Raw genomic sequence first — 57,671 nt, forward strand, 5'->3', positions numbered from 1 at the left:
CAGAGAAGTTAAGCCTCGTCACGCCGATGGTACTGCGTAACAGTGGGAGAGTAGGTAGCCGCCGTTTTTAAGAAGCCCCTTGATTCAACGAAAGAATCAAGGGGCTTTCTGTTTTTATACATCTCATGGTTCTCGATAAACAAGCAGTGTAAGCAGACCTGCATAAATTATCATGGAAAGATATTATTACCGAAGATGATGCTAGTTTGTGGATTTCAGCATTTTTGTTTCTTGAATAAGTGCAATAATTGTATCCCTATCCCCATTGTGAGCATACGTTCTTTTTTATTTGCCAATAAGTTTTGGGTCCAGTTAAGTAATCCTCCATCACCTATTTCATGTTCTACCCCATTAATAATAATCTTAGCTTTAATTCTAATGCCGTAGTAATAATTATTATGTGAATCTGATTTGGCAATACGAATGTCCAAACCCCTATTTTTAGTATAAAATAAGGTATCTGATACCAATTGGCTTTTTTCGTTATATCCTTTGCAGGGTATAATTTCAAAGAATATATTTTCAAACCCAAAGACTTCTTTGCAGACCTTCTGTGTTATGGCTAAATGTTTATGTAATTCAGTTCTTTCAAATTCAAAACTACCCGTATCCATACCGCACGAGATTAGGCACAAAAGAGGAAAATGAGGTGTAAAATTTGGGTTTGAGAAAACCTGAGTTCTTATAACTCTTGATACATTACCAAAATTATATGTTTTCTCAGACAGTTCATTACTTTTCTTTAATGAAGCATAATGCAAAGCTATTGCATTTGTCGGGTCGGACTGAACTTCCGTGTTTCTTAGTGCCGTAAGAACTTTTTTTTGATTTACTGTTGCCATTACACTACTTGTACCTAGTTGGGCAACAGGAGATAACTCAATTAATTCATAGTTGTTATTTGCAATTATTTTACAGCATTCCAATTCTTCCTCTTTAAATTCCAGAAAATCTAATTGTGCAGGTTTAGCCAATTTGTTTTTACTGTATTTGCTCAATAAGGAAGATGGTGTTTCTTTTGTGGTACGCCTGTCAAACACCTCTAATAGCAAAGAGTTTAACTCTGAACCACTCAATTTGTCGGACAGTATATCAACTATTTCATTTAGATTACACCTGCTGATTATATGTTTTATTGCTTCATCTTTCATATATTCATAAATTTTCTCACAAAGATATGCCTATTTATGAGATAATTAAGTGTAAAAGTGAATCAAAATTCATCGAATTGCATTTCATAGTTCATTCTATATACTTCGTATTTTACTTCATCTTTGAGTATTAAATCTTTTTTAAGACATAAAATTACTTTCTTAAAGAACAAAACCCTCTCAGGCTTGTTCTAATAATAGAGTTAAACTTAATAGCTTAAATGATGTGAACAACGGCAAACCTGTGCATTTAATTGCTACATTTGTCGTCGAATGTCAAAAGGACAATAATAAACAACTGAAATACAATGAAAGCTTCCCCGAAATTCATATTAGCTTTTCTTCTGCTGATGCTATCCTTTAGCATAAGTGGAAATGCCGGGAATCCATCTTCCTGTATTTCAGAATGTGCTTCTTCTTGTCAAATCTCCGAATCATCTTCCGGTACCAATCAACGCTCTTCTGTCAATAGTCATTCTGTGGGTTATGATAACTCTCAGGCTTTGTCTATTTCGGACGTAGAATTGGGCTTTAAGCCGGTAACTGAATCAAATGCCAATAACTACCGTCTACGCAGGATCATCGAAATAAATGATTCTTTAAAAGACACTATACATAAGTTCTTCTTGTTAAGAGAAAACTCACTTGTATTAGATCAAAGTAAATCTTATTACTCGGATAAGGATCCACATTACTCCATTATCTGTAGCGATTACTATGTATTCGCTCTAAGACGTATCCTTATTTAAAATTCCAATCTTTTTTCCCGTATTAATTACTTTTTATACTCTGTATGAACTGTGCGCCTTTTTTATGCTTAAAAAGTCGCGGGGTCTGTAGCGCAGTGTATTATCTAATCATTTGAAATTTTCTAAATAACTAAAATTAATATCTTAACAAAAAACTTATTATGGAAACTACTAAAAAAACTCAAGTTGTAGGTATAAAGAATGCCGGTATCGTGATTATCTGCTGTTTTATTCTGGCAGTGTGTATTTACCATTTCCTGTTGGGAAATCCGTCCAACTTTATGAACAATGATCCTAACAACCATCCGTTGCCCGGCAACTTTTTGGGTACTATTTACAAAGGTGGTATTATTGTGCCTGTCATTCAGACACTGTTGTTAACCGTACTCGCATTGAGTATCGAACGCTATTTTGCTCTCCGATCTGCTTTCGGAAAAGGTTCTTTAGCTAAATTCGTTGCTAATATCAAAGCTGCCCTGGCTGCCGGCGATATTAAGAAAGCACAGGAAATCTGTGACAAGCAACAAGGTTCTGTGGCTAATGTTGTTACTTCTACTCTTCGCAAATACGACGAGATGGAAAAGAACACTGCTTTGTCCAAGGAGCAGAAACTGCTGGCCATCCAAAAAGAACTGGAAGAAGCTACCGCACTGGAAATGCCGATGATGCAACAGAATCTTCCGATTATCGCCACCATCACCACATTGGGTACATTGATGGGATTGCTCGGTACTGTAATCGGTATGATCCGTTCGTTTGCCGCTCTGTCTGCCGGTGGTGGTGCTGACTCCATGGCCTTGTCGCAAGGTATTTCCGAGGCTTTGATTAACACTGCTTTCGGTATCTTGACGGGTGCATTGGCTGTTATCTCTTACAACTACTACACTAACAAAATTGATAAACTGACTTATGGACTCGACGAAGTCGGATTCTCTATCGTGCAAACTTTTGCTGCTACTCATTAATTCTGCGAACCCTTTAAAATCTATTAATCATGGGTAGAGCGCAAATTAAAAAGAAAAGTACGTTCATAGATATGACTGCTATGAGTGACGTTACTGTGTTGCTTCTGACCTTCTTTATGTTGACTTCAACATTTGTGAAGAAAGAACCGGTGCAGGTGAACACTCCGGCTTCCGTATCGGAAATCAAAATCCCGGAGACAAACGTGCTCCAGATTCTGGTAGACCCGAACGGGAAGATATTTATGAGCCTCGACAAGCAGCAGGATATGCAGGCTGTTTTGGAGAGCATGGGAGAAGAGTATGGCGTCAAGTTTACTCCCGAACAGGAGAAGCGGTTTACATTGGCTTCTACTTTCGGAGTGCCTATCAGAAGTATGCAGAAATTCCTGGATCTTCCTGAAGAACAGCGGGACAAGATTCTCAAAAACGAAGGGATTCCTTGCGATAGTACCGACAATCAGTTCAAGTCATGGGTGCGCAACGCACGTATCGCCAATGCTGACTTGCGTATCGCTATCAAGGCAGATGCTTCAACTCCATACTCAGTGATAAAGAACGTTATGAACTCACTTCAGGATTTGCGGGAGAATCGGTATAATCTGATTACTTCTCTCAAAGCGACATCTGAAGAATAAAAAGGAGGAAACAGAATGAGTGCTGAAGTACAAGAGAGCGGCGGAAAAAATGGAAAGGGCAAACAGAAGAAATTTGCCGTAAGGGTGGACTTCACCCCGATGGTGGATATGAATATGTTGCTGATTACTTTCTTCATGCTTTGTACCACCCTGAGCAAACCTCAGACGATGGAGATAAGCATGCCGAGCAACGACAAGAATATTACTGAACAACAGAAGAGTATGGTGAAGGCTTCGCAGGCAATTACATTGCTGCTGGGAGCGGATAACAAGCTCTATTATTACGAAGGGGAACCGAACTATAAGGATTACACTTCGTTGAAAGAGACGAGTTACACCCCGGACGGAATACGTTCCATACTTCTTCAGAAGAACGCGGCTGCCGTGAACAAAGTGAGAGCTTTGAAGCAGCAGAAGCTTGACCTCAAGATATCAGAGGAGGAATACCGGAAACAGGTTTCCGAAATTAAGAGCGGAAAAGATACGCCGACCGTGATTATCAAGGCGACGGACGATGCTTCTTATATGAATCTGATTGACGCGCTGGACGAAATGCAGATATGCAATATAGGTAAGTATGTGATTACGGACATTGCCGAAGCGGACGAATTCTTGATTAAGAATTTTGATGCGAAGGGAGCGTTGTCGCAGAATTTGGCCGATAAATGATGTAACACCTAAAAAAGAAAAGTAAAATGGCAAAAATAGATTTGACTTCTTCGGAATGGTGTCAACTGATTTTTGAAGGCAAGAATCAGGCGTATGGCGCTTATAAGATGCGCGCCGATTCAACGAAACGGCACAATTGGGCTATGTTGGCCGTATTGGTCATCGCATTGATAGGTTTTACAATTCCTACGTTGGTGAAGTTGGCAACCCCGAAACAGAAGGAAGTAATGACGGAGGTCACGACCCTGTCGAAACTGGCAGAACCGGAAATCAAGCAGGAAGAGATGAAACGGGTGGAACCTGTTGCGCCTCCCCCGCCTGCATTGAAGAGTTCTATCAAGTTTACGGCTCCTGTCATCAAGAAGGATGAGGAGGTGCACGAGGATAATGAGATCAAGAGTCAGGAAGAACTGACTTCTACGAAGGTGGCTATCTCCATTGCCGACGTGAAAGGGAATGACGAAGCCAACGGTAAGGATATCGCGGACTTGAAGCAAGTGGTGACTCAGGCTGCGCCGGAGCCGGAAAAGGTGTTCGACATGGTAGAGCAGATGCCTGCTTTCCCGGGTGGACAACAGGAATTGATGTCTTATCTGGGTAAGAATATCAAATATCCGACTATCGCTCAGGAGAATGGAACGCAAGGGCGTGTCATTATTCAGTTTGTGGTAGAGCGCGACGGTTCTATTTCGGATGTACACGTCGCCCGTGGCGTAGACCCTTATCTGGATAAGGAAGCGGTACGCGTGGTAAAGAGTATGCCGAAGTGGATTCCGGGTAAGCAGAATGGTAAAGCGGTGCGTGTGAAGTTCACCGTCCCGGTAATGTTCAGATTACAATAAAAGATGATGAAAAGACAATTTTGGCTGATAGGAATCGTTTTGCTGCTGGCATTAAGTGCTTGCCGCTCTAAATCGAAAGAGGGACAGACGGATACGTATTCGTCCGGCGTGATAGCTATTGCGGCGGATGCGAGTTTCGAGCCTATCATACAGGAAGAGATTGATGTATTCGAGAGCCTGTATCCTCTGGCCGGGATTGTCCCTCGCTACACGACGGAAGTGGAAGCGATTAATTTACTTCTGAAAGACAGTGTCCGGTTGGCTGTCGCTACCCGGACGCTGACTGAAGAAGAGATGAATTCGTTTCACAGCCGTAAGTTCTATCCTCGTGAGATTAAGTTGGCGACCGATGCCCTGGCATTGATTGTGAACCGTGCGAATCCGGATTCTTTGTTGAGTGTACGCGATTTCCGCCGTATCCTGACGGGAGAAGCGAAGACTTGGAAACAGGTGAACTCCAACTCCGGGCTGAAGGATATTCAGGTGGTATTCGACAATAAGAATTCGAGCACCGTACGCTTTGCAATGGATTCTGTATGTGGCGGGAAACCGCTGGCTACGGAGAATGTGAGTGCCTTGAAGACCAATCAGCAGGTGATAGATTTTGTAGCGAAGAATCCCGCGGCGATAGGGGTGATCGGGGTGAACTGGCTGGGCAACCGCAGTGATACCACGAACCTTTCTTTCAAGGAAGAAATCAGAGTGATGGCGGTGAGTGCCGGAGATGTGGCGACTCCCGAAAATAGTTATAAACCTTATCAGGCTTATCTGTACTACGGCAACTATCCGTTGGCACGTCCGATTTATGCAATTCTGAATGATCCCCGCAACGGGCTGCCCTGGGGATTCACTTCTTTTATGACATCCGACAAGGGGCAGCGGATCATATTAAAATCCGGACTTGTTCCGGCTACACAGCCGGTGCGTATTGTCCATGTGAAAGACGAATAATAACTAAAATTAGAGACTATCATGAAACGAGTACAAATGTTTTTAGCTGGAGCGTTTATAGCAGTTGGGTCGCTCTGCGCACAATCATCTGATGCCGAATGGCAGGCAGGTGTCGCGAAATTGAAGGAAACTATTCAGACGAATCCGGCACAGGCTGCCGAAGAAGCTGAACATCTGATAAAAGGAAAGAATAAGAAGAATGTGGAACTTCTGGTGGCTGTCGGAGAAGCCTATCTGGATGCCGGCAAACTCACCGAAGCGCAGGAGTATGCTGCCCTTGCGCGAAAAGCGGACGGTAAATCGCCTATGGCTTCTGTACTGGAGGGTGACATTGCCGTGAAACAGAAAAATGCGGGACTTGCTTCTCAAAAGTATGAGGAAGCGATTTATTTTGATCCGAAATGTGCGGATGCTTATCTGAAGTATGCGGATATTTATAAGTCGGCAAGCGCGAGTCTTGCCATTGAAAAACTGGAACAATTGAAAGCCCTGGAACCGTCCAACACAGCCGTAGACAAAAAACTTGCCGAGATTTATTATTTAAAGAATGATTTTAGTAAAGCGGCGGATGCTTATTCGCGCTTTGCAATGGGCCCGACGGCCACTGAAGAAGATTTAGTGAAGTATGCGTTTGCCTTGTTCCTGAATCATGACTTTGCCAAATCGCTCGAAGTGGCTAACATGGGTTTGCGGAAGAATCCCCGTCACGCTGCGTTCAACCGGTTGGCGATGTATAATTATACGGATCTGAAGCGTTTTGACGAAGCGATAAAGGCTGCGGATATTTTCTTTAATGAATGTGACAAAGCCGATTATTCGTATTTGGACTATATGTATTACGGGCATCTGCTGGAAGACTTGAAGAAGTATGACGATGCAGTAGTGCAGTATGAAAAGGCGGTTGAAATGGAACCGACGAAGACGGAGCTTTACAAGAACATCTCTGCTGCTTACGAGCAGAAGAATGATTATAAGAAAGCGATCGGTGCTTACCATAAATATTATTCCTCTCTTGATAAAGAAAAACAGACTCCGGATTTACAATTCCAGTTTGGCAGACTTTATTATGGAGCGGGTACGCAACCTGATTCGTTAACAATCACTGTCGATGAGCGCAAACAGGCTCTGGCATCTGCCGATTCTGTTTTCCAGGCCATCGCAGTAGCGGCACCGGACAGCTATCTGGGTAATTTCTGGCGGGCACGTGCCAATTCGGCACTCGACCCCGAAACAACCCTGGGACTGGCGAAACCTTTCTATGAGGAAGTGGCTACTTTATTGGAAAGTAAAAACGACCCTCATTACAATGCTGCTTTGATTGAATGTTACAGTTATCTTGGATACTATTATTTGCTAGCCATCGAAAACCCGGCACTGAAAGCCGAAGCGAAGGCGAACAAAGATACATCCAGGGATTACTGGAGCAAAATTCTGGCTATAGACCCCACTAATGCTACTGCTAAAAGGGCATTGGATGGCATCAAATAGTGAATAATTTTAGTTGTTTGTCGTGACAGGAGAAGTGGAGAGTGATCTTAGCTTCTCCTTTTTTTGCATTTTTTTCTGCTTTTCTATTGCTTTATTCAAAAGATTACCTACTTTTGCAGTGTACTATTATACTAATACACTAGAATTGACTAATTCATTAAACAAAAGTACTATGATTGCAGTAGAAAATCTTTCATTTACTTATCGTAAATCGAATCGGGCGGTGCTCCGCGACTTTTCTCTTTCATTCGAATCGGGCAGGGTATATGGACTGCTGGGAAAGAATGGAGCCGGAAAGTCTACTCTTCTTTATCTGATGTCCGGGCTGTTGATGCCTAAAAGTGGCAGGGTGATGTTCCACGATACGGATGTGCGTCGCCGGTTGCCGGTCACTTTGCAGGATATGTTTCTGGTTCCGGAGGAATTTGAATTGCCTTCGGTATCCTTGGTCAGCTATGTGGAGCTGAACAGTCCCTTCTATCCCCGTTTTAGTAAGGAGGATATGATTAAGTACCTTCATTGTTTCGAGATGGATATTGATATTGATCTCGGGGCGTTGTCTATGGGACAGAAGAAGAAGGTGTTCATGAGTTTCGCGCTTGCGACGAATACTTCGCTGCTCTTGATGGACGAGCCGACCAATGGGTTGGATATTCCCGGAAAGAGCCAGTTCCGCAAGTTTATCGCGTCGGGCATGTCGGATGGAAAGACGATTGTGATTTCTACGCATCAGGTTCGTGATATAGATAAGGTGCTCGATCATGTGTTGATTATGGATGAGAGTCGTGTGTTGCTCGATGAATCGACAAGTGAAATCTGTGAGAAACTTTACTTTGTGGAGAGTGACGACCGCGAGTTGGCAAAGACTGCTCTTTTTGCTATTCCTACGATTCAAGGTAACCATCTGATACTTCCCAATGTGGAAAAGGAAGAGTCGGAGATTAACCTGGAACTTCTGTTTAATGCTACGTTGGCCGCTCCCGAAGAGATAGCCCGATTGTTTCACGCTCAAAAATAAAAGACGATGATAAAAGATACTTTTTTCAGTTTGCCCCGTTTTATGAATCTCTGCCGCAAAGAGATGGTGGAGAGTTGGAGATCGAATGTGCTTCGTATCGTGTTGCTTTACGGAGTGATGACGGTGGCGATGGTTTGGAACGGATATTTTGAATACAGGCATGGATATAAAAGTACGGAAGACCCGACGTGGTCATTTCTTCTGGTTGCTTTTATATGGGGCTTGTGGATCTTCGGCTGTCTAAGCGCTTCGTTTACTATGGAGAAGATGAAAACAAAAACCAATCGTATTTCTACGTTAATGACCCCGGCAACTCCTTTCGAGAAATTTTTCTCACGTTGGTTTGTATTTACGGTGGTATTTCTGGTGGTTTTTCTGATTACTTATAAGTTGGCGGATTATACGCGGGTGATGGTTTACTCGTTGGCCTATCCTGAAAAGTGGTTTATTTCTCCTGTTGATTTATCTCATTTGGTCGGCAAAAAAAGCTATTATGCATTGTGTAGAACCGGATGGGAATTTGGGGCGTTGATGGCAGGATATTTCTTCGTTCAATCTTTATTTATTCTGGGTAGTACTATATGGTCTAAAAACTCATTTCTGAAAACATTTGCATCGGTAACGGTTATTGTACTGGGATATTTTGGAGTCGGTGCTTTTATGGGTAAGATGTTGTTGAAGAGTGGTGTGTATTATTCTTTTTGGGATGATATTGCGATGTCCGATGAAGCTATGTGGGGATTATTAATCGCTGTCAGCATATTCTTTACCTTGTTTAACTGGATCCTTGCCTACTTCCGTTTTAAGGAATCAGAAATTATTAACCGAATGTAATCCTTAGCTTATGAATTTTAAAGAAAGTAAAGCCATTTATTTACAAATTGCAGATAGAATCTGTGATGAGATATTGCTGGGGCAGTATCCGGAAGAAGAACGTGTACCTTCGGTCAGAGAATATGCTGCTATTGTAGAGGTGAATGCCAATACGGTGATGCGTTCTTTTGATTATCTCCAGGTACAGAATATTATTTATAATAAACGTGGTATAGGGTATTTTGTAGCTTCGGGAGCAAAGGAGTTGATTCATTCTCTTCGCAAAGAAACTTTTTTGAAAGAAGAGTTGGAGTACTTTTTTCGTCAGCTTTATACGCTTGATATTCCGATGAAAGAGATAGAACCAATGTATCGTGAGTTTATAAAAAAGCAGAAATAAAAACGAAATATTATGAAACGTACTACTTATATATTAATAGGGCTTATTGTCTCCGGATTGATTGTCATTATTGCATCTATTATTTTCATTTCTACATCCGAAAAACCATATCCTGAGAATGGTCTTTTCGTAGGAGGAGAGCTGGTTGAAATGAATATGGATGGTATACATGTGGTGAAGATGTTTGTCAGCCAGTCCGAAGATAGTAAAGAAAGGAGGATTTACATGAATGGAGATGTGAAGATGTCAAGTCCTTCTGCGGCAGGGGAAAGAAAGATTGTCTATCCGAAGAATGAATATCTGAAAGTTAACCGGATGAATGACACGTTATTGATGGAATTTGATTTTAATAACCGTAATATTCCGAAGAAATTCCGTAATAAGGATTATATGTATGCGACCGGAATAGATGTCCAAATGTCTGTAGATTCGTTAAATAGCCTTTTTATCAATACGCAAGGTTTAAGGCTGAATTTGAAGGAGGTGAAAATGGATTCTTTGTTTGTGCATGCCATTTATCAGAAAGTATTGCTTGATTCTTGCCAATTCCGTTCTTTTAGTATAGATGGAGAAGAATTGAGGTTTACGGCAAAGGATAGTAAAATGGAAAATTTCTATCTGAACTTGAATAGTGCATGGGACTGGGGAATTGAAAACTGTGACATAGATACGGAGTATCTTAGAGGTAGCGGAACACATCGTAACGCTTTACAGGTAGGAGAATGCAAGCGTGTTATGTGGACTCCGACGGGGAAAGATGCCCAGTTGCAGTTGTACCTTCAGGAGAAAGCGGAAATTATAGTGAATCCGTAATAGAAACTAGACATAGCTAAAACAGAAAAGGAGCAATTATGAATTTATTTCATTTTGCTCCTTTTTATATGGTAGTTATTATTTTACAGTGCTTTAGTCAGTGTAAAGCAGTCAATATCAGGTGCCCAGTTATAGCTGTTACCCATACGAATGGTATTATATCCGGCTTTCAGTTCAACAGGGATGGAGATTTGATTGTGTTTATTATCCTCTCCCAATGAATCAATTTTGGTAATAATGCCATTGACATCTATTTCCAACTGACGTCCTTTACCGAATGAATAGTAAACAGTCATGTTGTAGCGTCCGCCGTCTCCACTGTACACTTCGCTCCATTCAGCATAGTTTTCCGGTTGTCCGCCGAGAAATCCCACTTTCATTTTGCCGGATGCTTCCTTGTCGTTAGCATAAATAATACCTTTAGGATTCTTACCTAAGTCGTTGAAGAGAGGTAAGTATGCCCATTCTGCTTCATATAGAGTCGGTTCCAGGCGTGTTTCGCCTTCCATGCGGAGGAACATGGCGCTGCGGGCAGGCAGAGTTTGTTCAAAGTTGCCGGAGAAGCTACCGAGATCATCATGCTTTACCAAGTCACGTACTTTCACATTTCCGTCAAATTCCAAAGAAGAGAATGGAACGGAAAAAGTGCATACCGTATCAGAAGGATTGTATAATGCCACTGCACGTACATTGCCACGTTTCTGTTCGATATCTTTCACCAATACATACCCATCGTTTTCATGCTGCGCTACATAAGCCTGCAATCCTAGTGGATCCTGATTGAGTGCGATTAACTCTTTGTTTGTCAGCAATTCGAGAGAAGATTCCGGCAGGCTCTCCAGATTGCAACCGATAAGCAAAGGGGAGCTCATGATACACCACAAACCGAAATGGGCTTCTTCCTCAGTCGGGGTAAGTCCTTTTCCGCCTACTTTGCTGTCATCACGGAATCCGATTACCATCATATCCATATCATTGTAATGTCCGTTGCCGGCATAGGCGGATAGGTAGAGATTTTTTCCGACAACATATTTCAAGGAACCCCAATGTGCATTGATATCTCCGCTGATACGCCAGGAAGTGGCTACGTCTTTCGCCCAGGTACCGGGAAAAGCCCATCGGCAGATATTCACGGAAACATCTTTGTTCACTTTGTCTATGCTGTTGCGGATAGAAGTGTAGCGTTCTTTTTCATTCAGTCCCAGCACGTCTCCGCCGCAATAATCTATTTTGATAAAGTCGAATCCCCAGTCGCCAAAGTATAACTGGGCATCCTGCGGTTCGTGACCATAGATGCCTGCGCCTACTCCTGCCGCGTCATTATCCCAAATGGAACCGCAGGTGTTGTTACCTGCATCCGTATAGATACCGGCTTTCATGCCCAGGCCGTGGATGTGGTCTGCCACCGGTTTCATACCATTCGGAAAACGTGTCTTATGTGTGTGCATGACACCGTTATCATCTCTTTTCCCAAAGAAGCCGTCATCTACATTAATATACTGATACCCTGCATCTTTCAGACCTTTCTTCACCATAAGGTCGGCTTGATGTTTAATAATATCTTCGCTGATGTCAACCCGGAATACATTCCATGAACTCCATCCCATGATGGGGGGATTGAACGTTTGCTCCTTGTCCGAAAGGGTAGTTTGAGTCTTTGTGCAACTGGCGCACAACAGGGTAGCGGCTGCTACTGAGAGAAGGTAGAATTTGTTCTTCATGATATAATAGGTTAGTGTTCTCTTGTATTGTCGTCCCGATTTCGTCCTAACTATTCTGTTAAATCAAGATATTCGGATGCATCTAATATTTTTTCAGAGTTGAGGATATATCTATCAAAACGTATATCATATCCTATATTGTCATTGTTGATTAGTTTAGCAAAACAATCAACAGGTGATAAATTCTCGAAGCCTTTATTGGTTCTTAACTCATCTAAATCGATAAAATATGTTTCGCCTTCTTCAAAAGAATAATCATCCTGATTAAACTCATAATTGGGATATTCATCATCTAGAGAGACTAGTACATTTTGAATTCCTCCATAATTTCCTGTAGCTATTGATACGACTTTTCCATGGAAAGTAATATCATTAATTATAGTTGTAACATACATTACACATAAAACTTTTTTATAGATGAAACTATGAATTACTCCTTTTACAATTCTTTCTTCTCCTTGATTTTTTAGCATCCATAAATTTGTGGGATGATAACATGCTTCAATGTTAAAAGTGAAGTAGTCAGCTTTTTTAAAGCCAATTTGCCTGTTCGTGATTTCTACAAATAATTTCATAGCGTTAATATTTAGTGATTATATATCTAATTTTTCCAAATCTGAGCCATATGTAAAACAACACCGCTAAGTTAATAAAACATCTTACATTAGTATTAGTATAAATTATTTTTTACCAATCTTTAGGGAATACCTGCAAAGTTTCCTTAATTAACAAGAGGTAATAAAGAAGCTTGTAGAGTTGATGTTTTTCAAACGTTATATTTCTGTATCATTAGTTGTTTGGAAAGTCAGGCCTTTTGTTAAGGAACTAAATCGATAACAAAAATATTATCAACTCTTTTGACGTTGATAATATTTTTGTTATCTTTGTATTGTCATTAAGACAAGAGCTCTTATGAATAATGACAATGAGTTAAAGGCTCGGATAGAAGAATTAGAGCAAGACCTCATCTTCTATCTCCGCAAGTATCATGAACTTGCTCCTCGAAGTAAAAACATGAAAGCGGTATTGGATAAGGAAATTAAGTGGCATGAAGAGGAAATCAAGCGACTTAGTAAATTACTCCAGTAGAAAGGAATCCGTTCCCAAAGGCCAAGGGAACGGACTTCCTTTTTGATTGTTTAATTTTAAAGATGGATAATATGGATAAGGTTAAACGTTTTTTTGAGTTGAAAGAGCAATGGAAGAAGGCTTCTGATGTGGAACGTAACGATATTGATCGTGAACTTTCTGAGTTGATGGATTCTATGAATGAGATTGAACAGGAAAATCTGATTGCAGGCGTTAGTGATGATTTTAAACGTATGCGTCAGGAAGTTGCAGATATACGAAGAACTCTTTCTATTCGCCAACAAATGGAGCCTATTTTGCCATATATTTCTGTATCTTCTTTGGCTAAAGATTATTTTGGGAAAAGTGCTTCTTGGTTTTATCAGAGGCTAAATGGAAATATAGTTCATGGCAAGGCTGCTGCTTTTACAGATAGGGAATTGAGCGTCTTGGTGGATGCATTGAAGGATGTAGCATCTAAGTTGGATAAAGTTACCGTTGCATTTTCTTAAAAAATGAATCTAATTTCTAGTGCCCTCTAATTTAGATTTTCCGCAGACTTACAGAGGTTTGCAGAGATGAAAAAAGAAAAAGCGACAAACAATTTTCATTACTTGTCGCTTTGGTCGGAATGAGGCGACTCGAACGCCCGACCCCTACGTCCCGAACGTAGTGCGCTACCAACTGCGCTACATTCCGATTGCTTGAAGAAGTGGTGCCACCAGGAATCGAACATTTAAAGTTCTTTGTTTTTAAAGTCCTGATAGACAGCACTAAATCTTATATCGTTAAAATCAAAACCATTGAATTAGCCATATTTCTAATTTCAACTATTTCAATCTTTATCGCTGTCATTTTTTTGACGGTGCAAAGATATGGAAAAGGTTCGATTCCTCCAAATAGTATTGGCATAAAATTACAGAAAACTTTATAATGTATTCATTTATGCTGGAATGAATGGCATATATATGAAGAGAACGTCTTTAGGAAAATTTCCGAAGACGTTCTCTTCTATACTGCCGGCTTTTAAAAAGCTTCCAGCCTGTTTTCATCCAGCAGTTTTATAATATCCTTCTCTTTATAAAGTATCCTGCCTCCCAGCCGGTAATAGGGGATAAGCCCGGTTGTCCTGTGTTCAACCAGTGTCCGGCGTGTTATCTTCAGTGATTCGGACAGTTCAGCTTCGGTGATGTACCTGTCACCGTTCAGGATAGGTCTGTATCTGTCCGGTTCGCTTCTTAAGAGTTCAGTGATGTGTCCAATGTCCTGAAAGAACCGGATAATTTCCGGACTTTCCCTTGTCAGTAAGTCATGTGCCATATTTCTTTGTTTAATTGTTTCCTTTTTGTAACACTCCTTCCATGTATGTGACGATGTCTTTTTTCCGGTAATAGATTTTCCTGTCTATCCTGCTGTACGGGATTTTTCCCGTGCTGCGCAAAGTAAGCAACTTCCTTGGAGAGATATCCATCATAATGCATGCTTCCTGATTATCCATCCATTCCGTCAGTCTTTCCTCCTGCCGTATTCCTCTTCCTGTCCGGATATCCCGGATGATTGAGCTTAACGCCTGCTTCATTTCTTCAAATGTTGCGGCTTCGATACTGATCACTTCCATAAGCTTTTGATTTTTTGTCCGATGTAAAGGTATACTGCCGGCATGTTTGTCTCCAAGTCTCTGACTACAGGTGTCAGCAGATGTCGTCAGATTTCACGGATAGCTGGTCGAGTTGTAAGTCGTATTTACAAATTGTACCCGGACTTTACAACATCCGGGATTACATTTTACAGTGCTTTTTGTAATTTTTTATTTTATATTTCTTTGTGAATTAGAATGTTATGTAAAAAGATGGATTCGTTTTTTTGAATCCGGCATGTAATTTTCATTATAGTGTAATATACTCTTGTAGTGCGCACAGGAAGAGTATTCAGGTAATCACTTTTTAAAACAATGGAGGATATGCCATGATGTATATAGATAATGAGGTACTTGAGAAAATGATCATGACTATGGTGGAAGGTTTTAATCGCCTTGAAAAGAAACTTGACCGTATGAACCGCCTGAAAGACTGCCTGGACGGCGACACCTTGCTGGATAACTGTGACCTTGCGCAACTTCTGGGCGTGACGCAACGGACCATTGCCCGTTACCGTGAAAAGGGGCTTATCCGCTACTACCAGACGGACGAGAACGGGAAGAATTTTTATCGTAGTTCGGAAATACAGGATTTTTTGCGGCATAGGGGAAAGAAAAAATAGGTTCAATTATTTATATTTGCGGGAACCTGTTATATTTTTGCAGCTTAAGGATTCGGTATGAAAAAAGAAAAAGATTTGTCTGTCGCGGTTTTGATTGACGGCGATAATGCTTCTTCCGAGAAGATGGAAGATGTGATGCGGTTCGTATCCCGCTATGGTGCTGCCGTTGTGAGACGTATATATGGTGACTGGACTAAAAAATCCCTTTCCGGTTGGAAGGATGCGGCAAGGGATTATTCGTTCAGGATGGTGCAGGCTTCCTCTTTTGTGCCGGGAAAGAATACGACGGATATCGCGTTGGTTATGGATGCGATGGACATCCTTCATGAGGGGCGGGTCGGTTGTTTTTGTCTGGTCGCCAGTGACGGGGATTATACCCTGCTGGCACAACGTATCAGGGAGAGTGGTCTGACGGTCCTCGGTTACGGGGAGGGAAAGACTCCGGCGGCACTGGTACGTTCCTGTACTGAGTTTCTATTGGCTGACCGGAAGGAGGAGAAGCCTTTTCAGGAAAATACACCTGAATTTTTTATTCAAAGAGATATGGAATACTTTGACAAGGCTTTTGAACAGGCTGCTGACGGTAAGGCGGAGGTCAGCTTGTCTTTGATTGGAGGGGTGCTGAAGAAGCTGATGCCCAAATTCAAAGTGAAAAGGTATGGCTGCAGGACGCTCGGCAAATTGTATGAAAGGCTTGAGAAATACGAACTGGTTAAAACGGGGAAGGGTGTTGCCGGATTAGTGCGGATTAAATCCTGAATCCGGTTCCGGTTTTATACGGATTGAAAAAAAATACCGATGCTTCCCTTGCCGCAGCAACTGTTGGCGGCAAGGGCGGCTGTCTGTTTCACATGGCTTATACCGGTATCGGATTAACCCGGAGTGTGTCCAGATTGATATATGCTCCCCGGTACAGGGTTCTTCCTTCCTTGAACATCCTCCATAGGATGTCACAGCCGACTTGTGCCAGTATGGAGTTGATGTACAGGTCCTGTCTTTCCAGTGCTTCCGCCAGTGAGCAGCTCGGTTCGGAGTCCTTCTCTTCTATTGTGGAATAGTTCACCTCCTCGGTGATGACGTTCATTCCGGGTACCGGCATGAATTCTTTTGATGCCGGCTGCCGTATCTTGTTGCGGACAGTACCTATGAAGACTTGCCCGGTGGTTTGCGCATTCCCGAAATCCATCCAGTAATAAACCGCCCTTTCATTGTTTACGGAGGTCTCCCTGTATTTTTTCAGGAATCTCCACAGTTCCAGTCGTGAGCGGGTATTGTCGGTGCAGGTGATGATGATATTTGCCGGCTTTGTCCTGTCATCTCCGTTTTCCTGTGTTTTCCGTACGGGATAGCGGCAGTTTTCCGCCGTCCATGTTGTTCCGAAAAAACGGTTGACGCGTGTGACGGCCGCCGTCGCCTTGCCTTGCCCTAGTTCCATCTCACTGAAGAGCTGGCGTCCTATGTTGGCTTCCGTAATAATGTCGGGATCGAATACGGTGACATGTAGGCCCGGGTGTCCCAGTGCCTGCAACGCGACGTTCATGCGTGCCAAATTGGTTATGACCTGTGATCCCGTGCCCCCTGCACCCGCAACATGGATGGTGACGGGATGGTAGGGTTTCAGCAGGTAGTTGTCCGTGTAATGAATCTTTTTCATGCCAGTATGTCTTTAAGTTTCTTCCCGGATTGTTGTAACTCGCTGTAATCAAACGGATTGTTCCGTGCATGTTCCGTTACGGAAACCAGGTTGCTGCGGGTCGGGTTCCTGTTACCTCCCAAATGTGAGAACTCGCTCATCCAGAAACGCTTTTCCCAGTATTCCTGAAATTCCAGAAAATCCATGTCCTGCGGTTTCTTTGGCGATGAGCTGCCCAGGCAGACGTTCGCCCCGGCTACATTGAAGAACGGCGCCAGATACAGTTCTGTCCGCTCTTCGGGGATTGCTCCCTTGAAGGCGTGTATGTCCATGCATTCCCTTTCCACCACGTAGATGACGCCCGGTACGTTGAATGTCCCGTCTGTAATGTGCAGCCCGTCCTGAAAGTACATTTTTCTCTTCTGTGGCGGATTGTACCATATGTACCTTTCGCGCCCTTTTCTAGAGTCGCACAGGAGCATGTTCCCGGGGATGCGTCCGTGCGGGATTCCGCTCATGCTTTCCGTGTGTGATTCCACCAGTGAGTTCATGAACTCATAGGTTACCGGAATGCCGGCCCCCATCCGTCCTTTCTCATTGACGGGCCTGAGTTCGAGATAACTTCGCGGGGTTGAGTAACCTGTCGTTTCGCATTCATAGGCGACAAGTACCGCTCTGGGATGCATGATTTGCTGCATCTGTTTTGTCAGTTCATTCATTTTCCTGTTTTATTAGAAGTTGTTTGTAATGAGTTTTGTGAAGCGTTCGAGCCAATGGGAGAACCGCTCCGGAAAGTCATCCATGGAGAAAGGCTTTTCCGTGTCCGGTGTCAGGTGGAATGTCGTGACGGGTGTGATCACATATGATTCCTGATAGTCCGAGTTGAAATAGCTTTCCATTTCGTCGTTCATGGCGTCCTTTACCGACCAGGTGACCATTATCTGCGTATCCAGTCCCACCGGCCTGAAATCTGCTGCCTTCTCGTATGCCCAGTCGTAGGAGTATTGCATGATGCTCGGGCTGCCGTATGAAATGTATGCCGTACCTTCCGTGAGCAGTTCCAGCAATGCCCGCTCATTGTTCTTCTTCGTATGGTATTTCCGTATTTCCCCCTCCAGATCCGCAAGAAATCCCTTTGGATTGTCCATTCTCTTCAGTATACGGTGCGCCTTCCCTTTTTCATACAGTCTGGCAAGTGCGGCCTTGCGTCTGATCTCTCCTGCCGTCGCCTCTTCGTCGTAGAGCCTGTAGTCTTCCAGGTAATCGTGTGCCATTTCGTGGTAGCTGGTATCCGTGCTTTTGGGTATGCCATGGTGCCGGGCGAGCTGCCGGATAAATTCCAGTGCTATCTTTCCGAGTTTCTCCGGCAGTCTCTCCGTGAATTCCAGCGGTATCCAGAACAGTTTATATTCCGGCCACTCATGGAACCGGTAGAGGCAGAAGTACAGCCTTCCGTTCTCCTCTTCCAGGTTGACATGCTCCGGGAGTATGGTGTCCATTGCCCGGTACAGTTTGACGATGTTCATCCTCGGTGATTTCCCGGTCGGACGGAAAGGAAGCCTGAGGCCGACAAGTGCGCTGTATCTGAGTGCCGATCGGTACAGGAAATCAAAATTCTCCCTTGTCGTAAGATTGATTTTCTCTCCCGCGCGGATCTCCATACAGTAATCGGGGGTAACGGGGAGAATTCTCCCCGTTAGAAAATCATTACGGTTCCTGCCGGCGGCAGCCTTCTTTTCTTTCTGCTGCCGGTTCCCCGGCTGATGTCTGTGCATCCGGCCTCGCTGATAATAAGTCGTGCCAGGTCTTCCGTTTGTAGTTCCGATAACTGTCTGCATGTTGTCTCCTCCTTTTTCTTAGGGTTTGTTTTCTTTGCCATGGCTTATCCTTTCGTTCCTATGGTGGTTTTGAACCGGTATATCGCGCGGTCCTCTTCGAGTTCCGGCCCGTGCAGGGTTGCCGTGGTCAGTTCCGGATAGTTCATGGAATAGAAGTCCGTCACTTCGGAAAGGGACATTCTGCTGTCCGGATCTTCCAGTGTCAGGGTGTCATTTCCTTTTTTCAGGATGAATACTCTTTTGAGTCCTTTGATATCAAGTGTCATATTATTTAAAGTTTTAATGGTTTAACAACATATAAGCTCCGCCTGTGTCTCGTCCTTCATGCGGCATTCCTGCGGGAAGTCTATGTATTCCGCATACGGGTCTTCACGCAACAGTTCCCTGTCACTTTCATCGTCCTTGTCAAAAGTGAGCGCTTCTGCGGCCGGTTGTGGCGGTGACTGGTATTCCCTGCCCGTATTTTCCCGGGTTGTCTGTATGACGGTTGCCTGCGGCTGCAGGGGGACGGGTTGCGGCTGTTGCCATGGTTGTGTCTGTGGGTACTGTCCGCCGGGCTGGAGGAAGTATGTTTGGGGCTGTTCCGCTGTTTGTTGCGGACTGCCGTTTGCGGGATTCCGGCAGTATCCTTCGTACATTGGCTGTGGTTGCGGTGTTCCCGGATAATATTGTGGTACGGGCTGCGGTTGTACTATCTGCGGCCGGGGCACCGGTTGTTGTACCGGTTGCGGGATTGCCTGCTGTACAGGCTGTTGTGGCGGTTGTGACGTGAACATCCGCATTTGTCCGTCAGGTCGGTTACCGTTCGCCGTACCGTTTGCGGGCGGCTGTTGTGGAAGCGGCTGTGTGTCCGTTTCAGGAAACAGGCAGCCCTGTGACGACTCCTTCTGCACTTCCTGTATCCTTGCCTCTATCTGTTTCTGCCTGTCCGTATCTGCGAGTACCTTGGCCTGCCTGAAGCAGGTTGTCGCTTCCGAGTATCTTCCTGCCGTGAACGCCTCCTCCGCACGTTTGAGGAGTTTTTCCATCTTTTCCTGTTTTTCACGTGCCTCTTTTGTCTTCTTGTCGTTGGCGGTTCCGGCCGCCTTGCCTTGTGTTGCGGCGAGCCGTGCCTGTTGCTCGAAGGTTTCAAGGTTGGTGAGGATTCCCTGCGCTTTCTGCAGCGGTGTGGTGATGATCTGCAGGAATTGTCCGTCCAGTTCCATGGGGGTGCCGTTGAGTATGAGCGGCACGATGGCCTGTCCGGCTTCATCCTTGAGTGTTGTACGTTTGGGTATTACCGCTACGGACAGTTTTCCGTCCGTTCTCCTGATGTTGATGTTCAGGTCTGTGCCTGCCGACATCATCTGATAAATTGATTGGAAAAACATAATGGTTGTTTTTTATTGTTATACATAGGTTTCCTTGAGATATGTCTTCAGAATTTCGTCTCTGTCCGGTCGCTTCGTGATGTCAAGCAGTGGCTTGAGATAATACCCGATATTTCTGGGCTCATCAATCGTATTGGGAAATCTTCTCTTTGCAGGCCTGATGCTTCGCGTTGTCGGCCACAGTGCGGGTGCGACCGGAGCTGACGGGGTGAATTTTCTTGTTTCCATTTCATTTGTAGTTTAAGGGTTTATAATAACATTCCGATAAGGATCAGAATGGTGAGAATTGTCGCCAGGAACGGGAGGAGTTTTAGCAAAATACGGATTATGCTTTCCGCTATTGTCAGTAACAGGATGGTATGTACCGGAATTATGCCTTTGCGGCATAGCAGGATTATTACTGCGGCTGCCAGCAGTGTGACCGCCGGCTTGCAGATGCTTGCGATGGATTTCTGTTTCATGTCCTTGTTGTTTTTATGAGTGTATGATTATCTCTTCGGGATCTGTTTTCCCGATTTTACAGGCCTCCTTCCCCCGGATTGCCCTTTTGTGTCAAGGCTTGGCGAAAGAAAATACCGGAGCACAGCGAGGATGATTTTCTTTCAGCCGACCGGCCCGCAGGGCTGCCTTGACACGAATACGGGGTAATCCGGTACCTTTGCCGCCTAAAAGCGGCATAACAGATGTCTGATAAATAAAAAATGCAGACTTTTCAGCCTGCATTTCCCGTTCCTATATATAGCTTCTATCTTTCACATTTCCGGAAGATATCTTCCGTTACCTCTCTCGAGAGTTTGAGTACCCCTTTCATGAATTCTTCCTGTGTAAGCTTTCCCCTTTCCATTCGTGCCAGTTGCGCCTCCCAGCCCGAAGTCAGTGCGGTTTCCGCTATTTTCATGTTCCGTACCGTCTCATATATGTAAAGCCCCTTTCGTGTGGGGATGATGTATTTGCCTGAATAACGTACATATTTGCGGTCAATCAGGGTCTGCAGGATTCCTGTACGCGTGGCCGCCGTTCCCAGTCCGGCAGTGTCCATGTAGGTGATCAGTTCCGCGTCGGTATATGCGGATACGGTCAGGTCCTTCCTGTGTATCAGGCTGCATCCGGTAACAGCGGCCGTCTCCCCGTTTTCCAGTTGCGGGATGGGGGAGAAGCCGTATTCCCTTCCTGCAATGACGCTTTCTCTTTCGAATATGCCGAACCATCCCTTTTCAATGATGCGGCAGGCATGACACCGGAAATTTCGTGCGGCACATACGGCATCCACAGTGGTGTATTCCGCCCTGCATACGGGCATGAAGGCTTCCAGCATCCGTCCGATAATCATCATGTACAGCTGCATCTCTTCCCGGTTTAATCCTTCCGGATATGTATCGGTAATGATGATGGCGTGGTGTTCCGCCGCTTGTCCTTCGTCGACTACCTTGTCCGGCAGGTCGAATATGTTGATCCCCATGCTTCTGACATACGGTCGGAATTCCTTCCTGTTCAGGATTTTCTCCATGATACGGGGCAGTTTGTCGTAAACGTCCCGTGGAAGGAAACGTCCGGCAGTTCGCGGATAGGAAATCAGTTTCTTCTCATAAAGTTTCTGTGCGATTTCAAGCGATTTTCCGGCAGTCATTCCGTAATAGTTGTTGGCGTCTTTCTGGAGTTCGGTCAGGTTGTAGAGGGCTGGAGGCTCTATCTCCCTGACCTGTCTGCTGACAGCGGTGACGCGTGCATGTCCGGCCAGTTTGCAGTCACTGTAAAGCCGTGCAGCCGCCTCCCGGTCTGTGAATTCTTCCGTACAGCGCATTTTGAGCAGGGTGTTATTTTTGCACAGGCTGATAAAAACCGGAAAGGTGTCCGTGGCAATGTGGTTCTCACGTTCACGGTAACGGCTGCTTATGGCTGCCAGTATGGGTGTCTGCACCCGTCCCAGTGAGTTGTTTCCCGTTCCGGTCGCCTGGCAGAGGGCATAGCTGGCGTTGAGTCCCAGTACCCAGTCCGCTTTGTTGCGGCTGTCCGCTGCCAGAAACATGTGGTCATACAGGCTGCCGGGCCTGAGGTTGTCCATTCCTTCCAGCACGGCTTCGTCCGTAAGTGACGAGATCCATAGACGGCGGTAGGATTTCCTGCATTCCAGATACCGGTAAAGGTACCTGAACACCATTTCCCCCTCCCGGGAGGCGTCGGTGGCCGCAATGATACTTTCGCAGGCGTCGAATACTTTTTCGATCACTTTCAGCTGGAGGACCGCGTTGATGTCCGGTATCCATCCCGTATCGGTCTTGATGTGTTTTACCATCAGTCTGAAGGGGGCGGGATTTATCGGGAAGTCCCCGCGTTCCGGGCGGTCCATCCCGTAATCCTTCGGCATGGCCAGTGAAAGCATGTTGCCGAAGGTCCATGTCACCATGTACCCGTTCCCGCTCATGTATCCGTCCTCTCTGGTATGTGCTCCCAGAATTCTTGCTATCTCTTTTCCCACATTGGGCTTGTCTGTCAATATCGCAATCATGATCTTTTTCCATTTGATGTTCCCCGTACCTTCGCAATAAAACCGGTACGGGGAAATTGTGTATACTTTTGATTCTGTCTGTATGGGGCAGGGATTATCCGCCGGCTTCGCTTTCCGCTTCGGGACTGATCCCGTTGATTTCCATTACCGGCTTTCCGTCCGTCCCCACCGTGATCCTGAGGGTGGCGTCCATTGTTAAGCGGAGTGCGGAAGTGCGGATTTTCAATGGGACGGTTTCCGTTTCCTCCCCTTGCAGGAGCAGTTCCATGTCCCCGCTTTTTTCCAGTTCTTCTTTGTGGATACCGATGGTCTCCAGTTCTTTCCAGTCAAGGTCTTCCTTTCTGAATATCCGGTTGTCATTCTGATTCATGCCTTTTTTTCTGATGAATGGTTAATGATTCTTTTTTGTATTCTTTTTATACGGCCTGTCTGCTTCCTTTCTTCTGTTCCTGCTGCCGGTTTTGCGTGTCGTCCGCCTGTGCGGCACGCCGGGCTGTATTGCGGCGTATGTCCGGGTTTTCCTGGAAGTATTGCAGCTGTCCGGAATTTGCGTTCACTTTCAGGTAGGAACTGAATGTCTTGTTGTTGGCGCTTTTCAGGTCCGATACGAGTATGGCTTTTCCGTCCTGCAGGTTGGCCCGTTCCTGTGCCGTGAATACATGCCCGTATACTTCCGCCGGAACGACCGGCACCTGGCGCTCGCTGAAACCGTCCGGTGTACGCGAGTATTGCGGCCTGCCCGTATTCATGTCCAGTTTGACGAAGGAGGAGAACTCTTCCCCTTTGCGGTTGATCATGTTTTCAAGGAAGACGGGTTGTCCCTTGCGCAGCGCCTCCTTGTCCTCGGGAGTCAGTAGCACGTTGCAGATTTCCTTCGGGATGTATATTTCCCCGTTCTCCGGATTATGTCGTGTATATTGCGGTCGGCCGGTCACCTTGTCCAGCGTGACGAAAGAGGAGAACAGCGCTCCGTCGGTGCGTTTCATATCCTCTACAAGGATGGTATGTCCTTCGCTGAGCATTTTGATCTGGTTGGGTGAAAGTTGTACGCCTCCCAGGCTCTGCTGGTTGAACCCCTTGCTTTCCGGATAGATGAATTCCAGCCCCCTGCGTTCCGCGCTGTATTGGAGTGTGGCGTCGAACGGCTTTCCGTTTTTTGAGATCATTCCGTCCACATATACCGGTTGTCCTTCCTTCAGCGCGTTTATTTCATCCGCTGTCAGCCTGATGCCTTTCACTTCACTTGGTATGTATACGTTTTCTTGCCGTACGGCAACCAGCTCGTTGGTATTCTTGTCAATGGAGATGAGACAGGGTGTATAGGAACCCCCGTTCAGGTTCAGTTCCGCCACGCGTCCCATGTTTCCTGTCTCACGGAGGTTCTTCTTGTCCTCTTCCGTGAAGATGTGCCCGAAATAGGGCCTTTCCAGTTCCGGTTCCTTGCGGATACCGTGGATACCCAGACCGATCTGCCCGTCCGGCATGGTGATGAATGAGAGGCGTGCGTCCAGTTTGACCCTGGCACCTGTCAGCGTCAGTGTCAGGGGAACCAGTTTGTTGGTTTTGTATCCTTTCAGCATGGAATCCAGCAGTCCCTGCTGTTCGAGGGAAGTTTTGGAGACTCCCATCTTTTCCAGTGCGTCCCAGTTTACCATGTTCTCGTCATAACGGTAGCGTGGTGCCTGCTGTTCCTGCGGCTGTTCTGTTGAAACTGTCGGTTGTGGTGCCTGTTCCTGTGGGTTTGTTTTTTGTTTCTTTGCCATTGTTTCTGTTTCTTTTTCGTTCTTACTCTGTTCCTTGTTTTCTCTTGGTCGGATTTCGTAGCGTTTGAGGAACTCTTTTACTGCGTCCGTTTCCTTGCCTTGTGACAAATCCCTGATTGCCTGCTTGTTCTGCTTGTAATCATGGACGGTCATTCGTATGAGCCGGAAATGTGTAGGTTCCTTGAACTGGCTCCAGAAGTTCTTGATGAAGTTTTCGAGGATACTGGAGTTTTTCTCGAATTTCAGAAAGGAGTTTTCGTTCTTTTCTTCTGCAGGAACCGTCCTGACCTTTCCTTCCCCGTCAATTTCGCTGACGGCTTGCACACCGGCTTTGGGGTCCTCCTTGTTGTGGACAAACAGTAGTTCGTTGATTTGTTCCACATAGGGCTTTTCTTTGGCGGATTTCTGCGTTTTGCGCGTCCGCTTCGGTTTTTCTTTCACTTCTTTTTCTTGTGCCATGATCCATCATTTTGAGATTAATGTTTTCGTTTGACAGCTCAAAAATAGTGGCTGAAATTGAATAAAATGCTGATTCTCAAAATGGTGACATCACGTGTCGTTAGATGTCAGCAGATGTCAGTCAAAGGGGAAAGATGATGGTAAGCGTCTCTGCGATAGCATATAGCGCATCTCAAAAACGACTTTTACATAGATCAGTAAAAAACGAATTATGATAATAGAAAATTCTGATCCGGTTCCCTTAAAATATCTTACGTTATTGGAAGTTCCTAAAAAGAGCTGACGCAGAATCCTAAAAAGTCTTTGGTATCATTCTGTGAAAAACATTCAATAAATGATCATTTCAACAGATGGTTTTGCCCCCTCAGAATAGACTATGTAATGAAGTATGCCTGGAGGCTGGCCAGTCTCCAAATTCAAATGAATTGTACTTAAACAGCTCCGAATTATTGAAGACTGAACTGAATAATGATATTAATCTATGTCTCGTTGATTTTTGTGAAAGGCACAATATCGATTATAGGGGAATGGTGAATAGGCTAGTAACTAACAATATGTATTTTTTCTATATATGGGGCAAATATGCGCTGTCAAAGGCATAGAGATTCCCAAGGGCAACAGCTAACCTTATATTCCTCCTCCTTTCAACGGGGACAAGGCACAAGCAAGACTCGGGAAGACACTGGATAAATACCGAAAATAACTGGATTCCAATCCATGTTATTCGCTGAAAGTTCATTGCACCAGAATGGGAATAAATTATTGTGATATGTTACGCTGGATGAGATTAATGAAGGTTATTGTCAGACAATTGTAAAAGGCGTAAGATTCAATACGAAAATTCCCCGATAATCTTCCATGTTCATGGTTCAGTTTTGGTTCAATGGAGGCCCCCGCTCAGATATGTTTAGAGGTGTGACTATCAGCTGTCCTGATGGGAAGAGCATTCATGTGGAGGAATGTTCCGTTATTGAATTGTGTACTTCTATACACTTATGATAAAGACCAAAGACGAAAATATATACTCCCAATTATATTTGAACTATCAGAAAACAACCAGTACTTTTTCTTTCCAGAACCTGTCCGCATGAGTTGTGGTATTGATGGTTTTTCCAAATCGGTTTATATCCATCCTATACTTTCATTGGTTTCAGGGGATATATTCATTTTTTATGTTGACAACAAAATTATGTTGGTATTGACCTATAATATCTTTAAATAGAAATACTAAAGTTTTTTTATCACAACATAATAATCTTGCATGTTTCATATCTTTATGTCAAGGAACTGCCACTAGCGGCAGCATCAATCACATGTACGAAAGACTTTATGTTACAGAATCCAAGTTGCGGGTGCATCTTGATTCTCCATTGCTAAAAGAACGCAGAGTATTTTTAGAAGAAAATGCGAACATGGGTAAATCTAAAGACCGGTTACGGATATTAGCGTCCTATATTTTTACGCTACGCATGCTTTGCATTTACACGACGGGGAAAATGATATAGTTCCTATTGAGAATATCACCAAAGTATGCCATGATTATCGGATGCATTATTCAGATCATTTCCATAAAGTCTGCATAGCGAGTGAATTAAATGAATTTACAGATGCTTTTCGCATTATTTATTCATGGCTTTTCTCTTTAAAACTTTTAGAGCCTAAGTTCATGGATAAGGATTCTATCTTTTGTAGGTTATTTACAAGCATCCACTTTAGGCTAAAATATATTGCAGCTCCACATTATGAAGAAAGGAAAAGGCATCTGGAGACTTTGGAAAAGGATGGAGTACCGAAGGCTTACATTAGAGAATATGCAGAGCAACAGCTTAATGTCATCAAGCAGTTTAAACTTGAACAAAAGCCTATAGGACATAGCTTCTCCACTGATGAAATCATTGATGCGGCCCGTTGTTTTGGAGAGTTATCAAATGGGATATCTGTTCGCAGTAGATATCAGCGTTTCAGAGCTGTCTGTATGAGTTGGTTCTCATTCATGGAAGTTATCACAGGAAAAGATAAGAGTTATCCCGGCTCTAACTATGTGGACATGTTCTGTGAATGGCATCTCACCTCCAAAGGAAGCTCTGTCGGCGCTACGGTACATATATGTCAGGAATTAGATAGATTCTTTGCTTATATCAACTCAAAAAGCGTAACGATCAACTTATTGACCGCGGCTTGTATCGACGGATATATTGAAACTTATCAATCCGCATGTTTCGCACGTAAGACTGTGGCCAGTAAGGTGTCAATTTTGAGGACTTTTCTCAGATATCTATATAACAGAAGTATCATTAAAACAGACATGTCATCATACCTCATAAGCCCCCGAATTTATACATGTGAGATTCTATCTGTTTCTCCAAACGAGAATGACCTTAATCGAATCTCTCATTTTTATGATGGTAACACTCCCTCTGCCATTAGAAATAAAGCTATACTTCTTTTACTTATAGAATACGGAATGAGAAGTGGGGGAAGTTACCGGTTTAAAACTTAGCGATATAGACTGGGAACGCGATGTTCTGTATCTTCACAGAGAAAAGGGACGCCGAAACAGCAGGTGCTGACGTTGAAAGCTAATGTTGGAAACGCCATCCTCAGATATATCAAAGAGGTAAGATGTAATGAACGTGGTTATAGGGAAGTTTTTCTTAAGTTGAACAATTCCGTGAGACCAATGCCCCCCAAAGGCATATATCATGTGGTTTCCAATGCCATTAAGGGATTGTGTATACATGTAGAGCATGTAGGTCCTCATTCTCTTAGAAGAGCATTTGCTACGATACGTATCAATAAAGGACATACGTTTAAAGATATTGCTGACATACTCGGACACAGATAACTTGACACGACCAGAATCTACGCAAAGGTGGACCTTAAAAGCCTGCGCCAAGTATCTGACATAAATTGGGAGGGTATATTATGACAGTAACCGAAGCAATATCAAAGTACATCACTTTCCGTAGAAGTGTCGGTGAGAAGTTTGATACAGAGCCTAGAATAATGAATCTGTTCTCAAAAGCTGTTGGCGAAGACAGGGAAATGTCGGACATTAACAGGCAACAGTGCGTGTCTTTTCTATATAGCAGACCTTCATTCAAGAATGGTTTGACCGCCTATTAGTTCAACATATATGGGATGTTGGATGGTTTATTCAACTGGGCTATAGCAAGAAACATCATGAATTACAATCCTCTTCCCACAGATAAGCCCAATCGTCCGCAGGGCTTTATCCCATATATATACAAAAGGGAAGAGTTGAAAAAAATAATTGATAAATCCATGACTTACAGATCCTTTTATACAACCTTTTACCCTGAAACTATCAGAGGAATAATAATGCTGACCTATCTTTGGGGGCTTAGACCGAGTGAAACTCTTGGCATAGAGATGGCGGATGTACATCTTGGTACTGATAACTATATAGTGATTAAACAAATGAAGTTCTATAATACCAGGATAGTAACATTCAATGATAGGTCGCTTCTTTTATAGAAGACTTCCTGTTTTGGCGTAAACATACAGGATTACCATCCGAGGAGTGACTCACCTCTGTTTTTGAAAAGAACATTTGCCGCATACTCAACACATGCTCTACAAATGGCCTTTGCCATGATACGTGAGGATGCAAATGTTCGTAGATATGATGGCGCAAGATACCAGCCAAGACTGCACACCGCGCACCACACATTTGCTACAGAGAGAATTGTGTCATGGTATAGGGAAGGACGAAACGTGCAGGATATGCTTCCTGTCCTATCCACCTACCTTGGTCATACGAGCATAAATACGGCTGTCTATGTGTCTATGACCAATGAATTATTGAAGGAAGCAGGTCGCAAGTTTGAATCATGTGTATTGAAATTATGAACAAGCAAGAAAAATACTCATTTGTAGGTTACTGGTTCATGAGATATCTATCTGAATATATACCGGTAATAAAGAATCAATCTCATAATACGCTCACCAGTTATCGTGACTACTATATGCAGTATCTACCTTTTGTAGCCAAGAGAACCGGCAAACATGCCGATAAACTTTTGATTACGGATCTCACTGTCGAGAGGACCAATGCTTTTTTGAATCATATAGAGACAGACAAGGGCTGTACTATTCAAACCCGTAACCAAAGGCTTACCGCAATCAAGTCTTTCGTCCATTATGTGTACAATAATGCACCTGAATATATGGAATGGAGCCGATTGATGAGCACTATACCGATGAAGAAAGTGAAGGTAAAAGTCATTGAAGGGAGCGTATTGCCAGCCGTGTCTTATCTTGACAAGAGAGAGATGGATGCGTTGCTTAATACTCCTGACCGACAAACAGTACAAGGCAGGAAAGATTATGCAATGTTACTTTTCTTGTATAACACTGGAGTTCGAGCCTCTGAGGCGGCTTCGCTAACAATAGGTAGCATTATTTATGATGATGCTTCGTGTCCGTTGGTAAGAATTTATGGTAAGGGGAATAAAAGCCGCACATGCCCCTTATGGAATAGAACATTAAACGCTATAAAACCATTTATGGCCGGCAGACGTGAAACAGAAAGAGTCTTCTTGAACAGATACGGAAATCCCATGACCAGATTCGGTATTTACGAATTACTGGAAAGGAATGTCATAAAGGCTACGGCCACTGCACCAACTCTTGCAAAGAAAAGAGTGAGTCCTCATACTCTTAGACATACAGCAGCATGTCATTTATATGAATCTGGAAATGATATCGTTACCATCCAGTCCTGGTTAGGCCATGTCTCATTAAATACTACCAATATATATACAGAGGTAAGTTTACAAATGAAAGAAAAGGCTATTATGCTATGGACTATAGATGGTGAAGAAAATGCTACCAAGTAATGGAAGAAGAATAAAGGCATACTCAACTTCTTTAACTCGCTCTAGCCTAAAAAATATGTTGGTATCAAATTATATAATCTGTTTAATGTCAGATATATACATTATAGTACCAGCATAATTTTGTTGCCAACATAAAAAATGTTATGTGGTATACCACGTAATGTGTTCTTTTCCCATGGTCGGAAACGTATAAAATTTCCTCGTAGTTCGTTGGGACGGGGATGGTTTTATCCTATATTATAAACGACTTACAAGAGGCACTTTTGATCTTTCTTGTTGTAGCGCGGAAAAAGGCGTGTACGAACTTGACTAGTACACATTTTATTTCATAATGAGAGGAATAACGGTTCAAGAACTCCGTTTTAAGAAGCACTTTAAAATCGCCTGCAATAATTGGTTACTGTTTAATATTTAGTGAGATAATGTTGAAATGTGTTTAGATGAATCAATTTTATTATTGCATTTATGGTATGAAAGGTTCTGATTTCGCATTGGTTCTACAACAACAGTTGGATGTCGCCAACGAGACCAACCGGGTCTTGTTGGCATGTATTGACGACTAGGGAAAGGCCATAGGGGAACTCTGTCTGAACTTGCTATAGCCAATCTTAAACGCAAGGAGATGATTTTAATCATAACATCCATGTAGGAAGCATTATTGGAAAAAGATGCGGACATAAATAAACAGAAGAGGATAAACAAGAGGGTGGCCAAACTCGTTTTCAATAAATCAGAAAAATAGTACTTGAAACTAAAGTCTTCAACCTTGAACTTTGGGAAAGTAAGCTATTGGATACTATTCAGTAAGTCTACCTTTCTTTCATTTACGAGTTTTAGGATTAGTTCTCCGAATAGCGTATTTTGCCATGCAAACCAGAAACGAGTAAAGTTCTTCGGGTCGTTCTTGTGGAAAGATTCATGCATGAACCCTGTTCCGGCATCCGTATCCATCAGCATTTTGATGCAGGTCTTGATTTCTGCGTCGTTTTGACTGGTGAATGCTTTCATCATAATACTCATGGGCCAAATCATATCATATCCGATGTGCGGACCGCCAATTCCTTCGCCGGCAGTACCTTTGAAGAAGTAAGGATTATCTTCGCTCCATACAAACTTACGGGTATTCTGATAAATAGGATCGTTCACTTTCACATCTCCAAGATAAGGCAGGGCAATGAGACTCGGCACATTGGCGTCATCCATTAACAGTTGGTTGCCGAAACCATCCACTTCGAAAGCATAGATTTTGCCATATTTCGGATGATTGTAAACCGCATACTTTTTCAGGGCTGCTTCCACTTCGTTCGACAGTGTAGTACATTCTTTAGCTAAATCAGGTTTCTTGTTGACTGTATTCAGAATCTCGGCAGCTTTGCGCAATGAAGTTACAGCAAAGAAGTTGGACGGAACGAGGAACTGGAAAGTTGTAGCATCATCCGAAGGACGGAAAGCAGAAGCAATCAGTCCGACCGGCTTTACAGGATTACCCCAGCCGTCGTTGGTCATTGTATCGAGTGCACGTTCCGTTTTGCGTTGGAAACGATAAGGACCTTTCGGATCTTCTTTTCGTTGCTGTTCCTTAAACGTTTTCAGAACCTTGGCGATGGCTGTAAGCCATTCGTCGGAGAATATACTGGCGTCTCCCGTCGTCTTCCAGTAATGATAAGCGAGACGGATAGGATAACAGAGCGAGTCGATTTCCCATTTGCGTTCGTGCAGTTCGGGCTTCATGTCCGTAAGGTCGCTCATCCATTCGCCGCCTTCGGAATTCATGTTGAAAGCATTGGCATACGGGTCGATATTGATACACTTGAACTGACGTTTGATAACGCCGGCGAGCATTTTTTTCAGTTCCGCGTCTTTGTTGGCGAGTTGCACGTAAGGCCATACTTGTGCACCCGAATCGCGCAACCACATGGCGTGGATGTCACCTGTATAAACAAACGTATCGTCTTTACCGTCAAAATGAACAGTAGTGTCCAATGTGTTCGGGAAACAGTTTTCGAACATCCATGCCAAGCGGGCATTCGTCAGCAGTTGCTTGATATGCGCAATCTGTTGTTCCACAGCTTGCGAGGCAAACAGACGTTTCGATGCTTCCGGGCGGTTCGTCTGATAGTTGTTGATTTGGGTATTATCTTGTTGGATGACAAAATCACTGTTCGTTATAGCCTGCATATTGCTAGCGCCCAAGAGTGCTATGGACAAACAAAAGGCTTTAGTTATATTCATGGTAATAGTCTTTTTTTATTGATTAGTATTGATTATGAAAGTGTTGCGGAGAAGAAGTGCTAAATCTCTGCAAAGAATTCAATCAGACAGGCATTGTCGAGCAGCCATTTATACTGCTCCTTGTTATGTCCCGACCAATCCCTGCCTAATAATCCGTTTTCATCCCGGTAGTTTTCCCAGGCGTGAAGCGCATTCTCCACCATCGCATTGACATACGACGGATTCTTGTCAATCTTATACAGAGCTTTCAGTCCTCTGAATAAGATCACGTTAAACCAGGCCATGTCTTTATGCACTTTGACAGTCGGGTCTTTCTTATCGGCTTTTGTGCGGAAAAAGGCATCTGTTCCTGCGGCTGTTTGCTGTGCATCGTGCAAATACTGTTCATCTCCCGTTTCCTTATAGAGTAATACACCCGCCTGAATCATCTGTCCACTGTTGTAGGCGTACTTCTCTTTGGAAACTTTCCCTTTCAGGTTGATATTATCCCAGTAAAGGTGGTCGGTAGGGTCGCATAGATGTTTTTTCGTCCAGGCATACGTCTCTTTTGCTTTTTCGAGGTATTTGGTATCCTTCGTCAGCCGGTACAACTTGACGCCGAGCACAGTAGACGGTGCATTGGAACAAGTATGCTTCGCTTCCTTCTGCTGTTCACACCAAAAGATGCCACCACCCATCTCGTCGCTCCATCCACTGTAGATATATTGATACAATGCAACGGCTTTTTCCAAAGATGCAGGCTTGTGAGTCAGTTGGTAATAATCGCAGTAATCCAGTGCAATCCAGATGTTATCGTCATAATAACGTCCGTGCTGCCCGTACTTGGTGGGGTATGACTGATAACAGGCCGGCAGGCGGCTGTTATCCCAATACTGCTCCATTCCCGGTAGAATTCTTTTCTCGAGAATCTTTTTGTACTTCTTGTTTCCGGTCGCTTTGTATAAAGCCACACAACCTGACATCATCCCTGAGTAAGGCCATAGAAAAGAAGCTTTCAGCGTTCCGCTCTGTTCCATTCCTCCTGCCAGGTAAGTGATTTTCTGGTCGGGGTTGACAGGATATGTCTCTGTCAGTAATCCGTCTTTCGTCTGATAAAGACTCAATACATTGTGTAGAATCGAGTCAGCAATGGAAAGATAACGAGTATTTTCGGGTGTCTTTCCCACTGCGGAAGTAAGGCAAAATAATATACAGACTAGGGTACATACATTTCTCATAGGAATATCAGGTTGTGTAGTGAGACTTTTCAGGTTATTTTATTACTAATAAGATTATTGCTGCTGACGTTCGTCAAACTCTAACTCTACTTTTACCGGGAAGTGATCCGAAGGAGTGCGGGCTTGATAAACTTTGATGTCGATTTCTTCCGGACAGTCGTTTGCCTGCTTCTTTTCGCCGCTTCCTACGATGCTCCGGTAAGTATCTGTCAATACACCATATCTTTTCACATGGAAAGACGGAGATACGAATATATGGTCGATACGGCTTTCAGTAAAGCTGTTGGGATCGAAGCTATTGAAGGTTCCGTTCATTGCATAGCGGAAGTCACACTTTTCGTATGAGTCGCAGAGCACTCCCTTGTTTACAAAAGCATCGTATGACTGATGGGTCTGATCGACATTGAAGTCACCGGTCAGGATAGCCGGAAGATTTTTACCTTTACCGAGTTCTTTCATCTTCTCCTGCACGAGGTATGCACTTTCCACACGGGCTTTCTTGCCGATATGATCCATGTGCAGATTGAAGAAAAGGAATTCAAAACCGGTATCTTTGCATTTGAAGTGTCCCCAACTGCAGATACGCGGCAACACCGCATCCCAGCCTTTGCTCGGTACATCGGGAGTTTCCGACAGCCAGAAATCGCCTTTTTCTACCAAATCGAACTTATCGGTACGATAGAAGATGGCAGAGTGTTCGCCTCGGTCTTTACCGTCATCACGGCCTACGCCAATGTAGTCATAACCGGGAAGCGCTTCTTTCATGTCTTTCAACTGATGAAGGAAACACTCCTGCGTTCCGAAAATATCGAAATCGTGGTATTGTACCATCTTGGCTATCACCGGATAGCGTTGTCCCCAACCGTTTCCATGGAGTGAATCGCTGCCGTTGGCGTTTCTTAGATTGTAAGAGGCAACAGTGAATGTAGTAGGCTGATAGTTACTCTGACAACCGCAGAAGACTATCGTCACAAGGGCAATTAGTAAAAGGTTTTTCAGTTTCATGTTTTTATAGTTTGTTTGGTAGATAATTCATTGATCTCCAAAAGTACAATATTTTATTCAAATGAAAGAGAATAAGGTCTATCTTTTTCTGTGGTTCCCCGTTGTTTATTGGGTACGGGGCTCATTTGGAATTGAATATTAGCACCTTTTATCAATTGGTCATGTGTAAGATAATTGCGGGAATTAGATTTTCCGTTTATCTTCATTTCCTTGATGTAACGGTTGTCGAGTTGATTGTTATCTGCCTTGATGGTGATGGTCTTTCCATTCTCCAGATGTAACTTCGCCGATTTGAAGAGCGGAGTTCCTATAATATATTCATCCGTTCCCGGACAAACAGGATAGAAACCGAGTGCGGAGAACACATACCAGGCGGAAGTCTGTCCGTTGTCCTCGTCGCCGCAATAACCGTCGGGACCGGCGGTATATAGCTTGTTCATAATTTCGCGTATCCAGTATTGAGCTTTCCAAGGCTCGCTCGAATAGTTGTAGAGATACACCATGTGCTGAATCGGCTGGTTACCGTGTGCATATTGCCCCATGTTCATCACTTGCATTTCACGCATCTCGTGAATCATGCCGCGACTCTCCATTCCCAGTTTACCTGGAATGACGAAGACAGAATCCATCATCGTATTGAATTCTTTTTTACCTCCCATCAGGTCGATAAGTCCCTGTGGGTCATGGAACACACAGAAGCTCCAATGCCAACTATTACCTTCGCAGAACTCTCCGCTCCAGTCTACCGCATCAAAATTCGGATTGAACACTCCTTTATTATCTTTACCTACCATCAGTTTGCGCTCCGGGTGATAGACATTCTTGTAGTTCAGTGCACGTTTCTTATAAATGTCGATTTCGCTCTCCGGTTTGCCGAGTTTCTTACCCAATGTATAAATTGCCCAGTCATTATATGCGTATTCCAGCGTGCGTGCAACGTTTTGTCCTATGCCGATATTGTTAGCTACGTATCCCAGTTGGTTGTAAGATTCGTAACCCAGACGGCCTGAAGCAGTCCCGCGAAGATGCGCGTTTGCTCCGTGTTTTAATGCTTCCCAAAGAGTCTCGATGTCATATCCGCGCAAACCTTTGATGTAAGCGTCGGTCACTACGGAAGCCGAATTGTTGCCCACCATACAATCCCGGTGTCCCGGACTGGCCCATTCCGGCAGGAATCCGCTCTCTTTGTAAGCGTTTACCAAACCTTCCTGCATCTTCAGATTCATTGACGGATACATCAGGTTGAGGAAAGGGAACAGACAACGGAACGTGTCCCAGAATCCGGTGTCGGTAAACATGTAGCCGGGACGCACTTCACCGTTGTAAGGGCTGTAATGCATAACTTGTCCTTTAGCGTCTATCTCGTAGAAGCTGCGTGGGAAAAGCATGGAACGGTACAGGCAGGAGTAGAAGGTACGCAGGTTATCGATGTTATCGTCTTCCACCTCTATTTTACTCATTTCACGGTTCCACACCTCTCTTCCGTTCGTTACCAATTGGTCGAAGCTGTTTTTGCCCAGCTCCTTGAGATTTAATTCCGCTTGTTCAGGGCTGATAAAGGAGGAAGCAACCCGTGCGTGTACGATTTCTCCTTTTTTCGTGGCGAATCCGATGACCGCACCTGTGTGGTTTCCTTTTGCTTCTGTCTCATTCGGAAGAATGTTGTTTTCAGAAACTGTGGAAATGAATGTAAACGGTTTGTCGAATTGAATCACAAAGTAGTTTTTGAAGTTTTCCGGTACACCACCGCTATTTTTGGTCGAATAGCCGATAATTTTATTTTCTTCCGGAATTATTTTTACGTAAGAACCTTTGTCGAAAGCATCTACAATAACGTAGGCGTTTTTAGTCTCCGGATACGTGAAACGGAACATGGCGGCACGTTCCGTAGGAGCAAGCTCGGTCGTAACATCGTGGTCGGCAAGATACACCTTATAATAATAAGGCTTGGCGACTTCCGCTTTGTGAGAGAACCAACTGGCACGTCGGTCTTGATCGAATACCAGTCCGCCGGTGATAGGCATGATGGCAAACTGACCATAGTCGTTCATCCAGGGGCTGGGCTGATGTGTTTGTTTGAATCCCCGGATTTTGTCGGCATCATACGTGTACGCCCAACCATCTCCCATCTTACCGGTCTGCGGCGTCCAGAAATTCATTCCCCACGGCAATGCCGTAGCTGGATACGTGTTTCCGGTAGACAGTTCAAACTTGGATTGAGTGCCTACCAGTGTGCTGACGTAGTCTACCGGATTCTTAACGGCAGAGGATTGCAGACTATACAACACGGCACTTCCAAGAAATAGCAAGTGTTTAAATGAAAAATGTGTTTTCATGAACAAATGAATTTATTGATTTGAAAATAATTTCTACAACGAAAATAGGGAGAAAAGGAACGTGCTTTCCAGAATAGGAAGACAAAAATACCTAATGGCGCTAATATTAACTACTATGGCGCGAAAATTTACTTATATTTCTGTCCAAAAAAAGTGCAGAATGTTTTTTTGTTTACCTTTGTCATAAAGTAAATCTAAGAATAATACACTATGAGGAAACAGAACGTTTTTATCTTTCTATTCTTTCTTAATCTGTTGATACATAATGCTTATGCGTATAACTTGAAGCAAGTTGCAGATAAGGAATATATGTCTAACAGTTCTATTACATCTTTGTGCCAGGATGAACGCGGATTGATGTGGATCGGAACCTGCGACGGCCTGAATATTTATGATGGACAGGAGATCGAAGAATTTAAGACCCGTGACAAGGAGGATTACCTATCTGGTAATTTGATTGACAATATTGTGTATACGGGAGATGAAACTTACTGGATTCAAACCTACTATGGATTGAACCGTCTGGACCGGCGGACAAATACAATCACTCACTATAATGAGTTTCAGAAACTCTTCTTTATGAATAAGGATAATCATGGCAACCTGTTCATTATTCAGGATAGCAACTGTATCTACTATTATCATAAGAAAGAGGGTGTCTTCAAGAAAATTAATATCACGGGAATCCCCATTTCCGATATTGTAGACTTTTTTATCGACGGTAGCAACCGGATGTGGGTAGTGATGAAGGGCTACAACCGCTGTTATGATATACAGCGGGAAGACGCATCGGGAGATATCACTCTGTTACCCCAGAAAACAAACCTGATTTATCAGACTTCCTTGATTTATTGTTTCAATGACGAGCAATCTCTTTATTACATAGACAAGGAATTTAATTTCTATGCTTTCCATATTCCGACCCAGAAGAATGAATTTATTGCCAATCTGGGTAAGGAAATACAGGAACGTGGCAAAATTTCGTCCATCGTTCATTATCATAACAGCTATTTTGTGGGCTTTTTGATGGATGGCATTCTCCTGTTGGAGAAACAGAAGGAGACGGATCATTATCAAATTCAGTCGTTACCTATCAACAGTGGTGTATTCTGTCTCAAGAAAGACCGTTTTCAGGATGTTGTCTGGATTGGTACTGACGGGCAGGGCGTTTATCTTTATTCGAACCCGCTTTATTCTATCAAATCAATGGTGCTTAGCAATTACACCGAGAAAATAGAACGCCCTGTGCGTGCCATCTATCTTGATGATGAACGTACTTTCTGGGTGGGAACCAAAGGAAACGGAATTCTAAAAATCTATGATTACGAATTCGATAAAAACATCTCCGACTGCCGGGCAGAGGTGTTGACTACCTCTAATAGTGCTTTGAGTAGTAATGCCGTTTATTGTTTTGCCAAGAGCCACCGGAATTTGCTTTGGATAGGAGACGAAGAAGGATTAACTTATTATTCATATCGGGAAAAACGTATCAAGAGTATACCGATACGGATCGGTAACGAAGATTTTAAATACATCCATGACATTTACGAAACAGCAGATTCCGAACTGTGGCTGGCGAGTGTCGGCATGGGAGTGGTGAAGGCTCGTATTGCCGGAACACCGGACAATCCGGTGATTGTGGATGCGCAACGTTACGTCATCAATGACGGTGAACTGGGATCGAACTATTTCTTTACTATTTATGCAGAGAATGAAGCCAACCTGTTGTTTGGCAATAAAGGATATGGGGTATTCCGCTATAACGAAACGACGAATGGCCTGGAACCGGTGTCTACTCACAAATACGAAAACATGACCCTGAATAATATTCTCGCTATCAGTAAAGACAGCAGCAATAACTATCTTTTCGGAACGAGCTACGGATTGATAAAGTACACATCGGAAACCTCTTATCAGCTCTTCAATGCCAAGAATGGTTTCCTGAATAATACCATTCATGCAATTCTTAGAAACTCGTCCGACAACTTCTGGTTGAGCACCAATCTCGGATTAATCAATTTCGATACGAAACGGAATGTCTTTCGTTCGTATGGCTTTGGAGATGGTTTAAAAGTGGTAGAGTTTAGTGACGGTGCCGGTTTTCGGGATTCCCGGACTGGTACTCTGTTCTTTGGCGGAATTAATGGAGTCGTGGCTATCCGGGCGGATGGCCGTCCGGAGCAGCTTTATATGCCTCCTGTTTATTTTGATAAGCTGTCTATCTTCGGTGAACAATACAATCTGGGCGAATTCCTCACCCGGAAGAAAGAAACTGAAGTCTTGAATTTGCAGTATGACCAGAATTTCTTTTCTGTTTCATTCGCCTCTGTGGATTACCTGAACGGTAATAATCGTACCTATTTCTATAAACTGAAAGGATTGAGTGACCAATGGGTAAACAACGGTTCGGAAAGCGGAGTCTCTTTTACGAATATGGCTCCCGGCGAATACACCCTGCTGGTGAAATATTATAATAGTGTTTTTGATAAAGAAAGTGATGTCTATTCGTTAGTCATTCGTATGGGCGATCCGTGGTATGCTTCCTGGTGGGCCTACCTGATTTATGCCTTGTGCCTGCTTTTACTGGTAGCTTTATTGATACGTTCTTTTATCCTGCGCTCCAAACGTAAAAAGCAGGAATTGCTGAATGAGATAGAGAAACGTCATCAGAAGAATGTCTTCGAATCCAAACTCCGTTTCTTTACCAATATCGCGCATGAGTTCTGTACTCCGCTGACCTTGATTTATGGTCCTTGCGGACGAATCCTCTCGTCGAAAGGACTTAGTAAATTTGTTGTGGACTATGTACAGATGATTCAGACAAATGCTGAACGCCTCAATAACCTGATTCATGAGTTGATCGAGTTCCGCCGGATTGAAACGGGTAACAGGGAAGTGCGGGTGGAATCATTGAATGTATCTTTCATTGTGAAAGGAATAGCTAAAACATTTGTCGAAATGGCTAAATCCAGAAACATCACTTTCTTGAGTAAGATACCCGAACAGGTGATGTGGAACTCGGACAAGGGCTTTCTGAATACAATCATTATTAATCTGATTTCTAATGCTTTTAAATATACTCCCGACGGGCAAAGCATTAAGATTGAAGTGGATACGAACGGAGAAAATGTACTGATTCTTCGTGTTGCAAATGAAGGAAGTACCATCAAAGAAAAGGATTTCCAGTATATTTTCAACCGGTATACTATTTTGGATAATTTCGAGAATCAGGACGAAAAGAACTTTTCACGGAATGGGTTAGGGCTGGCTATTTCTTATAATATGGCAAAGTTGCTGAATGGTACATTGAAAGTAGAAAATACTTCTGACGGATGGGTGATGTTTACATTGACTTTGCCAGTCATGGAACTGACTACCGGAGTATCGGAAACTAAACGGCTGACGGCGGAATATATTCCCAAGATAGATACTCAACCGATATTGAAACTTCCCCAGTATGAGTTTGACAAGATGCGTCCTACGCTTTTGGTGGTCGATGATGAAATTGAAATGTTGTGGTTTATCGGAGAAATCTTTTCCGGCGATTTCAATGTAGTAACCTTGCAAGACCCCGAACGACTGGATCAGGTGATGAATGAGGTTTATCCGAATGTGATTATCTGTGATGTCATGATGCCGGGCATTGGTGGAATTGAATTGACCCGACGGATTAAGTCGGTGAAAGAGACGGCGCATATTCCTATTATTGTGGTTTCCGGGCGGCATGAGATGGAACAACAGATGGAGGCTCTTTCTGCCGGTGTGGAGATGTATATCACCAAACCGTTTAGTGCGGAGTATCTTCGTATATCTGTGTGTCAGGTGATGGAACGAAAAGAAGTATTAAAGAATTATTTCAGTTCGCCGATCAGTTCTTTTGAAAAGTCGGATGGAAAGTTAACGCACAAAGAGTCGAAGAAGTTCCTACAATCGGTTTTGAAGATAGTCAATGATAACATAACAAACAAGGATTTAACGCCGCGTTATATTGCCGACCGGTTGGCAATCAGTCCCCGGAGTCTCTATCGGAAGATGGAAGAGATAGGAGAGGGCAGTCCGACGGATTTGATAAAGGAATGTCGTTTGCATATAGCAAAAGATTTATTGCTGACGACGAAAAAGACGATTGATGAAATTGTATTCGATTCAGGATTCTCGAATAAAGTAACTTTCTTCAAGGTGTTCCGTGAAAAGTATGAATGTACGCCAAAAGAGTTTCGACAAAAATATCTATGGGAAGTGCAGTAATAAATTTGAAATGTTGTAAAATAGAATACTATTCAGAATAGTTGTCACCTTATTCTAGAAGTAGATACATATTATGTAAAAGTTGAATTGTAGTGAAAGATAACTTTTTTTTATATATGCAAATTGTCACAATGGAGTATTTTGTTCTTAGAGTATTTTTATGAAGTGTAAATACGTGCCAGTAGTATGTTAGATAGATATTGGGAGTGCATATGTTTGTTTTTACAAAATGATAAAGTGTATTATAGCGACAATATAGTAAATATTTGTGCCAAGAGAAAGAGATTGATTAAATATTCTGAGGGAATGGAAGTTTGAAAACTTACATTTGTAATATAATTGACTTGTGGTTTTTATTATTAGAATAGTTATTATTTGTTATACTTTTAAATTAAAATGCTTATGAATATTATAGAAAGACATCCGCCATGATTAATTATATGTATTATTGAATTATATAATAGAAACTAATCAAACATAAAGAATATAGAAATGACAATAATAAAATATATAAAGTTTGTAGTTACAATTGTAATTGTTACAATTATTTTTTCCTGTTCTAAGAATGAGGCGGGAAATTCAGAATATGATCCTTCTCTTCCTATTTCTTTAACAGATTTTTTCCCAATACAAGGGGGAATGGCGACTAGAATGGTTATTGAGGGAGCTAATTTTGGAACAGATCTCTCACAAATCAAGGTATTTTTTAACCAAAAAGAGGCGTCAATTCTAAATGTGAAAAATAGTATTATTTATTTGCTTGTTCCTAAACTTCCTGGTAACGATTGTATAGTTACTGTAAAAGTTGGCAATCAAGAGGCTAGGTTTACACGTAATTTTCAATATATAGAGAACTATTCTGTTACTACTATTGCTGGGCAACCTGGAACCAATTTATTTGTGGAAGGGACCTTGGCTGCAGCACAATTTGGTCCCGTGCAACATCTTGCAATTGATGATGAAAATAATCTCTTTATTACGGAACGAAATGGTAGTGATGGTAAAGGAACTTGTTCTGTATTGAATGAAGAGAGTGGTACAGTAACTTTTTTGTTTAAAGCGCCAGATAATTTGAATGTACCAACTGTCAATGCTCAGACGCAGAATGTATATATACCTTTAGACGGAGGATATACTTTCTATGAATTGAATCCTGTAAATCAATGGATTGCTAAGACTCGTTTGGTACTTCATCCTTCCAAAGAACAGCAAGAGGAAGGAATGGATGATTTTGAAATAAATTGGAAACATTCTTTTGCTTTTTCTGGATATGATAATATGATTTATACTCGTTCTTATGGAGGGGATTTAATAAAGGTAGATCCAGAAACAAGAGTAGGGCAAAAGATCGGCAACTTTTTTCCTAATACAGATAGTTTTATTGTTGCTCATCCAACACAACCGGAAATTTTATATATAGCTTATGCAGCTAAACATGTTATTTATACTTACAATATAGAGACTGGAGAACACAAATTGTTTGCTGGGGCTTTTGGACAATCAGGTTGGAACGATGGAATTGCAACTGATGCAGAATTTAATTCTCCTCGTCAAATGTCATTAGACATGGAAGGCAACATTTATATAGCTGATAGTGGTAATCACTGTATTAGAATGATAGATAAAAATGGTATAGTGACGACTCCTATTGGACAACCTGGAGAGGCAGGTTATGCAGATGGTAGCCCAGATATGGCTTTGTTGAACGATCCTAGAGGGGTAGCTGTGAATTCAGAAGGAGATGTGTATATTGCAGATTTAGGGAATCGCTGTATACGTAAACTTACACTTCAATAATTATGGTATAAACAAAAGAATAAGAATATAAAGATGAAAGTGAAATATGCATTGGTGCTATTATCTTTATTGATAAGTAGTATGGAATTGTTCGCACAAGAGGTCATAGATCTAAAAGGTTGCGTATATGATGAACAAAAAACGCCTGTACCGGGTGCTGCAGTTTATCTGAAAGACAGACCAGGAGTTGGTGTCTCAACAGATATTGATGGTGAATTCTCTATAAAAGCAACAATTGGGGATATGCTTGTAGTTTCTTTTATTGGTTATAAGACTCAAGAAAAATTGATTACTAAACAAGAAAAACTAATAATTACTTTATCTCCTGAGACAGAAGAACTAGAAGAGGTTGTAATAACGGGGCTGGGTACTTCGCAAAGGAAAGTGAGTTTAGTAGGAGCAATAACAAATGTAGATATGAACCAAATTAAAGCACCGTCTGCATCTATTAATAATATGTTGGGAGGACGTGTCGCTGGTATCATTTCTCAACAATATAGCGGAGAACCAGGTAAGAATGTTTCGGAGTTTTGGGTGCGAGGAATTGGTACTTTTGGGGCGAATAGCGGTGCTTTGGTTTTAATTGATGGCTTGGAAGGTGATCTTTCAATGGTTGATCCTGCTGATGTTGAGAGTTTTTCTATTTTAAAGGATGCATCCGCAACGGCTGTATATGGTGTAAGAGGTGCTAATGGAGTGGTTTTAATCACAACAAAAAGGGGTACAACAGAGAAACTTCAAGTTACAGCTCGTGCAAATTTTACAATATCGAAATTAACTCGAATGCCTGAATATTTACAAGCATATGAGTATGCTCAGTTAGCAAATGAGGCAAAAATTGTGCGCGGAGATCTTCCATTATATGATGATATTGCTTTATATACGATAAAGCATCAATTGGATCCAGATCTTTATCCTGATGTGAACTGGAGAGACGAGACTTTGAATAAAACGTCTTTTAAACATACTTATTATGCAAGTGCTAGAGGTGGAGGTAGTGTAGCTAAATATTTTTTAAGTCTGGGGATGTCAAAAGAAGATGCTGCCTATAAAATAGATAAAAACAGTAAATATAACAAAGGATTAGGTTATAATAAATTTACTTATCGCTCTAATATAGATATGAATCTTACAAAAACAACAAATTTGTATTTTGGAATGGAGGGATGGTTTACTGTTAATAAAGAACCAGGTAATTCAGAACAAAATGCAACAGATGCAGTGTGGAATGCTCAAGCATTACTAACTCCATTAACTATTCCAACTAAATACTCTACAGGACAGTTACCTTCGTATGGGACTCTTAATGCATATTCACCATATGTGATGATTAATCATACCGGTAAAAAACAAACTGAAAATAGTAATAATCAGATAACACTTGCTTTAAATCAAGATCTTTCTTTTATAACAAAAGGACTGAAAATACGTGCACAGGGTGCTATAACAAGAAATACCAATTATTCAGAACGTCGTTATGTATTGCCAGAAATGTATTATGCAACTGGACGATATGCGAATGGACAACTTCAGTTGGTAAAAAAACAAGATGAAGTAAAAGCTCAATTTTCTAATTATCAGAATCAGTATTCAAAGTACCATTTTGAATCAACACTTAATTACGAACGTTTGTTTGGAACAGATCATCGTTTTTCAGCTTTGGTATATTATTATATGAGTTCGGAAAAAAATTTACAAGATATAGCTAATGCTGATTCAAATTTTAAAACAATGGCTGCGATACCTAAGCGTTATCAGGGAGTTTCGAGCAGAGTGACATATGGGTTTAGAGATACTTATCTAATGGACTTAAACTTTGGATATACAGGTTCTGAAAACTTTCAACCGGGGAAACAATTCGGTTTTTTCCCTTCATTTGCTTTTGGCTGGATTCCGACTCAATATGACATAGTGAAAGAAAAATTTCCTTGGCTGGATCATTTGAAACTCCGAGGTTCATATGGACTTGTAGGAAATGATAGGATAACGGATAAAAGGTTTCCTTATTTGACGATTGTAAATAGTGGAGCACCTCTCGGTTGGGGAGGAAATGTTGGAGGAGGTATTTCAGAATCTGTAATTGGAGCTGATAACTTGGAGTGGGAGAAATCAAAAAAACTAGACATTGGAATCGAAGGAAAATTGTTTAATAATAAAATCGATTTTGTCATGGACTATTTTTGGGATAAACGTGAAGGTATTTTCCAACAAAGGGCGCAAATTCCTAATTTTGTAGGATTGGTTAGTCTTCCATATGGTAATGTTGGTCAAATGAAAAGTTGGGGAGCCGATGGAAATATTTCATATACTCAACAGATCAACAAAGATATGTCTTTTGTTATTAGAGGAAATTTCACTTACTCCAAAAACAAGATTGATAATTGGGAACAAATAGAGCAGAAATATGCATATCAGAATTTTAGTGGTTGGCCTTATGGTATTCAACGAGGATATATTGCTTTAGGATTATTTAGAGATGAAGCAGATATAAATAACAGTCCGATACAAACTTTTGGAAATTATGAGGCAGGGGATATTAAGTATAAAGATGTAAATGGTGATGGAAGAATTGATATAGATGATCAAGTACCTTTGTCTTACGATAATTATCCTCGGTTAATGTATGGATTTGGTGGAGAATTTAGATATAAAAACTTAACGTTCAATATTCTTTTTAAAGGGATTGGGAAAAAAGACTTTTTTTATACTTCAGAAGATTCGGGCTTTGGCTATTACCCGTTTTTATATGGGGAAACAGGAAATGTATTGTCTATTGTGGCAAATTCCAGTAATAGATGGATACCTGCTTCATATTCGGGTGACCCTTCTACAGAGAACCCCAACGCTAGGTTTCCACGGTTAAGTTATGGAAAGAATAGTAATAATACACAGAAATCTACATTTTGGAAAGCAAATGGACAATATTTAAGGTTACAAGAGATAAGTGTTGGTTATAATTTGAAACTGAAAGCTTTTTCTAAAATAGGAGTTAGTTCTATTGATTTACAGTTAGTTGGACAGGATCTTTATGTTTGGGATAAAATAGGTGGATTATGGGACCCTGAACAGACCACTAAGAATGGTCGAGCTTATCCTATTCCTGCAACTTATTCATTACAAATGTATATTAATTTTTAATTGTCAGAATATGAAAAACAAAATAATAATATTCATACAGTTTGGCATGCTTCTTTGTATGAGTTCATGTAATTTTCTTAACGTAGAAGACGAGTTTAAAGATATGCTCTCTTATGATTCGGTATTTGCTAATAAAAGAAACGTGGAGAAATATTTATGGGCAACAGCAGCCAATTTTCCGGATGAGGGAAAATTGTTTCAATATCCTTACACTCCAGGTCCGTTAGCTAGCGATGAGGCCTTTACTACATTTGGTAGTGACCAATTTCTAGGTATGGGGTTTGTCTTAGGTGAAATCACTCCTGATAATTCTGGAGGTTTGGGAAATTGGGGAACTATGTATAAGATTATACGAAAAACAAATTTGATATTTCGTAGAATAGATGAAGCGAAAGATCTAAAAACGACAGAAAAGTTAGAACTTCTTGCTTATACACGTTTTATGAGGGCATATGCTTATTATAATTTATTGATGGATTTTGGACCACTTGTCATACTGGGCGATGAAGTCATGGATAATAATGAAACTATAGATTATTATAATGCTCATCGGTCAACTTATGACGAATCGGTAGAGTATGTGTGTGGAGAACTGGAAGCTGCTGCAGTAAATCTTCCGATCACTGTACCTATTAGTCAGTTTGGACGACCGACAAAAGGAGCAGCGTATGGTTTGATTGCACGATTAAGATTGCAACATGCTAGTCCGTTATATAATGGAGGTAGTGTGGCTAAAACGTATTTTGGTTCATGGAGAAGGAGTGTCGACAATGCATATTATATATCGCAAACGGAGAATGTGGAACGATGGGCATTAGCAGCAGCAGCTTGTGCACGAATTATAGATATGGGATTGTATGAACTTCATACAGTAAAAAGTGATATTAATACTCCTAAATTGCCACAAGGTGTGTCAACTGAACCCTTTCCGGCAGGAGCAGGTGGTATAGATCCATTCAGATCTTATTCTGATATGTTTACGGGGGAAACTGTCCCACAAACAAACCCAGAATATATTTGGGGAAGAATGTCTAGTAGTATTGTGGATATAACAAGACATTCTTTTAATGGAGATATTTTAGGAGGTTTCAATGGAATGTGTGTTCCACAAAAAGTGATAGATAAATATAAGATGGTGGATGGACGAAGTATTCAGAATTCGAGTTCTGAATATCCTTATTCTGAAGATGGAATGACTAATACGGGACGAATGACATTCTCAGGGTATACATTGAATACTGGTATTAGCAATATGTATGCTAATCGTGAAATGCGTTTTTATGCTTCTATAGGTTTTTCAAGACGTTATTGGATGGCTAGTTCTACAAGCGATACAAGAAAGAAAAATATAACTGTCACGTATGATAAAAATGGTAATTCAGGTAGATACAGTAGTGCTAATGTGAAGAATGACTATCCGAGCACAGGTTATGTGATAACGAAATATATTCATGAATCAGATGCATGGAGTGGTGAGGGAGCACAACGAGTTGCCAAAGGATTTCCGATTATTCGTTATGCAGAAATTCTATTATCTTATGCTGAAGCATTAAATAATCTAGGCAATACCTCTTTCACAGTTGTTCTTCCTGACGATTTCGAATATACAGCATATCGAAATCTTGATGAGATAGCAAAATCATTTAATCGGGTTCGTTATAGAGCTGGGCTTCCAGGACTGACGAATGAAGAATTGCAAGACCCAGTTAAAGTGCAAGAACAGATTATAGACGAACGCATGATAGAATTCTTATTTGAGAATCGCAGATACTATGATGTTCGTAGATGGGGAATATATGAAGAGGTGGAAACTGAGCCTATCACGGGGATGGATATAGAATCTGCTGAGCCGGAATATTACAATAGAGTTATAGTGAATCATTCACGTGTGCGAAACAGAGTTATTAATAAAAAGATGATTTTTCTGCCTATTTCTAGGACAGAGATAAGAAAAGTTAAAGATTTGGATCAAAATCCAGGATGGGCAAACTAAAAATATATGATATGAAAAAAAATATAAAAGTAATGATGGCTTTCGTTTTGGGCCTGTTAATGATAGGGTGTGATGAAGATGCCATGTTTAGAGAAGAATTGTATGATAAATATATTTATATTGTTAGCAATGAAGAACAAATACACAATTTATTATTCTCTTTGAATAAGGATAAGGATATGTGTACTGTTTCTGTAGCGTGCAGTGGTACACAGAAGATAGACAACGATGTCCAAGTTACTCTTGAAAAAGATAAGGACATATTAGGCAAATATAATTATAGCAATTTTGATATTAATGAGGAAAAATATGCAAAAGAACTCAAAAACGATAGCTATGAAATGCCACAAATGAACGTGCTCTTGCGTCACGATGATATTGATCCGTATGCTACATTGCCTATTGTTATAAAGCAGGAAGCTTTGTCCTCACTTTCGCCTGATTCGACTTACTTTATTCCACTGAGAATCAAAGATGTGTCTGGATTTCAGATTAAAGAGGAAAAACGAAATGTCCTATGTCGTATTTATACATATAATGAATATGCCAATACGAAAGAGGCAACCCAATATACAATGAAAGGATATCGTATCATAGGAGATAATTCTTCCTCCATTAGTGGCTCTAAAAATGTTCATCCGATAAATGCTAATTCGGTGAGAATGTTCGTTGCGAATACTAAGTTTGAGGCAAATGAAAAAATTATAGCTAAAAATGCTGTGACTGTTGAAGTGCAAAAAGATAATTCGATAAAGATGTATCCTTACATTCGCGATACTAAAACGCTTGAAGTTCATTTGATGACTCCGCCTAATGATAGTGAAGAGGATTTTATTTATCAAAATGTTTATGAAAAGAAGAATGAACGCTTTTTACTATATTATAAATATCGAACAAGAGATAACGAAAATTCTTGGTGGTCGGAATGGATAGTAGTGAAAGAGGCTACTAAGCGATTAAATATGCAAACTAAGTAGTAAAAATGAGTAATTATGAAAAAAGTAATAAAGAAATATTTCTTTTTAGCATTAGCTATTATAATGTATTCGTGTAATGAAGATGAAAAGTATGATATATTAGAAAGATACACTCCTGAAACTATAACATCTGACGAAATAGCTCCTGTGCTTAATTTACAGGCACAATATATGGATAGTAATAGCGAAATAGTACTTGTAACATGGATGAATCCGGAAGATGATTTTTTGTCTAAGGTGGAAATCTCTTGCTGTTCTGCGAATGATAATCTTTTGGGTGAACCTATTTTGTTGGACGCTGTTTCTACCAAAGTAGGTTCTTATCAGACGTCGCTTTCTGTGGAAGAGAGGGGATATGTAAAGATTGTAGCTATTAATGAAAAAGGAGTACGCTCGGAAGCCCGTACAGCAGAGATCCTTTCTTCCCAACAGGATTTTGTATATAGAGCAGATTGTTTGATGTCTTCTGTGATTGAATTATTTTTTGGTGGGAGATATAATGCATGGAATGAGAATTACCCCAATGCAACAGGTCCCTATTGGGATGGCATTGCAGCCGTTTGGGGACAAGGTGCAGCTTATTCCGGATTTGTTACAATGTATAAGGTCGCAAAGGAAACCAATAATGAGAAACTAAGAGCAAAATATGCAGAAAAGGAAGAAACTTTTCTAAACTCAATAGACCTTTTTTTGAATAATGGTAGTGGACGGAAATCTTTTGCTTATGGTACTTATATTGGGCCGAATGATGAGCGTTATTACGATGATAATGTCTGGATTGGCATCGAAATGGCCAACTTATATGAACTTACAGGGAATGAAGTTTATTTGCAGCATGCAAATACTGTTTGGAACTTTATTTTGGAAGGGATAGATGACGTGACTGGCGGTGGAGTATATTGGAAAGAAGGTGCGGTATCAAAGCATACATGTTCCACTGCCCCGGCAGCTGTAATGGCTCTAAAATTATACCAATTGAGCAAAAATGAATCATATTTGGAAATAGCAAAGAGCTTGTATTCATACTGTAAAGATGTATTACAAGATCCGAATGACTATTTATTTTATGACAATGTTCGCTTAAGTGACCCTTCCGATAAGAATTCGGAGCTTAAAGTATCTAAGGATAAATTTACGTATAATTCGGGACAACCAATGTTAGCTGCTGCTATGTTGTATCGGATTACAAAAGAAGAACAATTTCTGAAAGATGCCCAAAATATAGCTCAGTCGATTTATAAAAAATGGTTTAAAAACTATCATTCGTCTATACTTGATAGAGATATAATGATATTAAGCGATCCAAACACTTGGTTTAATGCCGTTATGTTCAGGGGATTCGTAGAGCTATATAAAATAGATAAGAACGATGTTTATGTCAAAGCGGTGAAAAATACCATGGAACATGCTTGGCAAAGCAACTGTAGAAATCGGTTGACTAATCTAATGAGCGACGATTATGCAGGTGATAAGAAAGAAGGTAAGTGGAATATAAAGACACAAGGTGCTTTTGTTGAAATCTTCTCACTTATTGGGGAATTGGAACAACTTGGATGTTTTCAGGAGTAGTTAAATAAATTAGTAGTAAAATTTTTGTAAGGTTGCTTGGTCTCTCAAAGATAGAATTCTATTTGTGGATTAAGCACCTTGCAAGAAAAAAGAATTATGGAGTATAAATTAAAAGCTTTTTGTATTAGTGCATTGCTGATTTTATTGCAAGTGAATGAAATATTTGCAGAAAGTGGCTATGAATTGTGGTTACGTTATCACTTAATTGAAGATGTTGCGTTAAAAAGATATTATCAGATAAAAAACAGTTCGATTGTTTTCACTGCAAGAACGCAAAAACAATTGGTGGCAAAAACAGAACTATATAATGGATTGAAAGGACTACTTGGTTTTACTATACAAGAAACGCATGATGTAAAGGATAATTGTTTGTTGGTAGGGAACGTGGAGTCTTCTCCGTTAATAACTTCCCTTCTTTGTGCAAAAGAACTTGATAGTTTGGGAGATGAAGGATATATAATCCGTTCGTTGCAGATTGAGCAAAAAAAAGTGACAGTTGTGGTTGCGCAAAAGGATCAAGGGTTGTTGTATGCAATTTTTCATTATTTGAAATTAATTCAAACACATCAATCATTAGATGGGGTGTCTGTCAAAGAAGTTCCCCAAATTAAATATAGAGTATTGAATCATTGGGATAACTTAGATGGAACAATTGAAAGAGGATATGCAGGTTATTCTTTATGGGATTGGGAACGTTTGCCTTTCTATCGAAGTCAACGATGTGTAGATTATGCGAGGGCAAACGCTTCAATAGGTATTAATGGTACTGTATTGAATAATGTGAATGCAAATGCAAAAAGTTTGCGTACAGAGTGGTTGATAAAAGCTGCAGGGTTGGCTGATTCTTTCCGTCCTTATGGCATTCGGGTATTTCTTACTGCCCGTTTTAGTGCTCCACAGGAAATTGGTAATTTGGATACATCAGACCCAATGAATCCCAAAGTGAAGCAGTGGTGGAGAAATAAAGTAACAGAAATTTATGAATACATTCCGGATTTTGGTGGTTTTTTGATAAAGGCAAATTCGGAAGGGCAACCTGGACCGCAAGATTATGGACGTACTCACGCTGAAGGTGCCAATATGATAGCCGAAGCATTGCAACCTTATGGTGGTATACTGTTTTGGCGTGCTTTTGTTTATAAAAATGAGCGGTATGTCGACCGGGTTGTTACTGGATATAATGAGTTTAAACCTCTTGATGGACAATTTAAAGAAAATGTGTTTTTGCAGACTAAAAATGGACCAATAGATTTTCAGCCACGAGAACCATTTCATCCATTGTTTGGGAAAATGCCCAATACAGCTTTATCTCTTGAATTTCAAATTACACAAGAAAATCTGGGACATGCAGGGCATTTAGTATATTTAGCACCTTTATTTGAGGAGACATTGCAATCGGATGTTTATGGGGATGGAAAAGGAAATACAGTATCGAAGATTCTTCAGAATTATCATGAAACTTGTGGAATGTCTGCAATAGCTGGAGTGTCAAATGTAGGAACTGATTTAAATTGGACGGGATATTTGTTTGGACAGGCTAATTGGCATGCGTTTGGAAGATTGGCTTGGAATCCGGATTTGACAAGCGAAAAAGTGTCAGAGGAATGGGTGCGTATGACATTCTCTAATCGGGAAGATGTAATAGATTCGATAAAAAGAATGATGTTGATTTCACGGGAGGCAGCTGTGAATTATATGATGCCCTTAGGGCTTAATCATATTATGAATTTTCATACACACAATGGTCCGGAGCCATGGCATGATGACCCTTTATGGACGGCTTATGATTATCACCAAGTAACAAAAGATAGTATAGGGGTTGATCGAACAGATAAAGGCAGTAGGGCTACAGGCCAATATCATAAATTGGTTGGAGCATATTTTGAAAATTTAAAAACTTGTCCAGATAGATATTTACTTTGGTTTCATCGTCTTCCTTGGGAATATAAGATGAAATCGGGACAGACATTATGGAATGAGCTTGTTAATCATTATTATAAGGGTGTAGAAGAGGTCAGAACCATGCAGAGTATTTGGGCCTCATTAAAGGACGTAATAGATGGAGAACGATTTACGAGCACGGAGAATTTACTTCAGAACCAAGAGCGTGAGGCTGTTTGGTGGAGAGATGCTTGCTTGCTTTTTTTCAAGGAGTACTCTCAAATGCCTATTCCTGAGGTGTATGAATCGTCTCGTTATTCTTTAGATTATTATAAGAAGATTCCCTTTCCGTATGATTGGAATAAAACACAAATGTTTAAGTAATGATAAGTATGTATAGAGTTTTAATTATTTCAGTTGTGATAGGATGGGCTATTAATATAAAAGCCCAGATAAAAGTGGCTTGTGTTGGTAATAGTATTACAGAAAATATAGCTTTATCAAATGAACAAAAATATCCCTCCATTTTGCAAGACCTTTTGGGAAATGGATATATTGTTCGCAATTATGGTATTGGAGCACGTACAGTGCTGAAAAAAGGAGATTATCCATATTGGAATGAAGAGCGATATAAAGAAGTGCTTGCGTGGAATCCTGATATTGTAATTGTAAAAATGGGAACAAATGATGCGAAAGCGCAGAATTGGGCTTATAAAGATAATTTTGAAAGTGATTATATTGAATTTATACTTTCTTTTCAGACTTTGCCAAGTCATCCGAAAGTCTTTATTTGTTATCCCATTCCAACGTTTAAAGATAATTTCCTTCCTGTAGATGATCAGCTTCTTGTAAAAGAAATGATGCCAATGATAGATAATATATCCAAGGCAACTTGTGCTGACATTATAGATTTACATACACCTTTGGTTGGAAAGGATGATTGTGTGTATGACAAAGTGCATCCTAATGAGAAAGGTACGAAGATTATGGCGCGTGTTATTGCACGAAAAATATGTCCGCATAGAAAGTTTCCTTTTCCCCCAGAAAAAAAGATAAATGTTGTATTTGTTGGAAATAGTATTACAGAAGCTACATACTTGAAAATTACTCCGCCTGAATGGACAACTATTTATTTAGATAGTTTGGGGTATGATGTACAGTCTGTAAATTGTGGAAAAAGTGGTTATACAACTTTTGATTTCCTTCCTGGTAAAGATGGTTTTAAATATGTGATAAGAAAAGCCGATGAGCTATATAAGAAAGATAAAAGAAATCTTGTGTTTTCTTTTTGTTTGGGAGTAAATGATAGCGCTTGTACCGGAACCAATGGAGCACCTGTTTCGGCTGAACAATATGAAAGCAATATGCAGTTGATTATTGATAGCTTATGTTTTCGATTTCCCGAGGCAAAAGTGGTGTTGCATTATCCTATCTGGTATAGCCCTAACACGTATAATAGTGCTATGTATCTTAAGGAGGGATTAAAACGTTTGCAAACTTATTTTGCTGCGATAGAAAGACTTGGCAGAAAGAATAAGGGTAGGGCTATGATCGGAGACACAAAAGGATTTAAGGTCTTTCGCAAGCATTATAAAAAATACCATACCCCTCAAGAAGGTAAACGAGGAGTTTTTTATTTACATCCGAATGCGGAGGGAGCGAGGGTATTAGGTCGGTTATGGAGTGAAGGTATTAAACAATAATTTTATTTATTAAATTAAAAAAAATATGAGAAAGGTTGTATTGCAAATTATCTGTTGCTTGTTGGCATTAAATGTGCAGGCTCAAAAAAATATTGAGTTGTTTTCACCTGATGGAAACATAAAATTGGCATTAAACATATCAGATGAAATATCTTATACCATTTCCTGTGAAGATGTGATATTATTGGAGAACAACCGGTTACAGTTGGAATTAAATAATGAAGTCTTGGGGGAACATCCCCATTTGCAAGGACAGAAGAAGTGGAATGTAAAAGAAATGTTGAATCCTGTTGTTCCATTGAAATTCTCAACAATAGAGAATGAGTATTCTCAGTTGCTATTGGATTTTAAAGGGGGATATTCTTTGGAATTTAGGGCATTTAATGATGGGATTGCTTATCGGTTTATTATGAAGAAAAGAGGAAATATCGAGATCATGAATGAAGTCATGCAATTGAATTTTCCATCAGAATGTCAACTTCATCTGCAACAAACCGGGGGATTTAAGACCGCTTATGAAGAACCTTATTTACATTTGAAGAGTGGGGATGTGAGGTTGGAGAGTACGATGGCAACTTTACCATTGCTGCTTAGTTACCCCCAAAAATATTCGATATTACTTGGTGAGACAGAGGTGTTTGATTATCCATGTATGTTTGTAAAGGGAGGTGAAAAGAATAGTGTACGAGCTGTTTTTCCGAAAGTTCCTATACAGTTTGAAGAAGACGGGGATAGAAGTATGAAAATATTGGAGGAAGCAGCCTATATTGCAAAAACTACAGGGAAAAGAGAATTTCCATGGCGTTATTTCGTAATAGCTAAAGAGGATAAACAATTGGTGGAAAATACGATGTCATGTAGATTATCATCTGGTTGTAGCTTATTAGAAACCTCATGGATTAAACCTGGACAAGCGAGTTGGGAATGGTGGAATGATGCAGCTCCTTATGGACCTGATGTGAATTTTGTTTCGGGTTATAATTTGGAAACCTACAAATATTATATTGATTTTGCTTCGAAGTATGGCATTCGATATATTATTATGGATGAAGGATGGGCGAAAAGTACGCGCGATCCGTATACTCCGAATGCTAAAGTTGATGTTCATGAATTGATTCGCTATGCTGAAAAGAAGAATGTGGGAATAGTTCTTTGGCTAACATGGTTGACTGTGGAAAATAATATGGATTTATTTAAGACTTTCTCTGAATGGGGAGTAAAAGGTGTAAAAATAGATTTTATGGACAGAAGCGATCAATGGATGATGAATTTTTATGAACGTGTAGCAGCAGAAGCTGCTAAATATAAGTTGTTTGTAGACTTTCATGGTTCTGTGTCTCCTAAAGGATTAGAATATAAATATCCTAATGTACTTTCGTATGAAGGTGTAAGAGGTATGGAACAGATGGGAGGGGCCACTCCGGATAATAGTATTTTTATGCCTTTCATGAGAAATGCAGTGGGGGCGATGGACTATACTCCTGGTGCTATGTTAAGTATGCAGCCCAATGTATATTGTAGTCAAAGACCGAACTCTGCAAGTATAGGAACACGTGCTTATCAATTAGCATTATTCGTTATTTTTGAAAGTGGACTTCAGATGTTAGCCGACAATCCGACATTGTATTATCGTAATGCGGATTGTACTGAATTTATTACACGGGTACCTGTTACATGGGATGAAACGAAAGTGTTGGATGCTCGAATTGGTGAATATTTAATTGTTGCTAAACGGAAAGGAGAAAAGTGGTTTATTGGAGGAATGACTAATAATCGTAACTCAGAGCGTATATTTGAGATTAGTTTGGATTTTCTTAACGAAGACAGGGGCTATAAAATGGTTGCATTTGAAGATGGAATCAATGCTAATCGTCAAGCTATGGATTATAAAAGATATGAACGCTCTGTAAATAAAAAAGATAAAATAGTAATACGACTAGCGCGTAATGGAGGATTTGCTGCACTTATTGAATAATTTGATTGTATTATTTTATGGATGATGAAAATAGTCAACATAATATTCGCATATCTAAAAAATACGTTTTTTATTGGGGATATTCATAATTATGTAAAGAAAATAGTTTTCAAATACAAGCATAAATTGATCCCTATTCAAGTTCCAGCTATGAATTGGGTATATCTATATTGAGGATTTCCAAACAAGTTGTACTATTTCTTTGTATCATCTCGAAGGGAGAGCGAGGGCTTTGATTTATCGGTTTAATTTTTCTATGAGATTTATGGTATAATGGTTTCGATAGAAAAGCAGAAAGCTCGTCAGTTGTTCTAGCTGTTCTGTTATGAGGGAATAGTATTGATGGTATTTTATTATACAAGTTAAATGACTAGAATGAAATTCGTTTGTGTTTTATATAAACCAATACTAGGTAGTTCAAGGGTATTTGTGGTTTATTTTGGTTTGATGTTAAGTTACTATCTTTAATAGGGTCGATTCTGTTGGACTGATTATAATCGTTTCACAGCGATGGTTATTATTATGCTTGGATGAAATAATAGTGTGTTCTAAGATTGGTAATGATTATAATAACTGAATTGATAGGCGGGTAATGGTCTGTGTATGTTCACTGCTATTATCTGCCTGTTATTTTCCTGAGTCGTTAGGACAAGAAAAGGATAAAGAATAACAAAACGAATCATGTGGCTGAGATTTAAAATATTTATAGGATATATTACTCTGATTGCCCTGCTCTCTTTTACTATTTATTTCTTCCGTAAGGAACAGATGAAGCGCAACTGTTTGCAACAGCATGAACAGGAACTGCTTCATTTTTGGCATTTGACCGGAGAAGCCTACGCCGGCCTGTTGGATCTGGGCACTTATGGAGAGACGGTCAGTGTGTGGGACGAGGACGACCGGAGTACTTATCAGAAAAAGAGAAACGAGGTATGCGGCACATTACAGTTCTTGAAGCAATATGTCCATGCATCCGGACAACGGGTACGTATAGATTCGCTGTGCCTGCTTCTGGAGAGAAAGGAACAGTTGCTTGACACGGTAATACATACGTTCAGCCGTTTTCGTGAAGCCGGTGAAATCATAAACCGGAAAATCCCGATGATTGCATCCCGTGTCCACGATGAGAAAGCGCCTATTGAAGTCAAAGAGGAAGTTCCGAAGAAAAGTTTCTGGTCCTTCCTTAAACGCAAGAAGAGAAAATCCGTTTATTCGGAACAGAAGGAAAAACGGGAACGGCTGCAACCTGCGGAAAAAGACCGGAAGGTCTCAACTGCAAGTATACTTCATTCTTTAAACAGGGAACTGACCGGCCGGCAGGAGACTGAGCGTGAACGTCTGCCGGTACAAATGGAGCGTCTGTTCAATAACAATATGGCATTAAACTGCAGATTGTACGGTATCATCAGAGATTTTGAATTTGAGACTGACCGACGCCTTGAGGAACGTTACATGCAGTTCCTCAAGGCACGGGAACGGTCCTTTTATACGGTTTCTACCTTTGCTGTTTTTATTTCATTGCTGACTATTTTACTTTATATCATTATACATCGGGAGTTGAACCGGCGAAACCGATACCGGCGTCAGCTGGAAGCTTCCAACTTGGAAAACACGGAACTCCTCCAAT

The 57,671-nt window shown here is 41.3% G+C and carries 51 protein-coding genes, 1 tRNA gene and 1 pseudogene (1 of these 53 running past the window's edge); 32 read left to right on the forward strand and 21 right to left on the reverse strand.

Annotated features, from left to right (window positions below):
• Positions 1–215: 215 nt before the first annotated feature.
• Complete coding sequence (locus tag BQ7997_RS03335) at positions 216–1,151, reverse strand: hypothetical protein (RefSeq protein ID WP_073343615.1); 936 nt, start codon at positions 1,149–1,151, stop codon at positions 216–218.
• A 308-nt stretch (positions 1,152–1,459) separates the two neighbouring features.
• Here BQ7997_RS03335 and BQ7997_RS25840 point away from each other — a divergent pair, with 308 nt between their 5' ends.
• The 11 genes from BQ7997_RS25840 to BQ7997_RS03390 all read left to right on the forward strand — a co-directional run bounded on the left by BQ7997_RS25840 (position 1,460) and on the right by BQ7997_RS03390 (position 10,494).
• Positions 1,460–1,900 carry a hypothetical protein gene (locus BQ7997_RS25840; protein ID WP_022137172.1) on the forward strand — a complete coding sequence of 147 codons (441 nt, stop codon included), beginning with the start codon at positions 1,460–1,462 and terminating at the stop codon, positions 1,898–1,900.
• 161 nt (positions 1,901–2,061) lie between these two features.
• Positions 2,062–2,865: a MotA/TolQ/ExbB proton channel family protein gene (locus BQ7997_RS03345; protein ID WP_022137171.1), complete on the forward strand. Its 804-nt coding sequence runs from the start codon at positions 2,062–2,064 to the stop codon at positions 2,863–2,865.
• Between the two features lie 29 nt (positions 2,866–2,894).
• A complete protein-coding gene (locus BQ7997_RS03350) occupies positions 2,895–3,500 on the forward strand; it encodes an ExbD/TolR family protein (protein ID WP_022137170.1) in 606 nt (201 codons plus the stop codon).
• 15 nt (positions 3,501–3,515) lie between these two features.
• Positions 3,516–4,169 (forward strand): ExbD/TolR family protein, encoded by a 654-nt coding sequence (locus tag BQ7997_RS03355; RefSeq protein WP_022137169.1) that lies wholly within the window; start codon positions 3,516–3,518, stop codon positions 4,167–4,169.
• A 26-nt stretch (positions 4,170–4,195) separates the two neighbouring features.
• Positions 4,196–5,011 carry an energy transducer TonB gene (locus BQ7997_RS03360; protein WP_022137168.1) on the forward strand — a complete coding sequence of 272 codons (816 nt, stop codon included), beginning with the start codon at positions 4,196–4,198 and terminating at the stop codon, positions 5,009–5,011.
• 3 nt (positions 5,012–5,014) lie between these two features.
• Positions 5,015–5,962, forward strand: coding sequence for a PstS family phosphate ABC transporter substrate-binding protein (locus BQ7997_RS03365; protein WP_044653978.1), 948 nt, complete (start codon positions 5,015–5,017; stop codon positions 5,960–5,962).
• Between the two features lie 21 nt (positions 5,963–5,983).
• A complete protein-coding gene (locus tag BQ7997_RS03370; RefSeq protein WP_044653979.1) occupies positions 5,984–7,450 on the forward strand; it encodes a tetratricopeptide repeat protein in 1,467 nt (488 codons plus the stop codon).
• Between the two features lie 172 nt (positions 7,451–7,622).
• Positions 7,623–8,468, forward strand: a complete 846-nt coding sequence (locus BQ7997_RS03375; RefSeq protein ID WP_073343618.1) for an ABC transporter ATP-binding protein — start codon at positions 7,623–7,625, stop codon at positions 8,466–8,468.
• 6 nt (positions 8,469–8,474) lie between these two features.
• The gene (locus BQ7997_RS03380; RefSeq protein WP_022138088.1) at positions 8,475–9,302 is read left to right on the forward strand and encodes a hypothetical protein; all 828 of its coding nucleotides are present in this window, start codon (positions 8,475–8,477) and stop codon (positions 9,300–9,302) included.
• Positions 9,303–9,312: 10 nt separating this feature from the next.
• Positions 9,313–9,681, forward strand: a complete 369-nt coding sequence (locus BQ7997_RS03385) for a GntR family transcriptional regulator (protein ID WP_022138087.1) — start codon at positions 9,313–9,315, stop codon at positions 9,679–9,681.
• Positions 9,682–9,693: 12 nt separating this feature from the next.
• Entirely contained in the window at positions 9,694–10,494 is an 801-nt protein-coding gene (locus BQ7997_RS03390) for a hypothetical protein (RefSeq protein WP_022138086.1), read from the forward strand.
• Between the two features lie 83 nt (positions 10,495–10,577).
• Here the strand turns inward: BQ7997_RS03390 and BQ7997_RS03395 are convergent, their stop codons facing one another.
• Positions 10,578–12,215, reverse strand: a complete 1,638-nt coding sequence (locus BQ7997_RS03395; RefSeq protein ID WP_073343621.1) for an alpha-galactosidase — start codon at positions 12,213–12,215, stop codon at positions 10,578–10,580.
• Between the two features lie 50 nt (positions 12,216–12,265).
• On the reverse strand, positions 12,266–12,790 hold the full coding sequence (locus BQ7997_RS03400) for a hypothetical protein (RefSeq protein ID WP_073343624.1): 525 nt from the start codon (positions 12,788–12,790) through the stop codon (positions 12,266–12,268).
• 337 nt (positions 12,791–13,127) lie between these two features.
• Between BQ7997_RS03400 and BQ7997_RS25660 the strand changes: the two genes are divergently transcribed.
• Together BQ7997_RS25660 and BQ7997_RS03405 are read left to right on the forward strand one after the other, a co-directional pair.
• Positions 13,128–13,304, forward strand: a complete 177-nt coding sequence (locus BQ7997_RS25660) for a hypothetical protein (protein ID WP_162842106.1) — start codon at positions 13,128–13,130, stop codon at positions 13,302–13,304.
• A gap of 71 nt (positions 13,305–13,375) precedes the next feature.
• The gene (locus tag BQ7997_RS03405) at positions 13,376–13,795 is read left to right on the forward strand and encodes a DUF5053 domain-containing protein (protein ID WP_073343627.1); all 420 of its coding nucleotides are present in this window, start codon (positions 13,376–13,378) and stop codon (positions 13,793–13,795) included.
• Positions 13,796–13,906: 111 nt separating this feature from the next.
• On the opposite strand, the gene BQ7997_RS03410 is transcribed toward BQ7997_RS03405, so the two are convergent.
• From BQ7997_RS03410 to BQ7997_RS03420, 3 genes are all read right to left on the reverse strand, one after another.
• A tRNA-Pro gene (locus tag BQ7997_RS03410) sits at positions 13,907–13,982 on the reverse strand.
• 327 nt (positions 13,983–14,309) lie between these two features.
• A complete protein-coding gene (locus BQ7997_RS03415; protein WP_011108429.1) occupies positions 14,310–14,603 on the reverse strand; it encodes a helix-turn-helix domain-containing protein in 294 nt (97 codons plus the stop codon).
• Between the two features lie 10 nt (positions 14,604–14,613).
• The gene (locus BQ7997_RS03420) at positions 14,614–14,901 is read right to left on the reverse strand and encodes a helix-turn-helix domain-containing protein (protein ID WP_011108428.1); all 288 of its coding nucleotides are present in this window, start codon (positions 14,899–14,901) and stop codon (positions 14,614–14,616) included.
• 347 nt (positions 14,902–15,248) lie between these two features.
• Here BQ7997_RS03420 and BQ7997_RS03425 point away from each other — a divergent pair, with 347 nt between their 5' ends.
• Together BQ7997_RS03425 and BQ7997_RS03430 are read left to right on the forward strand one after the other, a co-directional pair.
• The gene (locus BQ7997_RS03425) at positions 15,249–15,542 is read left to right on the forward strand and encodes a helix-turn-helix domain-containing protein (protein WP_004323231.1); all 294 of its coding nucleotides are present in this window, start codon (positions 15,249–15,251) and stop codon (positions 15,540–15,542) included.
• Between the two features lie 57 nt (positions 15,543–15,599).
• Positions 15,600–16,301 carry an NYN domain-containing protein gene (locus tag BQ7997_RS03430; RefSeq protein ID WP_011108427.1) on the forward strand — a complete coding sequence of 234 codons (702 nt, stop codon included), beginning with the start codon at positions 15,600–15,602 and terminating at the stop codon, positions 16,299–16,301.
• A 97-nt stretch (positions 16,302–16,398) separates the two neighbouring features.
• Here BQ7997_RS03430 and BQ7997_RS03435 read toward each other — a convergent pair whose 3' ends face one another.
• From BQ7997_RS03435 to BQ7997_RS03480, 11 genes are all read right to left on the reverse strand, one after another.
• Positions 16,399–17,196 (reverse strand): PRTRC system ThiF family protein, encoded by a 798-nt coding sequence (locus BQ7997_RS03435; protein ID WP_011108426.1) that lies wholly within the window; start codon positions 17,194–17,196, stop codon positions 16,399–16,401.
• The gene (locus BQ7997_RS03440) at positions 17,193–17,894 is read right to left on the reverse strand and encodes a prokaryotic E2 ligase family D protein (RefSeq protein WP_073343629.1); all 702 of its coding nucleotides are present in this window, start codon (positions 17,892–17,894) and stop codon (positions 17,193–17,195) included. The genes BQ7997_RS03435 and BQ7997_RS03440 overlap by 4 nt, the downstream gene beginning before the upstream one ends.
• 12 nt (positions 17,895–17,906) lie before the next feature.
• The gene (locus BQ7997_RS26045) at positions 17,907–18,950 is read right to left on the reverse strand and encodes a hypothetical protein (RefSeq protein WP_306668133.1); all 1,044 of its coding nucleotides are present in this window, start codon (positions 18,948–18,950) and stop codon (positions 17,907–17,909) included.
• A complete protein-coding gene (locus BQ7997_RS25855) occupies positions 18,872–19,054 on the reverse strand; it encodes a hypothetical protein (RefSeq protein ID WP_225011944.1) in 183 nt (60 codons plus the stop codon). The genes BQ7997_RS26045 and BQ7997_RS25855 overlap by 79 nt, the downstream gene beginning before the upstream one ends.
• Positions 19,055–19,057: 3 nt before the next feature.
• Positions 19,058–19,279 carry a PRTRC system protein C gene (locus BQ7997_RS03450; protein ID WP_073343632.1) on the reverse strand — a complete coding sequence of 74 codons (222 nt, stop codon included), beginning with the start codon at positions 19,277–19,279 and terminating at the stop codon, positions 19,058–19,060.
• 21 nt (positions 19,280–19,300) lie between these two features.
• The gene (locus tag BQ7997_RS03455; protein ID WP_011108422.1) at positions 19,301–20,383 is read right to left on the reverse strand and encodes a PRTRC system protein E; all 1,083 of its coding nucleotides are present in this window, start codon (positions 20,381–20,383) and stop codon (positions 19,301–19,303) included.
• An 18-nt stretch (positions 20,384–20,401) separates the two neighbouring features.
• Entirely contained in the window at positions 20,402–20,611 is a 210-nt protein-coding gene (locus BQ7997_RS25860; protein ID WP_073343634.1) for a hypothetical protein, read from the reverse strand.
• A 20-nt stretch (positions 20,612–20,631) separates the two neighbouring features.
• Positions 20,632–20,844: a hypothetical protein gene (locus tag BQ7997_RS03465; RefSeq protein ID WP_004323218.1), complete on the reverse strand. Its 213-nt coding sequence runs from the start codon at positions 20,842–20,844 to the stop codon at positions 20,632–20,634.
• Between the two features lie 284 nt (positions 20,845–21,128).
• Entirely contained in the window at positions 21,129–22,889 is a 1,761-nt protein-coding gene (locus tag BQ7997_RS03470; RefSeq protein WP_011108421.1) for a DNA topoisomerase, read from the reverse strand.
• A gap of 94 nt (positions 22,890–22,983) precedes the next feature.
• Positions 22,984–23,259 carry a DUF4099 domain-containing protein gene (locus BQ7997_RS03475; protein WP_004323215.1) on the reverse strand — a complete coding sequence of 92 codons (276 nt, stop codon included), beginning with the start codon at positions 23,257–23,259 and terminating at the stop codon, positions 22,984–22,986.
• Between the two features lie 46 nt (positions 23,260–23,305).
• Complete coding sequence (locus BQ7997_RS03480) at positions 23,306–25,111, reverse strand: DUF3945 domain-containing protein (RefSeq protein WP_011108420.1); 1,806 nt, start codon at positions 25,109–25,111, stop codon at positions 23,306–23,308.
• Between the two features lie 1,546 nt (positions 25,112–26,657).
• Here BQ7997_RS03480 and BQ7997_RS03490 point away from each other — a divergent pair.
• The 7 genes and pseudogenes from BQ7997_RS03490 (at position 26,658) to BQ7997_RS26000 (ending at position 30,536) form a co-directional block, all read left to right on the forward strand.
• Positions 26,658–27,611, forward strand: a complete 954-nt coding sequence (locus tag BQ7997_RS03490; RefSeq protein ID WP_011108417.1) for a site-specific integrase — start codon at positions 26,658–26,660, stop codon at positions 27,609–27,611.
• Positions 27,612–27,674: 63 nt separating this feature from the next.
• A complete protein-coding gene (locus BQ7997_RS26085) occupies positions 27,675–27,956 on the forward strand; it encodes a tyrosine-type recombinase/integrase (protein WP_073343637.1) in 282 nt (93 codons plus the stop codon).
• Between the two features lie 80 nt (positions 27,957–28,036).
• Positions 28,037–28,237, forward strand: a complete 201-nt coding sequence (locus tag BQ7997_RS25085; RefSeq protein ID WP_011108415.1) for a hypothetical protein — start codon at positions 28,037–28,039, stop codon at positions 28,235–28,237.
• 489 nt (positions 28,238–28,726) lie between these two features.
• Positions 28,727–28,984 (forward strand): site-specific integrase, encoded by a 258-nt coding sequence (locus tag BQ7997_RS03505; protein ID WP_139260882.1) that lies wholly within the window; start codon positions 28,727–28,729, stop codon positions 28,982–28,984.
• Complete coding sequence (locus BQ7997_RS03510; protein WP_011108412.1) at positions 28,981–29,973, forward strand: tyrosine-type recombinase/integrase; 993 nt, start codon at positions 28,981–28,983, stop codon at positions 29,971–29,973. The genes BQ7997_RS03505 and BQ7997_RS03510 overlap by 4 nt, the downstream gene beginning before the upstream one ends.
• Positions 29,974–30,187: 214 nt before the next feature.
• A pseudogene (locus tag BQ7997_RS26090) lies at positions 30,188–30,286 on the forward strand (IS66 family insertion sequence element accessory protein TnpB); the annotation flags it as partial.
• Positions 30,287–30,413: 127 nt separating this feature from the next.
• Positions 30,414–30,536 (forward strand): hypothetical protein, encoded by a 123-nt coding sequence (locus BQ7997_RS26000; protein WP_262481140.1) that lies wholly within the window; start codon positions 30,414–30,416, stop codon positions 30,534–30,536.
• A gap of 223 nt (positions 30,537–30,759) precedes the next feature.
• On the opposite strand, the gene BQ7997_RS03520 is transcribed toward BQ7997_RS26000, so the two are convergent.
• From BQ7997_RS03520 to BQ7997_RS03535, 4 genes are read right to left on the reverse strand one after another with little or no spacing between them, the layout of a single operon-like run.
• Positions 30,760–32,205, reverse strand: a complete 1,446-nt coding sequence (locus tag BQ7997_RS03520) for a glycoside hydrolase family 125 protein (protein WP_083589158.1) — start codon at positions 32,203–32,205, stop codon at positions 30,760–30,762.
• Positions 32,206–32,264: 59 nt separating this feature from the next.
• Positions 32,265–33,422 (reverse strand): glycoside hydrolase family 76 protein, encoded by a 1,158-nt coding sequence (locus tag BQ7997_RS03525; RefSeq protein WP_073343642.1) that lies wholly within the window; start codon positions 33,420–33,422, stop codon positions 32,265–32,267.
• Between the two features lie 54 nt (positions 33,423–33,476).
• Positions 33,477–34,427 carry an endonuclease/exonuclease/phosphatase family protein gene (locus BQ7997_RS03530; RefSeq protein WP_073343644.1) on the reverse strand — a complete coding sequence of 317 codons (951 nt, stop codon included), beginning with the start codon at positions 34,425–34,427 and terminating at the stop codon, positions 33,477–33,479.
• 53 nt (positions 34,428–34,480) lie between these two features.
• Positions 34,481–36,763, reverse strand: a complete 2,283-nt coding sequence (locus tag BQ7997_RS03535; protein WP_073343648.1) for a GH92 family glycosyl hydrolase — start codon at positions 36,761–36,763, stop codon at positions 34,481–34,483.
• A gap of 210 nt (positions 36,764–36,973) precedes the next feature.
• On the opposite strand from BQ7997_RS03535, the gene BQ7997_RS03540 reads away from it, so the two are divergent.
• The 10 genes from BQ7997_RS03540 to BQ7997_RS03585 all read left to right on the forward strand — a co-directional run.
• A complete protein-coding gene (locus BQ7997_RS03540) occupies positions 36,974–41,011 on the forward strand; it encodes a hybrid sensor histidine kinase/response regulator transcription factor (RefSeq protein WP_073343652.1) in 4,038 nt (1,345 codons plus the stop codon).
• Between the two features lie 492 nt (positions 41,012–41,503).
• Complete coding sequence (locus BQ7997_RS03545; protein WP_073343655.1) at positions 41,504–42,808, forward strand: NHL domain-containing protein; 1,305 nt, start codon at positions 41,504–41,506, stop codon at positions 42,806–42,808.
• A gap of 33 nt (positions 42,809–42,841) precedes the next feature.
• On the forward strand, positions 42,842–45,946 hold the full coding sequence (locus BQ7997_RS03550) for a SusC/RagA family TonB-linked outer membrane protein (RefSeq protein WP_097677733.1): 3,105 nt from the start codon (positions 42,842–42,844) through the stop codon (positions 45,944–45,946).
• A 10-nt stretch (positions 45,947–45,956) separates the two neighbouring features.
• Positions 45,957–47,939: a RagB/SusD family nutrient uptake outer membrane protein gene (locus BQ7997_RS03555; RefSeq protein ID WP_073344735.1), complete on the forward strand. Its 1,983-nt coding sequence runs from the start codon at positions 45,957–45,959 to the stop codon at positions 47,937–47,939.
• Between the two features lie 11 nt (positions 47,940–47,950).
• Entirely contained in the window at positions 47,951–48,916 is a 966-nt protein-coding gene (locus BQ7997_RS03560) for a BT_3044 domain-containing protein (RefSeq protein ID WP_073344738.1), read from the forward strand.
• A gap of 15 nt (positions 48,917–48,931) precedes the next feature.
• Positions 48,932–50,485 (forward strand): glycoside hydrolase family 76 protein, encoded by a 1,554-nt coding sequence (locus BQ7997_RS03565; protein ID WP_073343658.1) that lies wholly within the window; start codon positions 48,932–48,934, stop codon positions 50,483–50,485.
• A gap of 96 nt (positions 50,486–50,581) precedes the next feature.
• Positions 50,582–52,750, forward strand: coding sequence for an alpha-glucuronidase family glycosyl hydrolase (locus tag BQ7997_RS03570; protein WP_011108401.1), 2,169 nt, complete (start codon positions 50,582–50,584; stop codon positions 52,748–52,750).
• 8 nt (positions 52,751–52,758) lie between these two features.
• Positions 52,759–54,069, forward strand: coding sequence for a GDSL-type esterase/lipase family protein (locus BQ7997_RS25770; protein ID WP_097677753.1), 1,311 nt, complete (start codon positions 52,759–52,761; stop codon positions 54,067–54,069).
• Positions 54,070–54,094: 25 nt separating this feature from the next.
• Complete coding sequence (locus BQ7997_RS03580; protein WP_073343664.1) at positions 54,095–56,044, forward strand: glycoside hydrolase family 97 protein; 1,950 nt, start codon at positions 54,095–54,097, stop codon at positions 56,042–56,044.
• Between the two features lie 681 nt (positions 56,045–56,725).
• Positions 56,726–57,671, forward strand: the start of a protein-coding gene (locus BQ7997_RS03585; protein WP_011108398.1) for an ATP-binding response regulator. It continues 1,427 nt past the right edge of the window; only the first 946 of its 2,373 coding nucleotides appear in the window; its start codon is at positions 56,726–56,728; its stop codon lies beyond the right edge, outside the window.

Origin of the sequence: Bacteroides congonensis, from assembly GCF_900130125.1 — a bacterium.
Taxonomy (GTDB): domain Bacteria; phylum Bacteroidota; class Bacteroidia; order Bacteroidales; family Bacteroidaceae; genus Bacteroides; species Bacteroides congonensis.

What these genes read in the sequence shown, in the direction of transcription:
- BQ7997_RS03335 (WP_073343615.1), bottom strand. Translation starts at nt 1,151, where the DNA reads ATGAAAGATGAAGCAATAAAACATATAATCAGCAGGTGTAATCTAAAT.
- BQ7997_RS25840 (WP_022137172.1), top strand. Translation starts at nt 1,460, where the DNA reads ATGAAAGCTTCCCCGAAATTCATATTAGCTTTTCTTCTGCTGATGCTA.
- BQ7997_RS03345 (WP_022137171.1), top strand. Translation starts at nt 2,062, where the DNA reads ATGGAAACTACTAAAAAAACTCAAGTTGTAGGTATAAAGAATGCCGGT.
- BQ7997_RS03350 (WP_022137170.1), top strand. Translation starts at nt 2,895, where the DNA reads ATGGGTAGAGCGCAAATTAAAAAGAAAAGTACGTTCATAGATATGACT.
- BQ7997_RS03355 (WP_022137169.1), top strand. Translation starts at nt 3,516, where the DNA reads ATGAGTGCTGAAGTACAAGAGAGCGGCGGAAAAAATGGAAAGGGCAAA.
- BQ7997_RS03360 (WP_022137168.1), top strand. Translation starts at nt 4,196, where the DNA reads ATGGCAAAAATAGATTTGACTTCTTCGGAATGGTGTCAACTGATTTTT.
- BQ7997_RS03365 (WP_044653978.1), top strand. Translation starts at nt 5,015, where the DNA reads ATGATGAAAAGACAATTTTGGCTGATAGGAATCGTTTTGCTGCTGGCA.
- BQ7997_RS03370 (WP_044653979.1), top strand. Translation starts at nt 5,984, where the DNA reads ATGAAACGAGTACAAATGTTTTTAGCTGGAGCGTTTATAGCAGTTGGG.
- BQ7997_RS03375 (WP_073343618.1), top strand. Translation starts at nt 7,623, where the DNA reads ATGATTGCAGTAGAAAATCTTTCATTTACTTATCGTAAATCGAATCGG.
- BQ7997_RS03380 (WP_022138088.1), top strand. Translation starts at nt 8,475, where the DNA reads ATGATAAAAGATACTTTTTTCAGTTTGCCCCGTTTTATGAATCTCTGC.
- BQ7997_RS03385 (WP_022138087.1), top strand. Translation starts at nt 9,313, where the DNA reads ATGAATTTTAAAGAAAGTAAAGCCATTTATTTACAAATTGCAGATAGA.
- BQ7997_RS03390 (WP_022138086.1), top strand. Translation starts at nt 9,694, where the DNA reads ATGAAACGTACTACTTATATATTAATAGGGCTTATTGTCTCCGGATTG.
- BQ7997_RS03395 (WP_073343621.1), bottom strand. Translation starts at nt 12,215, where the DNA reads ATGAAGAACAAATTCTACCTTCTCTCAGTAGCAGCCGCTACCCTGTTG.
- BQ7997_RS03400 (WP_073343624.1), bottom strand. Translation starts at nt 12,790, where the DNA reads ATGAAATTATTTGTAGAAATCACGAACAGGCAAATTGGCTTTAAAAAA.
- BQ7997_RS25660 (WP_162842106.1), top strand. Translation starts at nt 13,128, where the DNA reads ATGAATAATGACAATGAGTTAAAGGCTCGGATAGAAGAATTAGAGCAA.
- BQ7997_RS03405 (WP_073343627.1), top strand. Translation starts at nt 13,376, where the DNA reads ATGGATAAGGTTAAACGTTTTTTTGAGTTGAAAGAGCAATGGAAGAAG.
- BQ7997_RS03415 (WP_011108429.1), bottom strand. Translation starts at nt 14,603, where the DNA reads ATGGCACATGACTTACTGACAAGGGAAAGTCCGGAAATTATCCGGTTC.
- BQ7997_RS03420 (WP_011108428.1), bottom strand. Translation starts at nt 14,901, where the DNA reads ATGGAAGTGATCAGTATCGAAGCCGCAACATTTGAAGAAATGAAGCAG.
- BQ7997_RS03425 (WP_004323231.1), top strand. Translation starts at nt 15,249, where the DNA reads ATGATGTATATAGATAATGAGGTACTTGAGAAAATGATCATGACTATG.
- BQ7997_RS03430 (WP_011108427.1), top strand. Translation starts at nt 15,600, where the DNA reads ATGAAAAAAGAAAAAGATTTGTCTGTCGCGGTTTTGATTGACGGCGAT.
- BQ7997_RS03435 (WP_011108426.1), bottom strand. Translation starts at nt 17,196, where the DNA reads ATGAAAAAGATTCATTACACGGACAACTACCTGCTGAAACCCTACCAT.
- BQ7997_RS03440 (WP_073343629.1), bottom strand. Translation starts at nt 17,894, where the DNA reads ATGAATGAACTGACAAAACAGATGCAGCAAATCATGCATCCCAGAGCG.
- BQ7997_RS26045 (WP_306668133.1), bottom strand. Translation starts at nt 18,950, where the DNA reads ATGCACAGACATCAGCCGGGGAACCGGCAGCAGAAAGAAAAGAAGGCT.
- BQ7997_RS25855 (WP_225011944.1), bottom strand. Translation starts at nt 19,054, where the DNA reads ATGGCAAAGAAAACAAACCCTAAGAAAAAGGAGGAGACAACATGCAGA.
- BQ7997_RS03450 (WP_073343632.1), bottom strand. Translation starts at nt 19,279, where the DNA reads ATGACACTTGATATCAAAGGACTCAAAAGAGTATTCATCCTGAAAAAA.
- BQ7997_RS03455 (WP_011108422.1), bottom strand. Translation starts at nt 20,383, where the DNA reads ATGTTTTTCCAATCAATTTATCAGATGATGTCGGCAGGCACAGACCTG.
- BQ7997_RS25860 (WP_073343634.1), bottom strand. Translation starts at nt 20,611, where the DNA reads ATGGAAACAAGAAAATTCACCCCGTCAGCTCCGGTCGCACCCGCACTG.
- BQ7997_RS03465 (WP_004323218.1), bottom strand. Translation starts at nt 20,844, where the DNA reads ATGAAACAGAAATCCATCGCAAGCATCTGCAAGCCGGCGGTCACACTG.
- BQ7997_RS03470 (WP_011108421.1), bottom strand. Translation starts at nt 22,889, where the DNA reads ATGATTGCGATATTGACAGACAAGCCCAATGTGGGAAAAGAGATAGCA.
- BQ7997_RS03475 (WP_004323215.1), bottom strand. Translation starts at nt 23,259, where the DNA reads ATGAATCAGAATGACAACCGGATATTCAGAAAGGAAGACCTTGACTGG.
- BQ7997_RS03480 (WP_011108420.1), bottom strand. Translation starts at nt 25,111, where the DNA reads ATGGCACAAGAAAAAGAAGTGAAAGAAAAACCGAAGCGGACGCGCAAA.
- BQ7997_RS03490 (WP_011108417.1), top strand. Translation starts at nt 26,658, where the DNA reads ATGCATTATTCAGATCATTTCCATAAAGTCTGCATAGCGAGTGAATTA.
- BQ7997_RS25085 (WP_011108415.1), top strand. Translation starts at nt 28,037, where the DNA reads ATGACAGTAACCGAAGCAATATCAAAGTACATCACTTTCCGTAGAAGT.
- BQ7997_RS03505 (WP_139260882.1), top strand. Translation starts at nt 28,727, where the DNA reads ATGATACGTGAGGATGCAAATGTTCGTAGATATGATGGCGCAAGATAC.
- BQ7997_RS03510 (WP_011108412.1), top strand. Translation starts at nt 28,981, where the DNA reads ATGAACAAGCAAGAAAAATACTCATTTGTAGGTTACTGGTTCATGAGA.
- BQ7997_RS26000 (WP_262481140.1), top strand. Translation starts at nt 30,414, where the DNA reads ATGAATCAATTTTATTATTGCATTTATGGTATGAAAGGTTCTGATTTC.
- BQ7997_RS03520 (WP_083589158.1), bottom strand. Translation starts at nt 32,205, where the DNA reads ATGAATATAACTAAAGCCTTTTGTTTGTCCATAGCACTCTTGGGCGCT.
- BQ7997_RS03525 (WP_073343642.1), bottom strand. Translation starts at nt 33,422, where the DNA reads ATGAGAAATGTATGTACCCTAGTCTGTATATTATTTTGCCTTACTTCC.
- BQ7997_RS03530 (WP_073343644.1), bottom strand. Translation starts at nt 34,427, where the DNA reads ATGAAACTGAAAAACCTTTTACTAATTGCCCTTGTGACGATAGTCTTC.
- BQ7997_RS03535 (WP_073343648.1), bottom strand. Translation starts at nt 36,763, where the DNA reads ATGAAAACACATTTTTCATTTAAACACTTGCTATTTCTTGGAAGTGCC.
- BQ7997_RS03540 (WP_073343652.1), top strand. Translation starts at nt 36,974, where the DNA reads ATGAGGAAACAGAACGTTTTTATCTTTCTATTCTTTCTTAATCTGTTG.
- BQ7997_RS03545 (WP_073343655.1), top strand. Translation starts at nt 41,504, where the DNA reads ATGACAATAATAAAATATATAAAGTTTGTAGTTACAATTGTAATTGTT.
- BQ7997_RS03550 (WP_097677733.1), top strand. Translation starts at nt 42,842, where the DNA reads ATGAAAGTGAAATATGCATTGGTGCTATTATCTTTATTGATAAGTAGT.
- BQ7997_RS03555 (WP_073344735.1), top strand. Translation starts at nt 45,957, where the DNA reads ATGAAAAACAAAATAATAATATTCATACAGTTTGGCATGCTTCTTTGT.
- BQ7997_RS03560 (WP_073344738.1), top strand. Translation starts at nt 47,951, where the DNA reads ATGAAAAAAAATATAAAAGTAATGATGGCTTTCGTTTTGGGCCTGTTA.
- BQ7997_RS03565 (WP_073343658.1), top strand. Translation starts at nt 48,932, where the DNA reads ATGAAAAAAGTAATAAAGAAATATTTCTTTTTAGCATTAGCTATTATA.
- BQ7997_RS03570 (WP_011108401.1), top strand. Translation starts at nt 50,582, where the DNA reads ATGGAGTATAAATTAAAAGCTTTTTGTATTAGTGCATTGCTGATTTTA.
- BQ7997_RS25770 (WP_097677753.1), top strand. Translation starts at nt 52,759, where the DNA reads ATGTATAGAGTTTTAATTATTTCAGTTGTGATAGGATGGGCTATTAAT.
- BQ7997_RS03580 (WP_073343664.1), top strand. Translation starts at nt 54,095, where the DNA reads ATGAGAAAGGTTGTATTGCAAATTATCTGTTGCTTGTTGGCATTAAAT.